Here is a 57,671-nt window from a genome sequence, read left to right on the forward strand (position 1 = left end):
CTCCCGTCTCGTGAGCGCTCAGAGCCGCCGCGCGGCGGGCACGGAGAGCGGGGGCGGCGCGCCCCGACTCTCGGCGGCAGCCCGTGGCTGGCTCCTGGCGAGCAGGCCTGGCACCAGCGGCAGGCAGGCGACGAGACCTCCCGCCAGGGCCAGGCCCCAGTCCACCACGTGCAGCGGTGACAGGTGCAGCACCCGAGCCAGTGCGGGCACCTGGACGAGCAGCACGGCGCTGGCCAGGGAACCAGCGCACAGGAGCCGGGCCATGCGGGTGCGCAGGCCTGCGAGGAGCGCGGCGAAGGAAGCGCTCGCCACCGTGAGCGCGACCAGCGCCATGGCCCGGGCGTGCTCCACGTCGCGGCGGCCGCCGAGGCTCCACTCGTAGCCCAGCACCATCACGAGCACCATCACCCCGCCGGAGGCACCGATGGCGACCCAGTCCGAGCGGGAGAAGAAGCGCGCCTGGGGCAGGTGCCGCGTGCTCCCCAGCGCCTTCGGGTCCGCGTGCTTCTGGAAGGCCAGCATGGCCGTGGGGTGGATGATGAGCTCCAGCCAGATGATGTGGATGGGCAGGTACAGCAGCGGGTAGCCCGCGAGCGGGATGAGGGCCGCCGTCACCACCAGCGGGATGTGGACCAGCAGCAGGTACTGGAAGCTCTTGCGCAGGTTGTCGAAGAGCTGCCGTCCCTCCGCGATGGCTCCGACGATGGTGCGGATGTCGTCGTCCAGCAGGACGATGGAGGCCACCTCGCGCGCGCTACGTGTGCCTCGCTCGCCCATGGCGATGCCCACGTCCGCCGCCTGGAGCGCCGGCACGTCGTTCACCCCATCCCCCGTCACCGCCACCACCTCCCCGGCCGCCTGCAGCGCGCTCACCAGCGCCAGCTTCTGGGCCGGCAGCGTGCGCGCGACCACGTCCACCTCTCGCGGGCAGACGCGCTCGCCGCGCCGCAGCCTCGCCTCCAGCTCGTCCCCCAGCAGCAGGCGCGGGGCCCCCCGGCCCAGGCCGATCTCCCGCGCCACGACGCGTGCCGTCTCCGGATGGTCCCCCGTCACCATCATCGGGTGGATGCCCGCCCTGTAGCAGGCGGCGATGGACTCGGTGACTCCCGGACGCACCGGATCCGCGCAGGCCACCAGCCCCAGGAAGCGCAGCCCCCGCGAAGGCTCACCGCCATGCCAGGCCTCCGCGTCGAGCCGCCTCTGCGCGCAGGCGATCACCTTCCCGCCCTCCGCCGCCAGCACGTCCACCTCGTGCGTCCACCTCGCGCGCTCCTCGGGCGAGAGCGTGCACGCGCTCAGCACCACCTCCGGCGAGCCCTTGGTGAAGGCCCACGCGCCGTCCGCCTCGCGCACCACCACCGTCTCGAGGCGCCGCTCCTCCGTGAAGGGGAAGGTGGCCAGCACCTCCAAGGGAGCCTCCACCACGGCCTGGGCACGGGCCGCGGCGGCGAGAGCCTCGTCCAGCGGATCCCCATTCTCGGGGCGGGAGGCCCGGGCCGCCGCGCGCAGCAGCCGCTCCGGCGCCACCCCGCTCGAGGGCACGGTGCGGGTGACGCGCAGCCGCCCCTCGGTGAGCGTGCCCGTCTTGTCCGAGCAGATGCAGGTGACGCGGCCGATGTCCTCCACCGAGACCGCGCGCCGCACGAGCGCTCGCCGCCGCGCGAGCCGGTACACCCCCGCCCCCAGGAAGAAGGTCAGGGCCACGGGGAACTCCTCCGGGAGCGCCGCCACTCCCAGCGTGGCCGCGCTCACCAGCGCATCCAACCACCCGTAGCCCTGGCGCCAGCGCACGATGGCGAGGATGAGGCAGAACACCGCCGCCGCGGCCACGAGCACCGCCACCAGCCCCTGGATGGCTCGCTGCAGGGGCGTGTAGACCCTCCCGCGGCGCGAGGCCATGCGGACGATGCGCCCATACAGCGTCTCCGCGCCCGTGAAGACGACGGCCAGCGTCGCCCGCCCGGTGAGCAGCCGCGTCCCGGCCAGCCCCCAGTGCTCCCACTCGACCAGGGGCGTCTCCCCCGGCGGCAGCCCCTCCCGAAGCGGGCGCTTGCGGACGGGCTGGGACTCCCCCGTCAGCGACGACTCCTCCGCCTGGAGCTCCTCGCCCGCCAGCACGAGCCCATCCGCGGGGAAGGGCTCACCCGCGGCCACCTCCACCACGTCCCCCACCACCACCTCGGAGACCTCCACCCGCCTGCGCCGGCCCTCGCGCAGCACGAGCGCATGCGCGGCGAGCTGGCGGCTCAGCCCCTCCGTGGAAGCGCGCGTGCGCCGGTGCAGCCACGCATCCATGCCGATCAGCGGCACGATGGCGGCCAGCAACGTCCCTCCTTCCACGGGCTGACCCAGCAGGAGGTAGAGCAGGCTGGTGCCCACCAGGAACCAGATCATCGGATCGCTCGCCGTGTTCCGAACGAGCTCCAGCCAGATGCTCCGGTGAGCCTCGAGGATGTCGTTGGGGCCGTACCGCTGCCGCCGCTCCGCCACCTCCGGCTCGCTCAGCCCGCCAGCCCTCCCCAGGAGCGCGGGGAGACGGAGGCGAGGGACGGGCATGCGCATGACGCTGACTCCACTCGGAGGATTCCAGCCTTCGAGCCCGCCAGGCGCTCACCCAGGCCCGGGTGGAAGCTGTCCACCCGGCTCCGGGAAGCCATCGGCTCGAGGGGCAGGCCGCTGTCCAGCGATCAAAGGTCTCCCCCTCTCGGTGAGCGGCGCCTGCCTCCGGCGAGGCTCAGGGACGGTCCCCGTTCTCCAGATACGCGTGGAGGCCCTCCCAGGACTCGAGCACCGCGCGATCATTCGCCAGCGCGCTCTGGTACGTGGTGCCCTGCTGCGTGCGCAGCCGCAGGTGCCAGCGGCCCTTGTGCGAGGGAACGCGCTCGGCGTCCGCGAGCTCCAGCCGCGACACCGTGACGGTGTGCGCGGGGAACAGGTAGTGCAGCCGCACCTCGTCGTCGAGCAGCTCCACCCGGTAGAAGCCCTCGAGCGTGGTGGCGAACAGCACCCCGAAGAGCAGCGCGAACACCGCCGTGCTCACCAGCGCCGCGCAGGGCATCTGGATGGCCACGCCGTCGAGCGGCGCGTGGCGCGCGGCGCGGCGCAGGAGCACCGCGTAGACGCCCATGGAGATCCCCAGCGAGACGAGCAGGAACACGACGAACGCCACCGTCGCCCGCGAGGCACTGACCAGCTCGTAGATCGTCGTCATCGCGTTCATCAGTTCAGGTAGTCCGGCAGCATCGGCAGCCCGTGGAAGAAGCGCCGGCCGCTCTCGAAGCGACGGATGAACGCGGTGCGATCGTGCAGGAACAGCTCCGCCATCTCCGCCTCGCCATACGTGCGGAAGAAGGCCGCCCGAGCCTCGTCGCACGCAATCTCGTACTGTCGGCTGAGGGCCTCCCACTCCTCGGGGGCCTCGCCCGGGCCCCAGGACTTCTCGTCCGGCAGCCCGTAGTCGCGCTCCATCACCTCCAGCTCTTTCCCCAGCGCGCGCACCTTCGGATCATCCGGGATGGCCTCGTCCGCCATCGCCAGGAGGATGTGCGCCACGAGGAAGAAGCCCGCGTCCGCCGGCACCGTGCCGTTGTCCCGCGCCTCGCGGAACGTCACCAGCAGCTGCGCGTCCAGCGCATCCGCCTCCAGGTCCGCCAGACGGCGGGCCAGCTCCCTCAGCTCCCGCTCCTTCTCGCCCGCCTCCTCGGGGTCCGGGGTGGACTTGCCATGTCGTGTCTTCTTCATGGTTTCTCCCGCGCTCACACCCCGGAGCGTCTCATGTGGGTCTGACGCTCCTCTCCCTCTGCTCTGACGCTCGGAGCGGCACGTGTGTTCAGCGCGGTGTCCGACTCATGACGTCGGATCCGCGCAATGTTCGAAGGTGGGGAGAAGCACCCGAGGCGCTAAGGTGGGAGCCACCGTGTCCCACCCGCTCTCCCTGCGCCCCGTCACCCCCGCGGACGACGCCTTCCTCTTCGAGCTGTACGCCAGTACACGCCCGGACATCGCGGCCCTGGGTCTGCCCGTTGCCCAGCGCGACATGCTCCTGCGCATGCAGTGGACGGCGCAGCGACACGGCTACCAGGCGCGTTTTCCGAGCGGCGATCACCAGCTCGTGCTCCTGGGCGAGCGCCCGGCTGGCCGCCTGTGGGTCGCCCGAGAGCCGGTGGAGCTGCGGCTGGTGGACATCACCCTGCTACCGGCGCACCGGGGCTCGGGCGTGGGCACGGAGCTGCTGCGGATGCTCCAGCGGGAGGCCTCCGCGGCCAGCAGGCCGCTGCGCCTGAGCGTGGCTCGCGACAGCCCGGCCCGGCGGCTCTACACGCGGCTCGGCTTCACGCCCGTCGCCGGGGTGGAGGACGGCGCGGATCCATACCTCGGGCTCGAGTGGCGGCCCGGGCCGCGCGAGGGCTGAGCCCTCAGCGCACGCGGCGCTGGAAACGACACGGCCCGCGAGCACGAGTGCCCGCGGGCCGCTGAATCCACTTCGAGAGGCGAGCTACCTCACAGCAGGTTCTCGGGCGCGGCCGTCGTGAGCTGGATGACGTAGCCCGCACCGCCCGCCTGCGCGGCCGAGGCGGGACCGGTGAAGGAGGTGAAGCCTCCTCCATTGCCGCCATTGCCGCCGCATGCACCACCACCGCTTCCCGCCTGATTGCTGCCCACAGGGGTGACGAGTAGATCCGTGCCCGGAGCTCCACCGTTCGCCTGTGCGGTGCCCGTAACGGAGATGGGGTTGGCGGAGATGAGCTGGACGATGCCGCCGCCGCCACCGCCACCACCTCCCGCGCCCGTGGTCCCTCCGTTCGAGTTGACGGCATTACCGCCCGCGCCGCCGTTGGCACGAATGGCCCCACCCACGGTGAGGTTTCCCCTGGCCGCGACGACGATGATGCCGCCTGCGCCTCCTCCTGGCCCACCAATGTCGGAGGCCGTCCCGGCAGTGACACCGCTGGTTCCGTTCGCGTTGATGCTGCCTCCCACGGGGATGCTGACGTTCCCCAGCGCCGCGATGATGAGGCTGCCGCCTCCGGCGCCGCCCGTCCCGTTGGTGAGCGTGCCCTCTCCCGCGCCACCGGCCACGGTGTCCGGTCTCGTCAACCGCGAGGCCGCGAGCAGCGAGATGCCCGTGCCACCGTGGAAGGGGCCTGGAGTGCCCCGCGAGACCCCTGGAGCGGGAGGACCGTTACCCGTGTCCTCGGTCCCCGGGTTGACGGTGATGGTGCCGGTCACGGTGACGTCGCCCGTGGCGCGCAGGATGGTGCCGCTGGGCACGATGAGGCTGCCCGCGATGGTGATGTTCGTGAACTGCGTGTTCGTCCTGAAGGGCTGCGAGTTGACCACCGCGGTGTTCGACAGATCCAGCGTGTTGCCCACGGGCACGCTGAGCGCGCCGGCCGAGCCATCCCCGAAGACGGTGAGCGCTCCCGCCGGCCCCTGCGGCCCCTGCGGCCCCTGCACACCCTGCGGCCCCGCCGGACCCGTGGCTCCCGCCGGACCCGTGGCTCCCGCCGGACCCGTGGCCCCCTGCGGGCCCTGAGCCCCGTTGCACACGTACCGCGTCAGCGCGGCGTTCACCTCACCCGTGTCGAGCGTGCCGTTGGCATTGGTGTCGGTGCCCAGCTCCACCTTCACGCCGCCCGTCGCGCAGTTGGCTCCCGCCGCCTCCGCCGCGGTCCGGGCCAGCGTGGCCAGTCCCGCCGAGCCCTGCGGACCGATGGGGCCTTGAGGGCCCGTGGGACCAGCAGGCCCCGTGGCTCCCTGCGGACCCGCCGGGCCAGTGGCACCCGCGGGGCCCACCGGGCCTTGCGGGCCTGTATCCCCCGTGTCTCCCTTGGCTCCCTGCGGACCCGCCGGGCCAGTGGCACCCGCGGGGCCCACCGGGCCCTGCGGGCCCGTATCCCCCGTGTCTCCCTTGGCTCCCTGTGGACCGGTCGCACCCGCCGGGCCAACGAGCCCCTGCGGGCCCTGCGCCCCGTTGCACAGGTAGCGCGTCAGCGAGACATCCACCTCGCCCGGATCCAACGTGGCATCACGGTCCGTGTCGACGCCGATCTCCAGCTTCGTCCCGCCCGTGGCGCAGTTGGCGCCCGCCGCCTCGGGAGTCGTCAGCGCCAGCGTGGCCAGGCCCTCCGCGCCGATGGGCCCCTGCGGACCGGTGGCGCCTTGTGGACCGGCGGCGCCTGTGTCGCCCTTGGCGCCCGGATCTCCCTTCGGCCCCTGCGGACCGGCCGGACCCGCGGGCCCGACTTCACCCTGGGGCCCCGGGGGTCCTCCCGCGGGACCCGGCTCGCCCTGAGGACCCGCTGGACCCGCCGGACCCGCCGGACCCGCTGGACCCGCTGGACCTGGGTCACCCGGATCTCCCTTCGGCCCCTGGGACTCGTCGCACGCGCTCAGCGCCACCACCGCGGTGAGAGGAAGGATTCGCAGCCAGCGCCATCCAGAGAGACTTCGCCACGTCTTGGGTGTCTTCCGCATTCCAGCTCCTTGGAGAGAGGGCGGGGCGCCCAGGACACCAGGGCCCCCGCCGTGAGCGATGCCCGTGCGGGGCCGCGCACGGTGTCTCGGAACCAACACATTGAGTGTGCTCCGAGCCAGACGCCGTGGCGAGCACTTAGCCGGTGGGTGCGGATCATCCGACCCGGTTGCGCTGGGATTCCCCGGCTTTCCTCAAACTCTACTCAGCGTGTTCTTCCCCAGAGTGAAACCCCGTGGTTTGTTGGGCGGCCAACACTTTGTGTGAAAGGCACGCGCGCATGTCCGAGCCGTACATTGGTGAGATCCGGATGTTTGCTGGCAACTTCGCTCCCCGAGGCTGGGCGTTCTGCAACGGGCAGCTGCTGAGCATCGCGCAGAACTCCGCTCTCTTCTCCCTCCTGGGCACCACGTATGGCGGGAACGGGCAGACGACGTTTGCCCTGCCCAACCTGCAGGGACGCGTCCCCATGCACTGGGGAACGGGGCCGGGCCTCACGCCGCGCACCCTGGGCGAGAGCAGCGGCTCGGAGAGCGTCACCCTGATCAGCACGCAGATGCCAGCCCACACCCACTCGCTCCATGCGAGCGGTACCCAGGGCGATCAGTTCACCCCCGAGGGGCACGTGCCCGCGATGCTGATCAACTCGACGGGCCAGCCGGAGAACGCCTACAGCGCGACGATCAACACCACGATGAACGCGGCGGCCATCGGCGCGGCGGGAGGCAACCAGCCCCACAACAACATGCAGCCCTACCAGTGCGTGTCCTTCATCATCGCGCTCCAGGGCATCTACCCCTCGCGCAACTGAGTCACCGCCCGGCGGGCGAGGACGCGCTGGCGCCCTCGCTCCCGGCGGCATGCGCGCTGAAGGTGCTCCGGTAGGACGGCCACGCGTCGTACAGGTAGAGCGAGAACGGCACCCACCAGATGAAGTCGTTGGTGAGGCAGAGCACCAGCGTGGCCGGAGGCCACTCGCCCCGGAGGATGAGCAGGCCCAGGCCGATGGGGCCCAGCACCTTGCCCAGCAGCCCCACCGCCGCCAGCAAGAAGCCGTGCTCGGGCCGGCGCGCCACCTCCGCGTAGGCGATGCCGTACACGCCGATGACCATGCCCAGGCAGGCGAAGATGGCCGGGTGGTTGAGCAGCGGCATCCGCGCGAACCGGAAGAGCCACTGCGGCTCCACCGCCGAGTACAGGCCCCACACCACGTTGTAGCCCGCGGCGGCCGAGAACACCGCGCGGTGCAGCGAGCGCCGCTTCATGACCGGGAGCCTAGCCTCGGCGCCAGGGTGGCGGGCTCCGAAAAATTCCGGACTCCGGGCCGCGCCCTCTCACGCGGCCCGGAGCCTCGGTCCTTCCAGCAAAAATTCCGGGCTCCGGGACGCGCCCTCTCACGCGGCCCGGAGCCTCGGTCCCTCAGCCAATCCAAGGGGGGATTGTCCGGCTAAGGGATGGGTACCAGCTGATCCACCGCCGCGGTGCCCGTGTACTGCGTGGGGCCGTTGAGGAACCCCTTGAGCTGGACGCGGTAGGTGCCCGCCACCGGGCGGGGAATGGAGACGGACTCCGAGGAGGAGGTGCCCGAGGCGCTGCTGGCCACGAGGCTCCCGTTCGGTCCATAGACGTAGAGATCCAGGTCGAACGCCGCGAGCGCCCAGCTCGTCTGGATGCGCAGCGCGCTCATGCCACCGGGCACCACGACGTTGTGGTTGTGCTCGGAGGCCAGCAGCGTCACGTCCCCGATGGGGAGCTTGAGCGAGGCGTTCACCGTGCCCGTCCAACCCGGCAGCGGGGTGGTGGCGGTGGTGTAGCGCGTGCCCGCGGTGGAGGCCGCCACGCGCACCGCCTCGTAGGCATCCGCGTAGCCGGCGCCCGCCTCCCACTCGGCGAGCTGCCGCGTGGTGCCGTCCGCGTTCTTGGCGAAGATGGGCCTGGCGGTGGAGGTGAGGGCCGCCAGCACGCCGTCCATGTTCAGCGCCGGGTTCACCTCGAGCATCAGCGCCACCACGCCGCTCAGGTGCGGGGTGGCCATGGAGGTGCCGGACAGCGCCGCGTAGAAGGGCTCGGGCGACAGGCCGTCGAGGCCCAGGTATGGCGCGGCGATGGCGGGCAGCGCCGTGGTGGCGCGCGCGGCGACGATGTTCACGCCCGGCAGGGTGATGTCCGGGTGGTGGAGCGCGTCCCCGGGCACGCCGCGGCTGGAGAAGTCCACCAGCTCGCCCGGCGCGTCCTGCGACAGCAGCGGGTTGGTGGCGGTGCGCGTGTCGCGCGAGGTGCCGGCCGCCACGGAGATGACGCACGGCGAGGCGCTGTACGGGTTGAGGGTGTCGGCGCCCGGGCCATCGTTGCCGGCGGCGAAGGTGACGACCATGCCCTGGTCGTACGCGCGCTTGGAGGCGATGCTCACCGGGTCGAACGGCGCGAAGCGGCTGCCGCTGGTGCCCCAGGAGTTGGAGATGACGCGGACGTTGTACGTCTCGCGGATGTCCGGATCCATGAGGAAGTCGAAGCCCTCGAGCGCGAAGAGGATGTTGATGGCATCCCCCACGCCCACGCCCACCAGGTTCACCCCGGGGGCCACGCCCTTGTGCAGGCCGCCGGAGCGCGCGCCCGAGCCGCCGATGGTGCTGGCCACGTGGGTGCCGTGGCCGCTGGTCAGGTCGCTGTTGGGCGTGTCCAGGTAGAGCGCGCCGCCGATGCCCATGCCCAGCGGATTGCCCACCACCTTCACGTTCTTCACCACGTTGGGGAAGTCGCCGTGGGTGCCGTCGATGCCCGAGTCGATGACGCCCACGCCGATGCCGTGCCCGGTGGCCTGGAAGGCGGTGCGCGCGGTGTCCGCGTGGATGTAGGCGTTGCTCACGTCCAGGAAGTAGTGGAGCGGGCGGTTCTCGTAGATGGAGAGCAGCCCGAGCGGCTGGAGCAGCCCCTTCAGCGTGGACAGCAGGCTGGGGGTGACGGGGACCGTCAGCGTCACCATGGGCAGCTCCTGGAGCGCCCCGAGCTCCTGCCCCACCACCAGGCCCAGCGAGCCGGTGAGGGCGCTCAGCGCGGCGGGGACGGCCGCATCCTCATTGAAGGAGAGGATGAGCGTGCGCACGGCGCCGTCGGCCTGGAGGCGCGGGTCCACCACGGCCTGGGTGAGCGCGGCCAGGGCCTGGGGGCTCGAGTAGAGGGCGTCACAGGCGCTCTGCGCGGCCGCGGGCGGGTTGACAACCTTCTTCTTCGCGGTGACCACGGCGGAGGGACGCGCGGAATGACTCGGCGCGTCGGAGGCGGTCTGCTCGGAGGCGGGACCCGCGCCACACCCCAGCAGGGTGGTGGTGGCAACCAGGCCCAGTGACTTGAAGCCCTTCATCATCGCTCCCTTCAACGGAGACGCCTCCCGGCGTGAAAGACCCCGGGACCTTGTCAGCGCTCACTGGCTTTTCTTGTCGCGAGCCGGTGTGACTGGATCGCCTCGAAAACCGCTCTCTCTGGGAGCCGTTGCACCTACCTCCACCGATGTGCCCGGAGGGCAGGCTCCGCGTTGAGCGGTGAACGCGGCTCCGCGAGCCACTGGACACCTTTGCCCCGAGCCGGGTTGCCCGCCTGCCGCAGGAGGCACATCGGTGAGGGGGGCGTCAGCAGCGGGGCGGAGGCACGGTGGCTACGGGCGAGTGGATGAACTGGCGGCGATCCCAGGTGACACCGAAGACGGTGTTCACCGTGGCCTTCTCGGTGCTGGCGGTGGTGGTGCTCTCCGTACTGGTGGTGAAGACGCGCTTCGCGATGACGCTGACGGGCATCGCGCTGCTGCTGGCGCTGGCGCTCGAGCACGGCGTGTCCTTCCTGGAGCGCAAGCGGCTGCGGCGGTGGCAGGCCATCGCGCTGGTGCTCACGGGGCTGCTGGTGGCGGTGACGGCGCTGGGGCTGCTGGTCATCCCGGCGGCCTTCTCTCAAGGCGAGGAGTTGCTCACCCAGTTCCCCAAGCTGATGAAGCAGGTGCGCTCGCTGCGCGTGTTCCGGCTGCTGAACACGCACCTGTCGACCCTGACGCAGTTCTTCGGCCAGAAGCCCGAGGCCACCCCGGCCAGCCCCATCGGCCCGGTGCCCATGCCGTCGCTGCTGCACGCGATTGGCGGGGCGGTGAGCGTGGTGACGGGGGCCATCACCGTCTTCTTCCTGGTGGTGTTCATGCTGGTGTTCGGCGGAGGGGTGCTGCAGCGGCTGCTGGAGCTGCTCCCCCAGGAGCACCGCGAGCGCTACGAGCGGGTAATGCGCAAGACGTACCACGCCACGGGCGGCTACCTGTCCGGGCTGACGTTCATCTGCACCATCAACGCCACGCTCACCACCACCGTGCTCGCGGTGCTGGGCATGCCCTTCTTCCTGCCGCTGGGCATCGCCAGCGGGTTCTCCAGCATGGTGCCGTACGCGGGGCCGGTGGTGGCCGGCGGCCTCATCACCCTGCTCACCTGGGCGACGGGCGGCGGGCTCAAGGCGCTGGTGGTGCTCGTCTACTTCATCATCTACGGGCAGATCGAAGGCAACGTACTGGCGCCGCTGGTGTTCCGCCGCACCGTCCACGTCAACCCGCTGCTGACGCTGCTCAGCGTGCTGTTCTGCGCGGAGCTGGCGGGCATCATCGGCGCGATGGTGGCCGTGCCGGTGATGGCCACCGTGCAGATCATCGTCCGCGAGCTGCTCCTGCTCCGGCAGGAGCGGGCCGCGCCGCCGCCGCCCCTGCAGGGCTGAGCCGAGCGCTCCAGCTCAGGCGGGCGGGCTCCAGCTGGAGAAGAAGCGCTGCTGGAAGCGATCGACGTACTGGACCAGGTTCTCCTGCGCTCGGGTGAACTGGCGGAACGGCGAGTCCACCGGGAACGCGATGATGCTGGCGAGGATCGCGTAGAGCGACGCGTCGAACGAGGTGGGGTGGTCTCCCAGCAGGAAGGGCTTGTCGCCCAGCACCGTCGACACCGCGGAGATGTCCTCCTGGCCCATCTCGAGGACCTCCGCCGGCTGGTGGCGCCCCAGCCCCTGGGCGTCGAGCGCCTGGATGACCTTTCGGCGGACCATGGGCGCGGCCACCGGGCCGATGAGCGGTGGGAACAGGGGCAGGATGATGGACTTGTAGAGGCGCCAGCCGTCGTCGCGGGCCCAGCGCTCGTAGAGGATGTGGAAGTAGAGGCTCTCCTCCAGCAGGCGCCGCACGAGGTGGCCCTGGGCCACGTCCTTCGGGCGCAGCTTCGCGTCCAGCGTGTCGCCGTGCTTCGTCTTGAGGTGCTGGATGATGAGCTGGGAGTCCCCCAGGAACTTCCCGTCCTCCTCGATGAACGGAATCTTCCGCTTGGGCGCCTTGCCGAGGTCCGCGATCCGGGCCGTGTAGGGCACGCCCGTCATCCGCAGATAGCTCTCGAGCTTCACACAGAACGGGCCGATGTTCGCGATGCCCCATGCCGCCGGGCCTTGATGAAGGATGATCACATCTCCCCCTGCCACGTCAGTTCCCGGCGACCTCGCGCAGCGAGTCCTCGACGCCTTGGAGCAGCGCGTCCAGCGCCTCGTCCGGGATGTTCAGCGCGGGCGCGATGTAGACCGTGTCGCCCAGGGGCCTCAAGTAGAGACCGCGTCGCCGCGCCGCCTCGTACACGCGCCATCCTCCGTTGGCGAGGTATCCCCCGCTGCCCAGGTCCACCGCTCCCACCATGCCGATGGCCCGAGGCCGCACCAGGCCTGGAATCGTCCCGGCCATGCGCTCGAAGGCGGCCTTCACCCGAGGCGCCTTGCGCGCCACCTGGCCCGGCACGTCCTCGTCCCGGTACACCGCGAGCACCTCGCGCGCCACCGCCGCGCCCAGCGGGTTTCCGCAGTAGGAGTGGCCGTAGTACAGCGCGCGGCTCCTGGCGCCCAGGAAGCCCGAGAACACGCGCTCCGTCGCCAGCGTCGCGCCGAAGGGCAGCAGGCCCCCGCTCAGCGCCTTCGCCAGGCAGAGCAGGTCCGGCACCACGCCGGCCAGGTTACACGCGAAGCGCGCGCCCGTGCGGCCCAGGCCCGTGAACACCTCGTCGGCGATGAGGAAGGTGTCCACCGCCCGCGTCGCCTCGCGCACGGCGCGCACGAAGTCCGGTGAGTAGAGCTGCATGCCCGCGGCGCCCTGGAGCACCGGCTCCAGGATGACGCCCGCCACCGAGTCCCCCTGCTCTCGCAGCGCCCGCTCCACCTCCGCGAAGGCCCGCTCCCAGCCGCCCTCCTCCGCGGGCGAGGGTACGTGCACCACGTCGAACAGCAGCGGCCCGAAGACCTCCCGGAACAGCGGCACGCCACCCACGCTGGTGGCGCCCACCGTCTCGCCGTGGAAGGCGCCCGACAGCGTGATGAAGCGCGTGCGCTCCGGCCGCCCGTTCTGCGCCCAGTACTGCGCGGCCATCTTGATGGCCACCTCCACCGCCGTGCTCCCGTTGTCCGAGTAGAACACGCGCGTCATGCGGTGCTCGGCTGGCACCTCGGCGCGCTCGGCCCCGGGGGCCAGCGCCACCAGTTCCGCCGCCAGCCGCGCCGCCGGCTCGTGGGTGATGCCCGCGAGCGAGGCGTGAGCCAGGGTGGAGGCCTGCTCCACCAGCGCCTTCACCAGCCGGGGGTGCCGGTGGCCCAGCGTGGACACCCACCACGAGCCATTGGCGTCCAGGTACCGCTTCCCGTCCGCGTCATGGAGGTAGGGCCCCTCGGAGCGGACCACCACCAGCGGGTCCGTCTCGGCGATGTAGGTCTCCATCGCCGTGTACGGGTGCCACACGTGCCGCTTGTCCAGGGTGACGATTCCCGCTCGCTCCACGCTCTCTCCTCCCGGGGGCCTACCCTTCAAGACACGTCGCCGAGGGTCCCACCGCACACGGGCGCGTTCTGCCTGATCCCACGCCTGCTCGGCATGGGATATTGTTCTGACTCCTCTCAGGAGCCCTTCTGCCGTCATGACGCACACGAACGTGGCTGCGACATCCGCTGCTGGTGGCGTGGAGTCTGATTACGAGCGGCGCATCGCCCTGGCGACCCCTGAGGACACGGCTCGGGGGCTGTTCTTCAATGGCATCCTGAATGCCGTCATCACCTTCGGCGGCGAGCCGGCCCTGAAGCGCTGCCACGGGCTGCTCAACGACAAGCGCTTCGAGCGGCGCTTCATCGACTTCTCCAGCTACCCCGTGTCGGACTTCCTCCGGCTGGCGCTCGCCGCCACCCAGGTGCTCAGCATGCAGCTGGGCGGCCCCGAGCCCACCCAGCGCCGCCTGGGCATGCAGGCCACGCGCGACTTCCTGGGCTCCATGGCCGGCCGCACCCTGCTGCTGCTCTCGGGAGACTCGCCCAAGCGCGTCATGGGCAACCTCGCCTCCGGCTACCGCTCGGCGGTGAGCTACGGCGAGCGCACCGTCACCCTGCTGAGCGACACCAGCGCCCGCGTCGTCGTCAAGCGCGACTTCATGCTCCCGCTCTACAACGAGGGCGTCCTGCTCGCGGTGCTCGAGTCCGTGCACATCAAGAACCCCCAGGTTCGCTCCCGACCCACCGGGGTGCTGGACTGCGAGTACGAGCTGTCCTGGGGTTAGCCCCCCTCTCGCCCGCTCCCCCCGGCAGGCCCCGCCGGGGATTCGGCACGCGCCCGGAGTCCGCGCTAGAACTGTCTCCGTGCTCGATCCCTCCATCCGCGTCCAGGTGTTGGACTCCATCACGGACATCCCCGCCGAGCAGTGGGACAGGCTCGCGGGCCCGGAGGCCCCGCCCTTCGTGCGGCACGCCTGGCTGACCGCCATGGAGGAGAGCGGCAGCGCCCAGCGGGACACCGGCTGGGCCCCCCACCACCTGACGCTGTGGCGCGAGGACACGCTCGTGGCCGCCTCACCCGCCTACTGCAAGTACCACAGCATGGGCGAGTACATCTATGACTTCGCCTGGGCGCAGGCCGCCGCGCGCATGGGCCTGGAGTACTACCCCAAGCTCGTCATCGGCGCGCCCCTGTCTCCGGCCACCGCGCCGCGCTTCCTGGTGGCGCCCGGCGAGAACGTGCGCGAGGCGCGCCACGCGCTCATGGAGGCCGCCATCGAGAGCGCCCGCGAGGAGGGCTGCTCCTCCATTCACGTCATCTACCCCACCCAGGAGGAGGCGGACTTCCTGGAGGAGTCCGGCATGGCCCGGCGGATGACGCTGCAGTTCCACTGGAAGAACCCGGGCTACAGCTCCTACGAGGACTACCTGGCGCGCTTCAACTCCAAGCGGCGCAACCAATTGCGGCGCGAGCGCGGCGCGGCGGAGACGCAGGGCATCACCCTGCGCACCGTGGCGGGCGCGGAGCTGGGCCCCGAGCACGCGCGGCGGGCCCACGGCTTCTACGCGGCCACCTGCGAGCGCTACGCCTGGGGCCAGGTGCAGCTCACCCCGGACTTCTTCGCCCGCATCTTCCGCACCATGCCGGAGGCCATGCAGATGGTGGAGGCGGTGCGCGGCAAGCGCGTCATCGCCGGCGCCTTCAACGTGGTGACGCCGCAGCGGCTCTACGGGCGCTACTGGGGCTGCTTCGAGGAGCACCCCTTCCTGCACTTCAACGTGTGCCTCTACCACTCGGTGGACGAGTGCATCCGCGCCGGCCGCAAGGTGTTCGAGCCCGGCGCGGGCGGCGAGCACAAGGTGTCTCGCGGCTTCGAGCCCACCCCGGTGCACAGCACGCACCTCATCTTCGATGCGAACCTGAACCGGGCCATCCGAGACTTCCTGCGCCGCGAGCGGGAGCACCTGGCTCCCGCCGTGGAGGAGGCCGAGCGCCTGGCCGGCCTCAAGCCCTGGCCCCTGACGGGCTGAGCCGCCGGGCTAGTAGTTCACCTTGAGCGTCGGCAGCAGCAGGCGCTCCGACTCGGTGGTCGGCTGCAGCGAGCGGCCCACGTCCAGCAGCAGCACCGCGCGGCCGCGCTCGGAGAGCGAAGCCACCGGCGCCTCGAAGCTCACCGGCGCCACCTGCGTGTCCAGCGCGCCGGCCTTCCCACCCTGCTGCCAGCCCCCGAAGTCGTCGAAGGCCACCTTCACCTTCACCGCGCCCACGCCCTCGGGGACGAAGAAGTGGCCCACCAGGTACGCGTGGTCCTTGCGGGACAGGTCCACCGTGCGCGCCATCAGGCGCACCGGGAGCACCTCTCCCGTCGGCGTCGTCACCTCCAGCGAGCGCACCGGCACCAGCACGGAGTCATAGCGCTCGGCGTTCGTGCCGCGCAGGCGCAGCTCGAAGCCGCGGCCCACCGGCGCGGCATCCGGCGTGCGCGTGGTGGTGAAGTCGGGCCCTTGCGGCGGCGCGGGGTGCTCGGAGTCTCCGCAGGCGGACAGGGCGAGCGCGGCGGCGCTCAGCGCGGACAGCATCAGCTTCTTCATGGCGTGTTCTCCTCGAAGTGGGTGGTGGGTCCGCGACTCACTGGCCAGGCATGCAGCTCTGTCCGCTGGGCTGCGTGAAGTCCTCGGCGATGCTCTGCGCGTGGCCCGGCGTGGCCGAGCCCGCCTCGAAGTCTCCCGGCAGCGGCTGCGTGCGGCCCTCCACGTTCATCTCCCTCAGCGCGGCCCGCAGCGCCCCGATGCCCTGGCACTGGTTGCTGGAGAGCGCGGCCCGCCCGTTCTCCAGCAGGTCCACGGGGATGGGGTAGGAGCCGAAGAGGTAGGCGTTGCAGTGCGCCACGAGCACCTGGCGCGCCAGCAGCAGGCGGGCCGTGTCGAGCGGCGTGCGCGGCTCGCCGTTGCGGTACAGGGAAGGGCTGCCCCAGAGCACCCCCAGCGCCTGCCGCAGCGTGGACACCGTGCCCACCCCGCCCAGCTCGATGGGGAACAGGTCCACGCACTGCTGGAGCGCCTGCTCATGCACCTTGAAGAAGCCCTCGTCCCGCGTCACCCGCGGCTCCGGGCAGCTGTCGGTCGTCTCGCAGTCCGTGGGCGGAGGCGGTGCGTAGGGCGCGTCGCACACCAGCCGCGCCGCGCACTGGTCCTCGCCCAGCGGCCACACCACGCGGAAGGTGGTGTCGAAGGCGCCGTCGTCCGCGCCATCCTGGGCCGCCATCGCCCGGCACTCCTCGTAGCTGTTCACCTGGAGCAGGAACTTCTGGTCCGCCGCGCCGCCCACCGGCACCGCCATGGGCAGGGCGTACTGGAAGCTCCAGCCATGCGTGGCCAGCGAGGCGTCCTCCGCGCCAATGGCCACCGACTGCGCCGTCGGGTGGATGTTGATGAGGCGGTCGTCGAAGCGCACCGTCGTCGGGTACTCCTCGATGTGCACCACGGCCTGACCGTTGACGCGCTTCTCGCAGTCGAACTCGTGCGCGGACGCCGTGCTCCCCACTCCCAGCGCCGCGGCGAAGACCGCGACCCTCCATCCCCTCTGCATGTGGCTCTCCCCGTGGCGAAGGTGGGGCCCCGTCCAGGCCGGGCCCGTGCCCACCCGGGCCTCTTCACGTCCCGTACCGGGCGCCTGGAGGCCACCCTGTGTCCACCGGAAGTCACCCGCGGGCCCCTGACCGACGCTCGGCGGGTCGCTCGGCGCCCTCTCCTGGGAAGCGCGGCTCCTCGGAGTGAGTAAAGGGTTTCCCACATCAGGCACGGCCAGCGAGTTTCGAAGTTGTGAAACCAGGCAGGACCTTTAGAGTCCCCCACATGAAAGTGCCCGAGACGGAAGAGGACTTCGTCCAGTGGTACGAGGACTGCTGGGCCGACCGCGACGAGGTGGAGTACCCCAAGCTCTTCGGAGCCATCAGCGATGACGTCTACACGTTGGATCAGACGGACGCGCTGCAGGCCTGGCTCGAGAGCGATCTGGCCCAGGTGCAGGAGCTGGATCCGAACTGGGGCCCCCTGGGCGTACGCGTGGCGCCGCCGAGTGAACAGTTCCCGTACTGGTCCTACGTGACGAGCGGCCTGTCCAACCCCTTCACCGTGGCGCCAGGCGCGGAGCTGGCGGAGGACGCGCCCAGCGGCATCGGCTACGAGATGGTCATCCACACGCCCGAGGAGGCGTCGTGGCCGGTGTTCCGGCTGCTGGACATGATGGCCTACAACCTCGTCTGCCTGCGCGCCTTCGCCCTGGGGCACCGCTACCCGGTGGAGGGCTCGCTCACCGGCGGCGAGACGAAGCTCAACGGCTTCGTCTTCGTGAAGGACCCCTCGCGAGCCGCCGAGTTCACCCTGCCCTCCGGCAAGGTGCAGCTGCTGACGCTGGTGGGCGCCACGCGCAACGAGATGGCCTTCAGCCGCTCCAACGGCGCCGACAAGCTGATGGCCAAGCTCGTCGCCGCGGGCACCGGCTACATCACCCACCCGAACCGGGAAGAGGTGAAGCTGTAGCCGGCTCGCCTTCGCCCGAGGGCCTCAGGACAGCCGGCCGAACACCCGGCCCCTGAGGTCCAGCCCCAGGCCGTAGGGGCCCGCCACGTCCACGTGCGGCCCCACTTCCAGCTTCTGCGTGGCCCAGCTGCGCCCACCGTCCGTGCTCTGGTGCACGCAGGGGTCCACCCCTCGGCCCGGCTCCGCGTGGCGCGTCAGCACCCGCAGCACCGAGCCCGCCGCCGCCAGCCGCAGCGGCTCACGCCCCGGAGGCAGCGGCGTCAGCCAGCGCACCTCGCCACCTCGCCGCTCGCCGATGCGCGCCTGGCCGCTCTCCACCGCCAGCGCGTGCGCGCCATCCACGTCCACCAGGCGCGCGTTGCCCGACGTCTCGCGGCCCCAGGTGGCGCCCCCGTCGTGCGTGTGGCGCAGGCCCTTGCCGAGCACCGCCACGCCGCGCTCGGTGCGCCGCAGCCGCTCCGCCTGCGCGTGGCGCTCGCCCTCCAGGGACACCTCCGTCCAGCTCGCGCCGCCGTCGGCCGTGCGTCCCAGGAAGAAGGCGCCCAGCACCCAGGCCTCCTCCGCGCTCACCGCCAGCACCTGCGTGGCGCTGGGCGCGGGCACCGGGCCCCGGACGCTCCACTTCCGCCCGCCATCGGTGGACACCAGCAGGTGGTAGTCCGAGCCCGAGCCCACCGGCTTCAGCGTGGCCCCGAGCGCCACGCACAGCGTCCCGTGGCAGTCCACCGCCTGGATCCACCCCGGGCCCTCGTAGACGCGCTCCAGCCCCCGGGCCGTCACCCGGTGGAGCTGCGCGCGCCGCGCTCTCAGTCGGTCCGCCAGCGTGCCGGTGGCGGGCTCCACCGAGGCGCCCACCAGCCCGAAGCCGTCGCGGCTGGCGGCCACCGAGCCCACGCGGAGCTCCGGCGCCAGCTCACCCAGTCGCTCCCAGTCTCTCTCGGCCACACGTCACCCTCTCTCCGGCGCCAGGAGCGCCCACGAGGATGTGAGCCTGCTTCACGCCTCTCAGGAGAGGCGGACGCTCGGCAGCGGCAGCCGGGGCAGCTCCAGCCGCGGCAGCTTGAGGCTCTTGCGGAACTCGGCCAGGGCGTTGCCCAGCTCCTCCACGGCCTTGCCACCCCGCGCCACGTCCTCCGGCTTCAGCCGGCCGATCGTGTCGGCGATCTGCTTCACGCCGTCCTTGCCCAGCAGCTCGCGCAGCTCCGGCGTGGTGGCGATCTTCACCTGGTCCTGCGCGGGCAGGTTCAGCAGGCCGGCGTGCACGCACGCCTGGGACAGCGCGTCCGCCGCGAACTTCTTGAAGGCCTCCGGGTCGCGCTCGAGCTGCGCGAAGGCGGCCGGATCCCCGGCGCGCTGCAGCTCCACCGCGTCCTGCAGCGCCTTCACCGCCCGGTCGCGCCACGCCAGCCCCGCGGGCTGCAGATCCTTCGCGCCCAGGCTGGAGAGCTTCTCCAGGGACTTCTGCCCCTGGCCCAGGTACAGCTCCGGCACCGCGGCGCCCGGGTTGCGGCGCGCGAAGTCGTCGAAGCGCTGCCGGAAGTAGTCCGCGCTCGGAGTGCGGACCTCGGCGGGCAGCGGCCGCGCCGCGCCCGAGCCGGAAGCCCGACCCGCGCCACCGGAACCTCCGGCTCGCGAAGCGGACTCGAAACCATCACCCACCACCGAGGACTGCCGCGTCTCCGTTCCCCTCGTCGTCGCCGTCGTGACCGCCGGAATCTCCTTGGTCGTCGTTGCAGGCTTGGACGTCTCTGTCTCTGCTTGCTTGGGGCGGAAAGGCCCTCCTGAGCCGTTGACGCGCATGACACTACTCCTCGATGTGGTTCGGCCCATCTCTGAAGGCATGGGCGGGTGATCCTCGAATCCATTGTCGCACCAGTCCGGTGGAAGTTGCGCGTGCCCGGCCGCGAAAAAGTGGCCCGACTGTCTACCCCCAGTGGCGTACTGCCCCATCCCACAATGTAGGACACCAATCCGAACGGGGACTTACCGTCAGGATCAGGCAGCGCTAGGGTGGGGCCTTTCGTTCTGTCGTGGGCAGGCGAGCCGACGCCTGGAATGACGATGATCGCTCAAGCGGTGGTCTTCTCCCTCCATGTAGTGCTCGTGCTGGCGGTCTTCGGCTGGGTGGGGCTGAGCCTGGTGCGGCTGCTGCCTGCTCCGCTCGCCTCCCGGCCGGTGTACTCGGCGGCGCCGCTGGGGTTCACGCTCGCCACCACCTGGATGGGCGTGCTGACCGAGCTGGGCGTGACGGGGGGGTACTCCGGAGGCACGCTGCTGCTGGCCGCGACGGTGGCCAACGCGCTCCAGGCCCCGAGCGCGCTTCGAGCCATGGCCACCACGCCGCGCGGCAGCGTGGCGCGTCCCCTGGCCATCACCCTGGGCCTGACGCTGCTCGCCTGCGCCGTCTCCTCCTTCATGGCGTTCCGGGACTCGGAGATGCACTTCGGAGACCCGTGGGGCTCGGGGGACTACTTCTATTACTGGTTCGCGGGCGACTACATCGCCGAGCTGGGAGGAGCCCCCGCGCAGGCCCTGCTCCAGCAGCGATTCTCCCACGACCTGGCGGGGGTGCTCTTCCTGCTGTCCTTCCGCCCCGGCAGCTACGCCCCCCTGGATCTGTTCCTCGGGTTCGGCCCGTCGGGGGCGGTGGATCGCTTCCTGCTCCCGCTGCTGACGGCCGATGTCGTCCTCATCCTGCTGGCGCTCCGCCTGCTGCTGGAGCTGCACCAGGTCCGCTGGGTGCTGCCGCTGCTGCTCGTCGCACTCAGTCCGCTGAACTACTTCGGCGTCCGCTTCAGCTACGTCGCCCAGTACGCGGGCGTGGCGCTGCTGGTGTTCGCGGCGGCCGGGCTCGACGCGCTGACCCAGGCGGGCCCCCACCGCCGCGCGGCACCCTGGATGGTGGGCCTGCTGCTGGCCGCGGGCGTCCTCTCCTATGACAACCAGCTGTTCCCCGTGGGCCTGCTGGTGGCGGGACACGCCACGCTTCAAGTGCTGATGGCCCGAGGCGAGGCGGGGATGAGCTGGAAGGAGGCCCTGCGGCGGGCGGCCCGCGTGAGCGCGATTCCCATCGCGGTGGTGACGGGCACCGCCCTGGCCTTCTCTCCCCGGATCCTCTCCGGGCTCCGCCTGTTCGCCTCCTTGCGGCCGCTGCCCGGCTGGGAGTGGACACGGCTGCCCCGGCTCGAAGACATCCTGGGCTTCCGGGGGTTCTACCCCGTGCCCGAGCCGGCGCTCCCGCTCTGGGTGGAGGTCGCTCTCTTCATCGGCGCGGCGGGCCTGTGCTGGCTGGCCTGGAGGCGGCGCCTGCGCTCCGCCGCCGCCGTGAGCGCCCTGGTGGCGCAGACCGCGCAGCTCATCATCGCGCTCCTGTATTACCGCGCGGGGATTGGCAATGCGTCCCACGCGGTCTGGAAGTCGGTGTCGCTCTTCGCCCTGCTCGTCCCGCTGCTGTGCGCGGTGGGGGTGCTGGAGCTCGGCGAGCGGTGGCGCGGCAGGGCCTGGCGGCTGGCGTCCGTGGCCCTGCTCCTCGTGGCCGCCGGCGTGCAGCTCCGAGCCCTGTGGGTGCTCCCGCCAGTCGGCCCCTGGTTCGACCGGTCGCTGGTGGAGCTCGTTCGAGCCCACATGGAGCAGCGCGATCTCTTCGTCCCCTTGTTCGACCCCCAGCACATCATCCCCGTGGTGAGGCGGCCCGAGAGCAGCAGGGTTCGGGTCGTCGAGATGAACGGGCGAGTCCTCCCGCGGTGCACACCGGAGGGCGTCGCCATCTGGGACGCACGCAAGGGGGAGGGCGGCACCGTGATGGACAGCGCGGGCCACTACCGGCTCGGGCTGCCGCCGCGCGAGCTGGACTTTCCGGCGGGGCGGGGCCAGGCGTGGGTGCTCTGGGGGCTGTGGCCCCAGGGCGACGGCAGCCAGCAGCTGGTGGAGAGCACCGCCGCCATCCTGCTGGGGGCGCCCGGGCCCGAGCTGGAGCTGACGGCGCGTGTCCTGAACTCCTCGCGCCCCGCGCGGGTGAAGGTCGCCGTGGATGGCATCCCCCTGGGCGAGGCCGTGTTCGAGGGCGCCGAGCCGAGCACGCAGCGCTTCGCGGTGCCCGCGGAAGTGCTGGAGCGCTGCCGGTCCTCGTTCGCCTCCATCCGACTCGAGCCGGCTCCCGGCACCGAAGCGCCGGCAGGGGTGTCGAGCACCCTGGGCGTCATGAGGCTCGCGTTCCGATAGGGGTGAGGGGATTCCAGCCTCACCGCTCCCGCCTGTACGAAAGGTGGCGGACAGGCTGCGCCGCACCTTGCGCTCCGCTACGAAAGGGATGGAGCCTGTACCTGGAGGGATGCCGACGGGGGACGATGTGCTACGGGTGCTCGTACTCGAGGACGACAAAGACCTGCGGACCTTGCTGTGCGAGCTGATGGAGGCCTGTGGCGCGGAGGCGTGTGTGCGCGCCGCCTCCTTCGACGAGATGGTCCGCCAGAAGCAGCAGGTGCTCGGGTGCGGGCTGGCCCTCATGGACGTCAACCTGGGCTCGGGTCAGCCCAGCGGGCTGGATGCGTACCACTGGCTTCGGGACAATGGCTTCACCGGGCGCATCGTCTTCCTCACCGGTCACGCCCGCCACCACCCGCTCGTGCGCAAGGCGCAGGAGCTCACCCAGGCCCAGGTGCTGTCCAAGCCCGTGAACACCAAGGAGCTGATGGCGCTCGTGAAGGACTCCCATGGCTCGTCCGGCTCCTAGCGGCCCGTTGCTGCTGGCGACGGAGGAGCAGCGCGCTCGCGCCTGGTGGGGTGCCTTCTTCGCCACGCTCCTGACGCTGCTGGGCGAGGTGGCCTACTTCTTCATCGACTGGCGGGTGCACCCCGGCAACCTCACGCTCCCCACGCTCCGGGCGCTGCACGTGCTGGAGTCGGTGGGGCTGCTGGCGCTGCTCGTCGTCCGCCGGAACACGGCGAGCCCCGGGCTGAGCGCGGGCGTCTTCACCGCCGTGGCGCTGCCCCACCTGCTCATCTTCGCCGTGGCGGAGGTGGCCATGGCCGCCTCGGGCCATCCGTGGCAGCCGCTGACGGGCCACCGCCTGTTGATGCTGGGCATCGGCCTGCTGGCGCCCATGGAGCTCGGGCTCGGCGTGGGCCTCATTGGCGCCTTCGCGCTGGAGGCGGTGGTCCTCTGGTACGGCCTGGGGCTGCACACCCGCCTGCAGATGCCGTGGGAGCCGTGGATCACCCTGGTGTGGGGCGGCACGGCGTGCGGGCTGCTGGTCTTCCGGCTGCGGATGCAGCGCATGGAGCAGCGGCTGTTGAAGGCCCGCTCCGAGGCCGAGTCCCTGGAGCAGGTGGCGCGGCTGCTCCTGGCGATGCGCGACGCGGCCAACACCCCGCTGCAGTCGCTGGAGGTGGGGGTCAGCCTGCTACAGCAGCGCTCCCCGGAGCACGCCACCCTGCTGGCCAGCATGGAGCGAGCGCTCGCCCGGCTGCGCTCTCTCACGCTGCGCATGGGGGTGGCGGATCCGCTGCTGAAGTGGGACTCCAGCCAGGAGTCCATCGACTCCGAGGAGGTCCTCCGGAGCCTGGAGGAGTCCCTCACCCGCGAGCTGGAGCGGCGGCGCCAGCAGCCGTGACGGCCCCACCATCCCGGCGCTGGGGTGGGTGGCTTCCGCCCGGGTGAGGGCGCCGTCCTCGAGCTGATCAACCCCGATGGCAGCCTGGGGCTGCGCATCTCCCCCCTTCTACCGGAGCCGCATCCGCGAGCACGCCGGCTACGAGCAGTCCCCCAGGAGGGGACCCGCCCGCAACGGGCCTCCGAGCCAGCCTGAGCCGGACGCCCCCTCGCCGACGGGCTGGAGCTGGGGATCGAAGAAGAAGTCCTTGCCCTCATTGAAGTAGTACTGCTCGGCGACCGGCTTCCAGAGCGTTGCCTTGCCGTTCGCCGGGGTGATCTCGAGCTGGCCGCCCTTGAGGCTCCACTGGCCGGCGATCGTCTCTTCCATCGTGTGGTCCTGGGTGACGACCTTCTTGTCCGGTCTCAGGGAGATGTGCACGGGGATGGCGGCAGGCTGCTCGTACAGCCAGTCCGGCGTCTCGCGGAGCACCTTCTCCGCTGCCCCCGCCTCGGCGCCGAGGAGGCTCACCGCCTTGCGCCACTTCAGGTACTCCCCCCGCTCCTTGAGCGCCTTCAGCCCCTTCTGGTCCTCGTCGATCTTCGGGAGCACGGCGGCCCGCTCCAGCTCGACGGCCTTCGAGAGGTCCGCCAGCGCTCGGAAGATCCAGTTGGACGGGTAGTCGCAGTACTCGAAGCCGTCCTTCTCCTCCTTGCCCTTGTTCAGGAGGGTGGTGGTCCGCGCGCGGTTGAGCCGGGCGTAGGCGTTGTCGGGGTTCTGCTTCAGCGCCTTCTCGAACAGGCCGTGGGCCTTCTTGTAGTCCCCCTTCTCGTACGCCTTGAAGCCCAGGGCGTTCGAGTCGGTGTCCTTGGCCCACCCGAGCCCGGGAAGAGCGAGGCAGGCGAGGCAGGCGAGCAGGGGCAGCAGCGCGCGACGTGACGGCATGGGAGCGGAGTGCATGGACCGGATTTCTACCACTCCGGTCAGCGCAGGGACTCCTCGGCTCGGAGCCGCTCGACCGCGAAGTCCACGAAGGCGCGCACCCGCGCGTTGGCACGTCGGCCTTCGGCGTGCACGACGTGGATCGGAATGGGCGGAGGCTCGTAGTCCTCGAGCAGGAGCTGGAGCCGTCCCCGGCGCAGCTCCGAGGCCACCTGGTAGGAGAGCACCCTCGCCACTCCTCGCCCGGCCAGCGCGGCCTCGATGGCGACCTCGGCGGAGTTGACGATCAGCCGCGTGGGCGGGTTGACCGTCTGCACCTTCGAGCCCGACGTGAAGGACCAGCCCTGCTGCGCGGCCGTCTGGGAGAAGGTGATCGCCTCGAAGCGGGACAGCTCGGCCGGAGTCCGCGGGCGGCCGTGCTCGGCCAGGTAGCGCGGCGATGCGCAGACCACGCGCCGCACCGCGCCCACCCGGACCGCGTTCAGTGACGAGTCCTGCAGCTGAGCAATCCGGATGGCGACGTCGATGCCCTCGTCCACGAGATCGACGACGCGATCGACGAACAGGGCACGCGCCACCACGTGCGGATGCCGGCCCAGGAAGTCGAGGAGGAGGGGCGCGATGTAGAGGCGCCCGAACATCAAGGACGCCGTCACGCTGAGCTGCCCTCGAGGCTCTGTCTGCGAGCCCGCCGCCGAGGACTCGGCCTCCTCGAGCTCTCCGAGGATGCGCTTGCAGTCCGCGAGGAAGCGGCGGCCGGCCTCGGTCGGGCGCACGGTGCGCGTGGTGCGGTGCAGCAGGCGCGTGCCGATCCGCTCCTCGAGCGCCGCGATGGCCCGCGTCACCGCGGGAGGCGACAGCCCCAGGCGTCGCGCCGCGGCTGCGAAGCCTGCCTCCTCCGCCACGGCGACAAAGACGCGCAGGGTCTCGAGACGGTCCACGCAATCATTCCGCGCCGTGGAACAGTGCATTGTCAAGAACGAGCATTCCGTTCTCCCGCGACAACGCGCATCTTCCCCTCCAGAGAAAGGAACACCGACCGTGACGACCCCCACCCGCCCCATCCGCCTCTATCGCCATCCCCTGTCCGGCCACTCCCACCGCGCGCAGTTGCTCCTGTCGATGCTGGGCCTGCCGTTCGAGCTCATCGAGGTCGACTTCGCCAAGGGGGAGCACAAGCGGCCCGAGTTCGTGGCCAAGAACAACCCCTTCGGCCAGATCCCCGTGCTCGAGGACGGGGACGTGACGCTCGCCGACAGCAACGCCATCCTCGTGTACCTCGCGTCGCGCTATGACACGGAGGGGCGCTGGCTCCCGCGCGATCCGGTCGCGGCGGCGCGAGTGCAGCAGTGGCTCTCGGTCGCGGCCGGGCAGCTCGCCTTCGGTCCCTCGGCGGCGCGCCGGGTCACCCTGCTGGGCGCGAAGCTCGACTATGAGGCCGCGAAGGCGACGGCCACCCAGCTCTTCACGGTGCTCGACGGCCAGCTGGCCAACCGACGCTTCCTCGTCGGAGACGCACCGACAATCGCGGACCTGGCCATCTACGCCTATACCGCCCTGGCTCCCGAGGGCGGCATCTCGATCGAGCCCTACGGCCACCTCCGCGCGTGGCTGGCGCGAGTCGAAGCCCTGCCCGGCTTCGTTCCGGTGCAGCGGACGCCGGCTCGGCCCGCGGCCTGATCTCTCGTCACCCACCCGAGGAGTTCGTGTCATGTCGCAGAGCACTCCACCCCAGACTCCCACCGCAGCCCTGACCGGGTGGCCGCTGGAATCATCGCCGTTCCATGCGGGAGAGCAGGCTGTCCAGGCGCGAGTCGGGATGCGGGAGCGCATGGAGCAGATCGGCCGCAAGGTCATCCGCTCGTTCATGCCGGACCAGCACCGGGAGCTGTTCTGCAAGCTGCCCTTCCTGATCGTCGGCAGCGTGGATGCTCAGTGGCGTCCCTCGGCTTCCATCCTGGTGGGCCGGCCGGGCTTCATCGGCTCACCTGATGCGCGGACACTGACCATCGCGTCCCTGCCGGGCGCTGGAGACTCCCTGGGCGAGAACCTCACCCAGGGTGCGCCGCTGGGGCTGCTCGGAATCCAGCTCGAGACGCGCCGGCGCAACCGGATGAACGGGCGGGTGGTCTCGCTCGACGAGGGCGGATTCGTCGTCCAGGTCGAGCAGAGCTTCGGCAACTGCCCCCAGTACATCCAGGCCCGCGAGCCCGTGTTCGTGGCGGAGCCTTCCCGTGTTCCAGCGCCACGACCGGTCCAAAAGGAAGGAGCGCGGCTGTCCGAGGCCATGGCCGGGCTCGTGAGCCGGGCGGACACGTTCTTCATCGCGACGGCCTCCCCGAACGCCGGAGGGAACGGAGCGAGCGAAGGCGTCGACGTCTCGCACCGAGGCGGCAAACCCGGCTTCGTGCGAGTGACGGAGGAGGACGGCCGCACGGTGCTCACGGTCCCGGACTTCTCGGGCAACCGGATGTTCAACACGCTGGGGAACCTGGTGCTCAACCCGCGCGCCGGGCTCCTGTTCGTCGACTTCACGACCGGAGGAACCCTCTCGCTGAACGGCGAGGCCGAGATCGTCTGGGGCGGGCCCGAGGTCGAGGCCTTCGAGGGAGCCGAGCGGCTCGTGCGCTTCCGCGTCACGGAGGGCACGTGGATCGACCATGCGGTGCCGCTCCGCTGGTCTCCGGCACAGCCTTCACCTCACCTCGCCTCCACCGGCTCCTGGACCGAGCCTCTCAAGCACTCCCATCGGGATCAGCCTCGTTGAGAGAGTGCAGCAGGCTCTCAATGGTCGGCAGCCATTGCAGTTGCCGCACATGAGGAAGGCGGGGCTTCGCCTCGAGGGAGCGCAGCGTGTCTCGAGCTTGAAGGAGCACTCCTTGGGCATTCCCGCGATCAGCGGGGGACTCCTTCAACATGACCATCGCCAGCTTGAGCTGGGAGAAGACGAGATCCATCCGCCACCCCACGCTGTCTGCTTCGCGCCGCGTCAGCCTCTGACGAAGCTCCAGCTCCCGCTCGAAGACCTGGCGCGCCTCCTTAAGAGCCCCCAGCTCGCACAACACGGATCCGAGCTCGCACAAGCTCACGGACACGTCCGCCTGTCTCGCTGGATTGTCCGGCTCCCGCTCTGCCTGCCGCTGGCGGATCTCCAGCCCTCGTTCAAAGGCCTGGCGCGCTTCCTCCAGATGCCCCTGGGCTCTCAGCACGCGTCCCAGCTCATTCAGGCTCACGGATACGTCCGCCTGCCTCCCAGCATCTTCCGGCTCCCGCTCCGCCTGTCGCTGACGGATCTCCAGCCCACGCTCGAATGCCCGGCGAGCCTCCTCAAGGCATCCTAGCGCTCGCAGCACGCTCCCCAGGCGTTCCCAGCTCGCGGCGAGGCCGAGCCGCCACATAGGCGTGTCCGGGTCGAGTTCCACCAGCCGCTGATGGATCTCCACCCCCTGCTCGAAGGTTCGACGCGCCTCCTCTCGTCGGCCATGCGCGCTCAGCAGGTCCCCCATCCTCTCGAGCTCCGCCGCGAAATACTGATGCCACTGAGTCCGGCGTGACGCGTCCTCCTCCAGCTCCACCCCCTGCGCCAGAGCCTTGCGCCCTGCCTCCACATCCCCCCGAGCTATCAGGACGCTCCCCAGCCACCCCAGGCTCACCGACACCTCGTGCGGCCACAAGGCGCCGTAGGGGCTGCTCTCCGCCATCCTCCGCGCAAAGCCGAGCGCCCGCTCAGCGGCATGGCGAGCCTCCTCCAGGTCTCCTTTCGCCGTCAGTACTCCCACCAGGAGCCTGACGCCGACGAACATGATGGCCGCCACGTCAGCATCCCCTGGCCCCCTCACGACCAGCCGCTGTGCGAGGGCAACTCCTTGCTCGAAGGCCTGTCGTGCTCCTTCCAGCTCCCTTCTGGCCCTCAACACGGCTCCCAGCGCGTAGTGCATGGCTGACAACTCGCGCTCCGATTCAGCGCTGTCGGGGAGCTTCTCCGCCAGTGCCTGGTAGGCCATCAGCCCCTGCTCGAGAGTGAGACTCGCTTCTTCGAGTTGGCCCCGCGCGCTCAGCGTCTTTCCCAGCTTGTACAGGCACAAGGCCACGGCCGCCTGCCGCGCAAGATTGTCCGCTTCACGCTTCGCCAGCTGCCGACGAATCTCCAGCTCCTGCTCGAAGACTCGACATGCCTCCTCGACCTCCCCTCGCACCCTCAGCACGAGCCCCAATCGATCCAGAAGGGTACACACCGCCTCTTGCCTCTGAACATCGTCCTTCTCTAGCGCCACGAGCTTCTGACATGCCTGGAGCCCGAGGACGTAAGCGGAGCGCGCCCCATCCAGCTCTGCCTGTGCGCACAGCACGTTTCCAAGCATCGTCGCTCTCTCACCCACGTCATCCAGCCATCGGACGTTATCCGGCTCCCGCTCCGTCAACCGCACCACGATCTCCAACGACTCTTCCAAGCACGGCCGCGCCAGACTCAACAGTCTCTGCGGGATATGCCACTCCGCCAGTCTCTGCAGTCGAACGGAGACAGCATGCTGCAACCAGGCGTTGCTCGGCTCCCGCTCCAGCAATCGCCGCGCTGTCTCCAGCTCCAAATCGAGGGCCTCGAATGGCCGCACCGTCTCCACTCGGATTCCGAGGTCGCGGAGAGTGACAGTCACCTCCCGATGCCACCACCTGACGGCACGCATCTCCTGCGCCACCAGTCCTTGACGAATCTCCAGGGCCCGCTGGAAGGCCTCACGCGCCTCCTGGGGGTTCCCTTGCGCGCTCATCACGGTCCCGGACCGCTCCAAGGCCACGGCTACATCCAGCTGCCGCCCGGCATGGGTCGGCTCCCCGTCCAACAGACGCTGACGGATCTTCAGCGCCTGCTGGAAGACGCGCCGAGCCTTCACCAGGACTCCCAGGGAGCTCAACACAGCTCCCAGCTTGCTCAGGCTCACGGACACATCCCGCCGCCACTCGATGTTGTCTGGCCGCGCCTTCTCCAGTTGCTGACGCAGCTTCAGCGCCTGCTCGAATGACCGTCGAGCCTTCTTCAGCCCGCCCTGCGCCTTCTGCACTGTCCCCAGCTTCTCGAGACTCGCCGCGATGCCGCGCATCCACGCCAGGTTGTCCGGCTCCCGCTCCGTCAGCTGTCGGCAGATCTCCAGGGCCTGCTCGTAGCTCTTGTGAGCCTCCGTCCAATGTCCCTGGGCGCTGAAGACATCCCCTCTCCTGGTCAAGCTCCCCGAGATGTCCGCCTGCCACTGCGCCTTGTCCGGCTCTCGCTCCGCCAACTGACGCGCACACCCGAGCGCTTGCTCGAAGACCTCTCGCGCGCTTCTCAGACTGCCCCGGCGGAGGTACAGATCGCCCAGGCACCACGACAGGAGGGTTCGAGCTGGAGTCAGAACCCTTCGGCAGTGGTTCCAGACCGAGGTCACGTGAGCCTCGCGCTCCACTGACAGGTAGTCCCACGCGGGGTGCGACTCCTCTTGCATGACCATCCAGAACTCGCTCGAGGCCTCTGGAAACAAGCCGCACATTCCCACCAGCAGGGCGTGCTGGATCTCCTCCAGCTCCTGTCCCCTGATGCGCCACCGGGTCCACGCCGCGATGAGCGGATGGATCACCACCTCCTCACGCCTCGCCCCACCGCTCTGGCCCAGGCCCAGGAGGGCCAGGTCCTTCGTGAGCCGCGCCAGGGCGAACCCAATCTTGTTCAGGTCGGTCGTCTGTCCCCTCGCCTTCAGCAGTCGGGCCAGCAGCTTGCGGTCGATGGGTACTCCGGGCTCCAGGAAGGCGGCAATCCGAAGCAGGTGCCACGCGAGCGCATCCACTTCCGTTCCGGAGTCGAGCTGCTTCCGGCTCAGCTCGTAGGTCGCGGCTATCGATCGATCGTGGTCCCTGACTTCCTCGGCGGCATGCTCCTTGGCGGCCTCCAGCTCATCCACCAGCTCCTTTTCGGGGAGAGACTCCCGGTACTCCGAGATGGAGAGGCCTCCTCGGCGGAGGTAGGCCCCCGCCAGCCAGAGGGCCAGCGGATGTCCCCCCAGTACATCCGAGGCAAGCTCCCTCGCGGCCTGCTGCTCGCCGGGCTCCAGTGTCTCCAGGCCAGCCCTCCCGCCCAGCAGCTCGAGCGCGGAGTCCGCATCCAGCCGGTCCACCGCGAAGCCTCGCGCCCAGGGGATGTCCCGCATTCGAGTCGTGATCAGCAGGCTCACGCCGGGCTGGTTCACGGGCCATATCTCCCGGCCCTGAAGCTCCAGGCGGTCCCCGAAGCGAGCCGCCAGCTCTTCCCGAGAGTCCGCCTGGACGTCATCCAAGATGATCAACCGGGGCCCCAGGGCGGGGGCACTCAGCTGATGCGCGAATGCCAGGGCCGCATCTTCATCTCGAAGCATCGGGCGCTCAGGAGACAGCTTGCGAGCAAAATCCGCCCAGATCTCCAGAGGCGTATGCTTCTTCACGAGAGCGAAGAAGATGCCGCCGGAGTACTCCTCCCGGTAGCGATACGCGTACTCCATGACGAGCCGGGACTTGCCAATACCCCCAGCTCCGTGGACGAAGACAGGGCTCAGGTTCCCGTCTTTCCGCGCCGTCGTGTCCTTCCCCCGCAGCATCGCATCCAGCTCTCTCAGGGACTGGTCGCGCCCCTTGAAGTCCGCCTGGAGACTCCTGGCCGGGATGCCTATGAACGGTGCCCCCTTGTCGGTCGTTGCGTTCCCGAAGCCAGGGGACCCTTCGGCGTCGAAAGCCGGGGAGGGAAGGTGTTGACGCAGGAAGGCCAGCAAGCACTCCGCCGAGGCACGAGCCGCGAAGGGCTTGAAGTCGTCCTGCTTGTCCGAGTCTCCAAAGTCCGCCACCCCCTTCATCACGAGCATGTAGGGAATGTTCTGTTGGTGCGCGAGCGCACCGATGGCCGACGCCTCCATCTCCAGGCCCAGCACCGCGCGCATCGACCGAGCAAGCTTTTCGAAGACCCTCGGGTCGCTCACCACCTGGCTGCCGGTACCGATAGGCCCCACGTGCACCTTGAAGGGCGGGGGCTCTGGCAGCCCGTCCGGATAGCGACTCAGCTTCTCCTCGATATACACCCGACCTTCGACCGTGAGTGCCAGGTCTCCGCGCTGAAGCCACCCCCGCTCCCGGAGCGTGGGGATGACCTTCTCTCCATAGTCGGGGCACTTCTTCCGCCGGTCCGGGTGTTGTCTCGGGTCCTGTCCCGCGAAGAGCACCGCGAGCACCCAGTCCTGCTGGGAGTCGAGGGGCCTCGGGCGCTGGCTCAGCCAGGCACCGGGAGGCTCGGGCTGGAACGACTCCGCGCATTGCTTCCAACGCCCGTTGAGCTGGTACTGAAGCATGTCGGCCCACATGCGAGCCTGCTTGTGGCCACGCTCATCCTCCTCGATCACCAGCTTGCCGGTGTCATAGGTCCAGAGACGGTTCGCGATGATGACATCGCCCAGTCTGACCATCCCCTTGCGCCCCGCGCACACACCACACATGGCCAGGCATCGGGGTGCGTAGGCATGAACGAGCGGGGCCGCCGCCGCCGCGGTTGCCACCCCGCCCATCTCCAACGCCCGGGTCACCGCCACACGAAGCGTGCCCCCATCCTCTGCCTGAAAGGTACGAAAGGCCACCTCGAGGCCCGTAGGAGCTACCTCCCTCTGCCAGCTGCTCCCGGGCAACGCGCCACTGTCCACCTCCAGCACCGCGTCGTACTCAAGCAGGAGAGCGGTGACGATGAGCACGTCCACCGTTGCCGTCGATCGCTGCGCTGTCACCGGCGCGCTCAAGGAGCCTCCTCGGAATCACCGCCAAGATACCGTGAGTCCCGCCTGAAGCCTCTCCGAGCCTCATGGCGGCGAATGTCTCCTGGAAGCTCACGGGACCTACTAGGGTATCCCTCCCAGGGAAGGAGCCCCGATGAACTTCGAGCCGAGCGCAAAGGCCAAGGACTACCTCGAGCGCGTGCGGCGCTTCATGCGCGAGAACATCGTCCCCGTGGAGGCGAAATACTGGGAGGAGGTCCGCGCCACCAACCCCACCGGTGACTGGCGGCAGTGGAAGATCCACCCGCTCATGGAGCACCTGAAGAAGCAGGCCAGGGCCGAGGGGCTCTGGAACCTCTTCCTTCCGGACGCCCAGCTCGGCGCGGGCCTCTCCACGCTGGAGTACGCCCCCATCGCCGAGGAGACCGGGCGCAGCCTCATGGCCCCCGAGGTCTTCAACTGCAACGCCCCCGACACCGGCAACATGGAGGTGCTCTGGCGCTACGGCTCCGAGGAGCAGAAGCAGCGCTGGCTCACGCCCCTGCTGGCCGGGGAGATCCGCTCCGTCTTCTGCATGACCGAGCCGGATGTCGCCTCGTCGGACGCCACGAACATGCAGGCCACCGCCGTCGTCGAGGGCGACGAAGTCGTGCTCAACGGCAAGAAGTGGTGGACCAGCGGACTGGGAGACCCTCGGGCCCGCGTCGCCATCTTCATGGCCCACACCCCGGACTCCAGCGCGGGCCGCCACCACCAGCACTCCATGGTGCTCGTCCCCCTGGACACCCCGGGCGTCGAGGTCCGCCGGATGCTGTCCGTGTACGGCGACTACGACGCGCCCCACGGGCACGGAGAGGTGCACTTCAACCAGGTGCGCGTCCCGGTCTCCAACATCATCGCCGGCCCCGGCAAGGGCTTCGAGATCGCCCAGGGCCGCCTCGGTCCCGGACGCATCCACCACTGCATGCGCTGCATCGGCGCGGCGGAGCGCTCGCTCGAGCTGATGATCGACCGGGGCATGCAGCGCCAGGCCTTCGGCAAGCCCCTGCTCAACCTGGGCGGCAACCGCGAGCATGTCGCCGAGGCCCGCATCGCCATCGACCAGGCCCGCCTGCTCACCCTGTATGCCGCCTGGAAGCTGGATGAGCTGGGCGCGCTCGGGGCGATGACGGAGATCTCCGCCATCAAGGTGGTGGCGCCCAACGTGCTGATGAAGGTGGTGGATGACGCCATCCAGCTCCACGGCGGCGCGGGGCTCTGCCAGGACACGCCGCTCCCCGGCTTCTTCGCCCAGGCCCGCAGCCTCCGCCTGGCCGACGGTCCGGACGAGGTCCACAAGGGCCTCATCGCCCGCCTCGAGCTGTCCAAGCGCGGCTTCTCCCGGAAGGAGTAGACTGCCGTCTCCATGTCCTCGACCGCGCCAGAGCCCGCTTTCGTTCCTCCAGGCGAGGTGCTGGGCTCCTGGCGCGTGACGGGCTGGGGAGGCAACGGCGTCCATGGGGCCGTCTACCGTGGGGAGCGCGCGGACGGAGCGCCCGAGCCAGCGGGCCCCGTGGCCATCAAGGTCGCCCTGCTCCCGAGAGACCCCGAGTTCGCCCGCGAGGTGGAGGTGCTCTCCGCCCTGCGCCACCCCAGCATCCCGCGCCTGTGGGACTCCGGCGAGTGGCAGCACTACCTGGGCACGCGGCACCCCTACATCGTCATGGAGTGGGTGGAAGGCACGCCGCTGTACGCGTGGGCCTGGCGGAACTGCATCAGCTCCCAGCAGGTGCTCCAGCTCCTGGCCCAGCTCGCGAGCGCGCTCGCCGCCATCCACGCTCGAGGCGCCGTCCACCGCGACCTCAAGGGAGGCAACATCCTGGTGCGGCACAGCGACAGCCGCGCCATCCTCATCGACTTCGGCTCCTGTCTCCCTCCGGAAGCCGCCCACCTGACGCAGCCAGGAGAGATACCCGGCACGCCCGCCTATCATCCTCCCGAGGTGGCGCTGTTCCCGCTGCGCACCCAGGGGGATGCCAAGGCGCGATACGTCGCGGGACCGGCGGATGACATCTATGCGCTGGGCGTCACCGCCTACCGGCTCGTCACCGGCAGGTACCCGGAGGCGGGCGAGCGCTTCCGGGACAAGGCAGGCACCTGGCAGGCCCGCGAGCTGTGGTCGCCTTCGCCCGACTTCATCAATCACCGGGTGGAGCCGCGCCTCAACGCGCTGATCCTGCGCATGCTCTCGGCCCGCCCCGAGGAGCGCGGCACCGCGGCGGAGCTGGCCGAGGCGCTGGAGCAGGCCGCGCGACAGCCGCTCCCGGAGAGCACCCAGCCGCTGTTCGAGCCGCAGCCGCCCGCCGAGCCCGGCAGGCCTCACGGACCGGTGCGCCTCTGGCGGCCCCTGCTGGCGATGGCCGCCGCGATCCTGGCGCTGGTCGCGGAGACGTGGTGGACCTCGCCCAGGCACGGGGTGGAGAAGCCCGCTCTGGCCCGGCACGACGCGACCGGGGCGGGCGACCAGAACGGAGGCGCGGCGAGACTCGGCGATACGGCGCAGCCTGTGGCCACCGAGAGCTCCTCGGCCCCCACCGCGCGGGAGGCGATGACGGGGGAGTCCTTCCTGCTGCCTCGGCCTGATCAGGCGCAGCCCGATACGCGAGGACAATGCCCTCGCAAGCGCCAGGTCGCCATCAACGGGCGATGCTGGGGGATCCTCAAGCTGGCCCGCGAGGAGTGCGAGGACCTCAGCGGTCAGCTCCTCAATGACACGTGCTACGTCCCCGTCCTCCCGCCGGGCCGGCGCGCCCCCACCTCCCATCCTCCGCCCAAGCCCTGAGCGCCTCTCTGGAGCGCTCGGGGTCGGCGAGACGCTGCAGCTCACCGCGACCGGCACCTTCTCGGACTCGTCCCGACAGGAGCTCACCGCGTCGGTGCTGGCAGCTTCCCTGACGGGCCGGGGAGCGACCACGCGAGGACCGTGCTCATCGTCCCGCCTCGTGGGTGAGGCGGGACGGCATGACGCGAGCGCGCGGCGCGGCCCGACGCGGCGACAGCATCGGAGGCAGCCAGAGCAGCAGGACGACTCCGAGGACCAGGATGCCTCCGACGGCGAGCGGCGGCTGCGCGAACGTCAGGATCTGGAAGACGATGCCCGCCGCCGCGAACGCCGCGAGTGCCCAGAGCCACCGCTCATGCCGGACCACTCGCACGAGCGACACGATGAAGAGGGCGAAGGTGACCGTCCACAGCACCGGGTGCGCGGTGTCGGCCACCTCGGACACCCGGCCGCCTTCGGCCCGCTGCTCGAGCGTCTCCATCATCTTGCGCTCCATGACGAAGTGCATCGGCTCGAAGAGGGCATGATCGAAGGTCGAGCCCAGGAAGGCCCGCGTTCCCCCCGCCCTGCCGCGGATCAGCAACCGCGTGGCCCCCTCTCCGAGCGGCTCGAGGATGAAGGACCAGCTTCCGTTGTACGGCTCGGTGGGCGGCGTGCCGTACTGCCGGGTGACGAACCCGAGCACCCGTCCCGGATCGATCCGGGCCAGCAGCGCGTGCCCCTGCCCGTCGAGCTTCTCGGGAGGATACATCCACAGCTTGTCGCCCACCTTCCATGCCTGGAACTCGGGATGCACGCGGTCGGCGTTCTCCATCCGGGTGCCCACGAGGTCCTCGAGCACCTCGTAGCTGTAGAAGCCGCCCCGGTCCTGGCCCAGCTGCGCCAGCCACGGCCACACCTTCTCCGGGGGCGCCTGGATGGTGATGGCGCGCGTGCTCGTGGCCTGATCGCGAGCATCGGGCACGAGCTCATCCCCAGGCAGCGACCTGCGCTGCTCCGCGTCCGTGGCGCCCCAGACGAGATACCAGGGACGGACTCCCAGGAAGAAGCCCACGAAGAGCGCGGCCGTCGTGAGGACGAGCGCGGCGAGGCGGCGGAGGGAGTCGGGCAGGCGCATACCCCTCCCGGTAGCAACCCTCGCGCCAGGGACACCTGTCCGCGGAGGCCCGCGTCTTCAGGGCCATGGACTCTCGGGGGAGCCCAGGAGCGCCTGCCTGCCCGCGCATTTCCTGCGCGACAGAGCGCTGGACGGGCGCACCTTGCGCTACCGCGCCCTGCGCGTGACGGGTACTGTCCGCCCCGCTCCCATGAACCCCACCGTCATCACCGCGCTGACCGTCGAGCCGCTGGACCTGCCGCTCACCGAGCCGTTCGCCATCGCCACCGGCGCGCAGCACGTGGCCCACAACGTCCTCGTGCGCCTCACGCTCGCCGACGGCACCACCGGCCTGGGCGAGGCCGCGCCCTTCACCGCCGTCAGCGGCGAGACGCAGGCCCGCACGCTCGCCGCCATCCAGTCCGTGCGCGAGCGGCTCATCGGCCAGGAGGCCCGCTCGTGGCGTCCGCTGTCCGCGTGGCTCACGGAGGCGCTGCCCGGTGAGCCGTCGGCCCGCTGCGGCCTGGAGACGGCGCTGCTCGACGCGCTGGCCCGCCACCACCGCGTGCCCCTGTGGGTCTTCTTCGGCGGCGCCGGCACGGAGCTGGACATCGACATGACGGTGACGGCCGGAGACCGCGCGCACGCCGAGTCCTCCGCTCGCGCCATCCTCGCTCGCGGCATCACCACCCTGAAGGTGAAGGTCGGCGCCCTGTCTCCCGAGCAGGACGTGGAGCGGCTCGTGGCCATCCACCAGGTGGCGCCCCAGGCGCGGCTCTTCGCCGACGCCAACGGCGGCTACACCGTGCCCCAGGCCCGGGCCTTCCTCTCCGGGCTGGAGCGCGCGGGCGTGCCGCTCTCCCTCTTCGAGCAGCCCGTCCCCGCCGAGGACCTGGCCGGCCTGGCCGAGCTCACCCGCGGCTCGCGCATCCCCATCTGCGCCGACGAGTCCGCCCGCTCCGCCGAGGACGTGCTGCGCCTCATCCGCGAGCGCGCCGCCACCGGCATCAACATCAAGACCATGAAGTGCGGCGTGGTCGAGTCCCTGATGATGTGGCACCTGGCCCGCGCCGCCGGCATGGAGCTCATGATTGGCGGCATGGTGGAGAGCGCGCTGGCCATGAGCTGCTCGGCCCACCTGGCCGCGGGCCTGGGCGGCTTCCACTACGCGGACCTCGACACGCCCCTGTTCATCGCGAAGCACCCCTTCCGCGGCGGCTACCGGCAGCAGGGCTCCCGGGTGAGCATCGCGGACGTCACCTCGGGCCACGGCGTGGAGCTGGCCTGAGGCGCGCGGCGCTCCGGCTCCAGGAGCCCGCTACTTCAGGCCCTCGGCGGGCGCATCCGGTGGCTCGAGCGTCGCGGCCACCTCGAGCGCCTTGTCCAGCTGCGGATCCTTCCCCGCCGCGTATGGCAGCGCGTCGGGCACCTCGACGTCCACGCTGACACCCACGCCCTCCAGACGGGTGCCGTCGATGTTCCCGTCCATCACCGCGACATAGAGGAGGTCTCCGTTGGACAGGCGCACCGGCGTGCCCGCCAGCACCGCGCCCGCCGTCTTCTCGCCCACCAGCGTGGCCATGCCCCGCTGCTTCATCGCGAACGACACCAGCTCCTTGCCACTGCGCGAGCCGCCGTTCACCAGCAGCACCACCGGCATGAGCCAGGCGGCGCGGTAGACGAACGGCTTGCCCTGCCGATCCACCGACGTGAGCACCGGGAGGTTCTTGTTGAACAGGTTGAGGAACTCCGGGTTGCACCCGCCCCACCCATCCCGGAAGTCCACCACCAGCGCCTGCGCGTCCTTCGCCTCGTACAGGATGTACTCCCCCAGCGCCTCCTGGTGCTCCGGCCCCGCGCACGAGTACAGGGCCTGGTAGGCCACGCGCTTGCCCCCGCGCTCGATGACGCGCGAGCTCTTCTCCTGCGCCTCGAGCCACTCGGCCTTCGCGTCGATGCGGCGCGGCGTCACCGTCAGCGTCAGCGGAGGCTGGCCCTTCACTCGCTCCACCACCACCCGGGTGGCCTTGCCCGCCCGGTTCTTCAGCGAGAGCAGCGGCTGGAAGGGCTGGCCCTCCACGCTCACGATGCGGTCTCCTCGCAGCAGCCCCGCCTTCTCCGCCGGGCCTCCCGCGAAGACGCGGCGCACGAAGAGACCCTCGGGCCGCTGCGCCACGTCCACGCCCATGCTCACGTACTCCACCTCCTGCTGCTTCAGCACCCGCCGGAAGATGGAGGACAGCCCCACGTGCCCCAGCGTGTCTCGCGGGTAGTAGGCCGTGTGCGAGGCCTGCAGCTCCGCCAGCGCCTCGTGCGTGAGCCGAGCGAAGTCCTCCTCGCTCCGGGCCGCCGCGCCGTAGCCCTTGTGGCGCTCGGCCCACTGCGCGGCCTTCTTCGCGTCGTAGAAGCGCTCGCGCACCTCGGCGACCACTTCGTCCCCTCGCTTCGCGAAGCCGCCCGACGCCTGCGCCCAGGCGCTCGCGCCGAGTCCGCACAGCAGTACCGCGATCCAGCGTCCCATCCGTGCCTCCTGTCCCTCCCAGTGGAAGGGGCGGCCGCAAGGCTACCGCTCCTGGGGCCTGCTCGGTCGTCCGGCGCACGACATCCGCCGTGTGGGATGCAGGGAGGCTCCCACGCGGCCCGGCGAAACGCCCCGTGGCCGGTTAGGCATGGGGGAACGTGCTGGACTCGCCCGCCTCTCCGCTCCGCCTCGCCCTCGTCGCCGAGGATCCGCTCGCGCGCGGAGCGCTCTCCCGTGCCCTCTCGGACGCGGGTGGGGAGAGCCTGGCCCTCGTCGCGGCGGGCACCCTGGTGGAGCTGGAGGCGGCTCGTGCCGAGCCTCCGGACGTAGTGCTGTGGGATGTGGGCCTGCGCCTGTCCGAGGTCGACGGGCGGCTGGAGCCCCCCGAGCTGGGGGCGCCCGTGCTGGCGCTGGTGCCGGATGAAGCGGCTGGAGAGCTGGCGCTGGCGGCCGGTGCCCGAGGCCTGCTCTTCCGGGATGCCTCCCCCGGGGCGCTGCTGGCCGCGCTCCAGGCCGTGGCTCGTGGCCTCGCCGTCTTCGAACCCTCGCTCTCCCCCGTGCGCCCCACGCCAAGGGCCTCCACCGCCGCTCCCTCCAGCCAGGAGCCCCTCACGCCCCGCGAGCGCGAGGTGCTCGCGCTGCTGGCCGAGGGCCTCTCCAACAAGGCCATCGCCGACCGGCTCGCCATCAGCGAGCACACCGCCAAGTTCCACGTCAACGCGGTGCTCGCCAAGCTGGGCGTCCAGCGGCGCACCGAGGCCGTCGTCCGAGCCGCACGCCTGGGGCTGGTGACGCTGTAGCCGTCCTCCCTCTCGTGTGCGCGGAGGGCTCCCCTACGTTAAGAGAGAAGGTTTCGAGGCTTCCTTCCCCATTGTCCCGACGCGCCTGAGCGAACTGTGTCCTCTCCCAGCCCGCCCCGAGACTCCCTCCCGTGGAAGCTGCTCGAGCTCCAGACGGAATTCATCCGGGGCCGCTCCTCCCGAGCGGTGCTCGAGCGATGGCTGTCCCTGCTGCTCGAGCAGGCAGGCAGCCAGAGAGGCTTTCTCGCCACGGCGCTGTCTGGCTCCGGCGCCGGGGGCTCGCTCCAGCTCGTTGCCTCCTCGCCTCCGGGGTGGGCGGAGGCCGAGTGGCAGGAGCCCCGGTGGAGCTCTTCTCAGGAGCCAGCGCCTCGGAGCCTCCGGCTGCTGGCCGAGCAGGCGCTCTCGGTGGGCCAGGTGGTGCTCGCGGACGGCTCGACGGCTCCGTGCTCGCTTCTGGCGCTGCCACTCCGGGAGGGAGACGGACGGGTGGGGCTCGTGGGCCTCGCCCTTCGTCCGGATGGCGCCCCGGAGCCGCTGCTCCAAGGCCTCGAGCCAGCGCTGGCCGTGGGCGCGAGCCTCCTGCGGGGCTGGCATGAGGCGCAACGGCAGGAGCAGGCCGAGGAGGCTTCTCGCCAGCTCCAGGCGGAGCTGGAGGGCGTGCGCCAGCAGTTCACCAGCGTGGAGGAGGAGCTGTGGACGCTGGACCTCTCCACCCAGGTGCTCCATCCGAGCCGCCGGTGGCGAGCCCTCACCGGCTATGGCGAGAACGAGGTGGAGCACACCCTGTCGGGCTGGCAGCGCCTGTGCCACCCGGAGGATCTCCCCCACGCCGTGCAGTGCATCGCCGAGCACGTGAGCGGCGCCACGCCCTACGTCGAGTTCGAGTACCGCGCGCGGAGCAAGAACGGCACGTGGGCCTGGATTCGCACGCGAGGGCAGGTGGTGGCGCGCAACGCGCGGGGCGAGCCGGTGCGGCTGGCCGGCACCGACGCGGACCTCACCGCCACGAAGCACAGCGAGGAGCGGCTGAGCGCCCTGCTCCAGGCCGTTCCGGACCTCATCTTCCGCCAGACCACCGACGGCCTGTTCCTCGACTTCAGCTGCAGCACGGAGCAGCAGACGCTGGTGCGGCCCGAGGCGTTCGTGGGGAGGAACATCCGGGACCTGCCCCTGCCCCAGCACGTCATCGAGCTGTCGCTGGAGCGGTTCGAGCACGTGGCCCGCGAGGGGACGGTGGCCGTCTACGAGTACGAGCTGAACATGCCGGAGGGGCGGCAGAGCTACGAGGCGCGCGTGGTCCGCAGCGGGCCGGGCGAGGTGGTGAGCATCGTCCGGAACGTCACCGAGCGGCGCCTGGTGGAGGAGCGCCAGGCGCAGCTCATCCAGGCCGAGAAGCTGGCCTCGCTAGGGCAGATGGCGGCGGGCATCGCGCACGAGATCAACAACCCGGTGAGCTACGTGACGAGCAACCTGCGGGTGCTCGAGCAGTACGCCACGGCCTTCCTGCCGGTGCTGGGGTGGTTGCGGGAGCAGATGGAGGCTCCGGACACGCGGCCTCGGACGCTGTCGGCGGACCGGCTCGCGGAGATGCGGGCGCAGTGGGCGCAGGGGGAGCTGGACCAGGTGCTGGAGGACATGCCCGAGCTGCTCCGGGAGTCGCTGACGGGCGTGCGGCGCATCCGGGAGATCGCCCAGAGCCTGCGGGTGTTCGCCCGCGAGGACGACGGGAAGCTGCAGGAGGTGGACCTGAACGAGGAGCTGGAGTCCACGCTGCGGATGGTGGGCAACGAGCTGAAGTACAAGTGCGAGGTGAAGCGTGACCTGGAGCCGCTGCCTCGCGTCACGTGCCATCCCACGCAGCTGGTGCAGGTGTTCACCAACCTGCTGCTCAACGCGGGGCAGGCCATCGAGAACCGGGGGGAGATCCGCATCCGGACGCGGCGGCAGGAAGAGGAAGTGGTGGTGGAGATCTCCGACACGGGCAGGGGGATGACGCCGGAGACGCTCTCCAAGCTGTTCACGCCCTTCTTCACGACCAAGCCGCGAGGGCAAGGCACGGGGCTGGGGCTGTCCATCAGCCGTGACATCGTCACCCGGCACGGGGGCCGGCTCGAGGTGCGGAGCGAACCGGGCCAGGGCAGCACCTTCACCCTCTACCTGCCCCTCCGGCCGCCGGGGTAGCGTGTCGCAGGCGCGCGGTTCTTCGAGCGGAAGTCCATGAGGCGACCCATGCGCTGTCACCCAGCGCTCCTCACAGTGGCAGCGGTGCTCATCGCGGTGTCCCCGGGGTGTGGCGGCTGCTCGTCACCGGCTCAGGGGAAGTCCGCGAAGACCGCATTGGAGCCACCACCAGACGGCAGCGATGGCGTGGATGAAAAGGATCCACCTTTTGGAGTGGGGGCGTTCCTCCCCGTCATCACGTTCAGGATGGAGGGAGCGCCCGATACCCACAACCACTATCCCTCGGTCGTCCGTGTGACGCCGAAGGCTTCAGGACCCAGTGGAGGGCTGCGCAGCTGTAGCGGGGTCATTGTCTCTCCTCGCCTCGTGCTCACCGCCGGCCACTGTGTCTGCCGCCGTCGACAGGTCTCCACTCCCGAAGGTCCCGTGGAGCATCGAGTGGATCGAGCTTCCTGCGTGGACACAGCCACCGTGGATGTCTTCTTCTATGAGCACAACCCTGGCATGCCGCCACCATCCATCGCGAGCCAGACGACGCAAGCCCTCCAGGGCACGGTCCGTCCCCATGCTCAGCTGGAAGTGCGCCTGAATGCCTCGGGAGACATCCTCTCCAGCAACGCGGATCTGGCTATCGTCGCGCTAGACAGGCCAGTGCCTCCTGGCTTTCAGCCCAGCGCACTGTCGAAGACGGACATCACGCTCCAAGAGCCTCTCGTCCTCGCGGGGTTCGGCCATGACGAGGACCTGGGCCTGCTCGATACGCTACGCCTCACCCATACGATCAAGGTCACGGCCGTAGAGGACTCGGTCAGCGGGAGATACCGGCTCGAGCGGCGTGAGACCGACTTCTTCAGGGGAGATAGCGGTGGTCCCTGCTTCCGGACATCCGCCGGGGGACCTCTGCTCGTCGGCATCTCGACAACGGGGCTCGGTCGCGAGCCCACGATGCTCGCACTCCGTGACTACTTCGACTGGCTCCAAGAAGAGATCGCACGCGCGGAAGCAGTGGAGTCCATCCCATGACGAGTGCTGACGTGGCGAGAACCCGGCTGCTGCTCTCCACCCTTGGGCTGGCCGTGCTCGGGCTTGGACTCCAACCCGGCTGCGCCACGAGTGCACCTCCGCCCAAGCGCTTTACGAGCTCCGCTCCGGCGGAGGAACAGGCAACCGCCGAGGAGCTGTTTCCGCAGGGATTCCTCGTCGTGAATCCGGGCCAGATGGATGCCACCGATCGTCATCTGGCATCGACCATGGTTCACGTGGGTCGACCCGACGAGAGCGGCGTGGCGGACGGCTGCACGGGGGTGGTGATCCATCCGCGTCTGGTCATCACAGCAGCGCATTGCGTCTGTGGCCACCGGATGCCCACACGCGAAGATGAAGCAGCACGTGCTGGCAGCACGAAGGCTTCACCCGCACCGCGCCAGGCGGGCAAGGTCTCGAGAGCCGCGGCACTCGACAAGATCGAACTCACGGACATCATCGACGCGAAGTCGTCCTGCGCCGAGGCCGCCACGGTGCTGACCGTTTCCTATGTCGATCCAGCAAACAAGAACCAGTCCAGAGAGGTCCTTCAGCGCCATGTAGGCAAGGTGTCGGTCCACCCCGACTTCGAGATCATTCGTGGTCGAACGACTGGTGCCCCGCAGGTGGTGTGGAGCAACGCGGATCTTGCCGTCATTCTTCTCGAGCATTCCCTGCCGAGCGAACTGCCTCACCTCGAGCTTGCGGAGACCGAGGTCCAGGTGGGTGACGTCGTCACGATGACGGGCTTCAGCTACGGGTCACCTTCGCCGCGGTACGGCGTCCGCCACTTCGGCGACAACCGGGTAAAACGACTCATCCAGTTCGATACCGGGAGCGCCGTCTTCAGAGTCGAAGACCAACAGCTACCTGATGGCCGCCCGGCCTCTCATCTCCAGCAGGGAGATAGCGGCGGAGCGTGCATCAAGGATGGCGGCGAAAAAGTGCTCGTTGGCATCGCGACCGTCGGAGCGAAGACTCCCACGGGAGAGCGCATGTCCATCTTCACCAGCGTCTACGCCCACCGCGGCTGGCTGCTCCAGATGCTCCAGCGGGCAGAGGAGAGCTGAGCCCCAGCCCTGCCCGGAAGCATGAGGCCCCTCCTCTCCGGCTCAGGTCTCCCGGGTAGCGGCCCTCCGAATGGAGAGGGGACCTGCCTGAACGGGTAGGTCCCCGGCCTGTCCGTCTCGCCGATGTGGTGCGCCTTCGTGGCCTTTACCTTCTGGCCACGAAAGGAAACGCCATGTCCGACCTGCTCTCGCTCTCCCAGTCCATCGCCTCCCTCGTCGAGCGCCTCGCTCCCTCCGTCGTCCGCGTGGAGGCCCGCCGCCGACGCGGCGCCACCGGCGTCGTCTGGAGCTCCGAGGGCCACGTCCTCACCACCAGCCACTCCGTCGAGCACGAGGGGCAGATTCAAATCAGCCTCCCCGACGGCCGCACCGCCGCCGCCGAGCTCGTCGGCCGTGACCCCAGCACCGACCTGGCCCTCCTCAAGACCGAGGCTCCCGGCCTCACCCCCCTCACCCCCGCTCCCCTCGATGGCCTGAAGGTGGGCCACCTCGTGCTCGCCCTGGGCCACCCCGGCCGCACCACCCGAGCCACCCTGGGCATCGTCAGCGCCCTGGGAGATGAGTGGCGCACCCACGCCGGCGGCCGCATCCACCGCTACCTCGAGACGGACGCCGACCTGCCGCCCGGCTTCTCCGGCGGACCGCTCGTGGACGCCCAGGGCCGCTTCCTCGGCCTGCTCACCGCCGCCTTCTCCCGCACCGCCGCCGTCGCCATCCCCGGCGAGACGCTCTCCCGCGTCGTCACCACCCTCAAGGAGCACGGCGGCATCCGCCGCGGCTACCTGGGCGTCGGCGCCTACCCCGTGCGCCTGCCCCAGCACCTGTGGGCCCGCGCCGGCGCGGAGACCGGCCTCATCTTCCTCTCCGTGGACCCTGACGGCCCCGCCCACCGCGCCGGCCTGCTCCTGGGCGACGTGCTCGTCCACCTCGGCGGCCGCCCGCTCGAGGGCGTGGAGGATCTGCTCGGCTACCTCGCCGACGAGAAGGTCGGCACCACCGTCCCCGCCAGGGTGCTGCGCGCCGGCGAGGTCCGCGAAGTCTCCCTCACCATCGGCAAGCGCTCCTGACGCGGGCCGCTCGCGAGAAAGGCTCTCTCCATGAAGCTGCTGCAACAGTTCTCCGATGATCTCGAGGAGCTCGTCGCCCGAGCCACTCCCGCCGTCGTGGGCGTGGAGCACGGCCGCGGCCACGGCACCGGCCTCTTCCTCACCCCGGACGGCTACGTGCTCACCAACCGCCATGTGGTGCGCAGCTCGCGCCGGCAGACGGTGACGCTCTCCACCGGCGAGGAGCGCAAGGCCACCTTCGTCGGCGGAGACTCGCCCACGGACCTCGCCGTGCTGCGCGTGGAGGGCTCGGACTACCCCACCCTGCCCCTGGCCGACCCCAAGGACGTGCGCATGGGACAGCTCGTGGTGGCCATCGGCAACCCGTTCCGCCTGGAGCAGTCCGTGTCGCTCGGCGTGGTGAGCGCCATCAACCGCAGCCTCAACCTGCCCGATGGCACCCTCCTGGAGGGCCTGCTCCAGACGGACGCCGCCATCAACCCGGGCAACTCGGGCGGGCCCCTGCTCAACACCCGCGGCCAGGTGGTGGGGCTCAACACCCTGGTGCTGCCCTACGCCCAGGGCATCGGCTTCGCCGTGAGCGCTACCACCGCCGCCTGGGTGGCCAGCCTCCTCATCCAGCGCGGCAAGGTGGAGCGGCGCTACCTGGGCGTGGCCGCTCGCGCGGTGGCGCTCGAGCCCGCTCAGGCCCGGGACGCCGGTCAGCCCCGAGGCGTGCTCATCCTCCAGGTGCAGCAGGGCACTCCCGCCGACGCCGCGGGGCTGGAGCCGGAGGACCTGCTGCTGGGCATCAACCAGCGCCCGGTGGGCAGCGTGGACGACGTGCAGCGCGTGATGGCCCTGTCCCCCCACCCCGAGGTGGTCCTGGACGTGCTGCGCAAGGGCCGCCGCCGCGAGCTGTCCGCCTATGTCTTCTCCGGCGTGAAGCCCGCGGCCGCGTAGGCCCCGGGGCTCAGCGGCCCAGCAGCACGCCCACCAGGCTGAAGCCACCGGCGATGATGTCGGTCAGGCCATCGCTGTTCACGTCCGCGAGCGCCACGGACTGGGTCTGGTCGGACGCGCCCAACACCATGGGCCCGGAGAAGCCACCCGCTCCATCCCCGCGCCACACCAGGATGGCGTCCGAGTTCAGCACCACGGTGACGATGTCCAGCCGACCATCTCCATCCACATCACCCACGGTCAGCCAGTCCGGCGTCTGCGACGGAGAGGTGAAGGGCAGCGCCGCCAGCAGGGTCCCCTCGAACGTCCCATCGCCCCGGCCCTTGAGCACCTTCACCTCGTAGCCGGTCGCGGCGCTGGTCGTCACCGCGAGGTCCACCTTCCCGTCCCGGTCGAAGTCCGCCGCGGCCAGCGCGACGCCGTTGCCGCCCAGCCCCTGGACCTTCGCCGGAGTGACCAGGCCCCCCGCCCCATTGCCCAGCAGGACACCCACGGTGCTGCCGCTGCTCGCGTTGGCGGAGGCCACATCCGGCCGGCCATCCTGGTTGAAGTCGGCGACGACCGCGTACTGGGACGTGCCGCCCACGGTGAACGCCGTGGAGGCCAGGAAGCCGCCGCTCCCGTTGTTGAGGCGCAGGTACACGGCGCTGCCGCTCGTGAGCAGGTCCAGGGCTCCATCGCCGTTGAAGTCCGCGAGCGACACGGACCTCGGGACCGCACTGTTCGACAGGTCCGTCGCCACCTTCGTCAGGCCGCCGTTCCCATCTCCCAGCAGGACGGACAAGCTGGGCGTCGAGGTGTTGTTGTTGGTCACCACGGCGTCCATGTTGCCGTCGCGATCCACATCCCCCGCGGCGATGAAGCTCGGGCTGGTGCCCACCGTGGGAGAGCTGGGCGACAGCAGGAAGCTCCCGGTCCCATCCCCCAGCAGCAGGCTCACCTTGTTGGAGGAGCGGTTGGCCGTCAGCACATCCAGCTTGCCGTCCTTGTTCATGTCCACCACGGTGACGCCGCGAGCGGACACCGCCCCCGTGCCCGTCTGCACGGGGTGGAGCGCCGCGCCGGGCACCCCGCTGCCCTTGCTGCGCAGCACGAAGACGCGGTTGTCCGCGGTGATGGGCCCCACCAGATCGGGCTTCCCGTCCCCGTCCACGTCCCCTCCCACCAGGCCCACGGCTGCGGTGCCGGTGGCGGTGACAGGACCGATGGAGAACCGGCCGTTACCCAGGCCCTTGAGCAGGATGAGGGTCGCATCCGAGAAGTTGCTCACCATGACGTCCTGCTGGCCGTCCGCGTCGAAGTCTCCCACCACCATGCCTCGCGGATCCTTGAACTCGGGAGTGGTGAGGTTGGCGGAGGTGGTGATGGCCCCGCCCAGCGTGCCATCCCCCGCGCCCAGCATGACGCTCACGGAGCCCACGCTGCTGGGGTTGCCCACCACCGCGATGTCCGGCTTGTTGTCGGCGTTGAAGTCCCCGGTGGCGATGGCGCGAGGGGGGTAGCCCAGCAACGAGTTGCCCAGGGAGGTGAACGAGGTGCTGGTGCGCCCACCGTTGTTGCGCAGGGAGGTGACGTTGTTGCCGCCGAAGTTGGCCGTGACGATGTCCGGCTTGCCGTCCCCGTTGAGGTCCACCGCCACCAGCGACTGCGGAGAGACGCCCACGTTGAAGGTGAAGCTCGTGGGGAAGGTGCCATCCCCGTTGCCGTAGAGCACCGTCACGTTGCTCCCCGAGCCGTTGGCGACGGCGAGGTCCACCTTGCCATCCGCGTCGAAGTCCGCGATGGCCACGGCGCGCGGAGAGGAGCCGGTGTTCCACGGAGAGGGGGTGCTGTAGCCGCCGGCCCCATTGTCCAGCAGCACGCTCACGGTGTTGGTGTTGGCGTTGGCGCTCACCAGGTCCAGCCGCCCGTCCGCATTGAGGTCTCCGGCCGCCACACCCTGTGGGTTCTGCGCGGTGGTGCCCAGCGACACGGCCGTGAAGGGGGAGAACGTCCCGTTACCGCGCCCCTTGGCGATGTTGAGCGCGCTCGCACCCGCGACGGCTCCTCCCACGGCGACCACCAGGTCCGGGCGCCCGTCCCCGTCGAGGTCCGCCACCGTCGCCGCGGCGGGAGAGGGGCTCACCGGCAGCTGCAGGCCCGCGATGAACGCCGTCTCGCAGCGATCCGCCTGGAGGCTGAGGAGCACGGCGACGCCGTTGGCCGCCGGGCGGACCGCCACCACGTCCGGGCGACCGCTGCGGTCCGCGTCCAGCACGACGAGTCGAGTGGTGGGGCCTCCGGCGGGCGCCATGAGCGGCGTGGTGCTCAGGGAGCCGTCGCTCTTGCCGGCCAGCAGGAGCACGTCACTGCCCACCCCCGACACCACCACGTCCCGGAAGCCATCCTCGTTCATGTCCGCCACGGCGATGTCCTCGGGCGTTCCCCCCAGGGGGATGGCCGGCTGCGAGGAGAAGGTGCCATCCCCGTTGCCGCGCGCGACAACCAGCGCGCTGCTGGAGGACAGGCCCGCCAGCACATCCGGCCGGCCGTCCAGGTTCACGTCCGACACGGTGAGGGCGCTGGCGCCAGGCCCCACGCCCACCGTCGACGCGACACCGAACGTCCCCGCGCCGGTGCCGAGCATCGTCCTCACATCCTGCGTGGAGTCCACGAAGAGCAGGTCCAGCCGGGCGTCCAGGTTCAAATCCGCGGTCATGAGCCTCCCCGGCGAGCCCCCCACGTTGGTGCGCGTCGGAGCGGCGAAGACGCCGGCCGTCGTGGCGAGCGCCACCTCCACCGTGCCCACGCCGCTGGTGGCGGCCAGGTCCAGCTTCCCATCCCGGTTGAAGTCTCCGACCGCCAGCCCCTCCGGCGGGCCCTGGAGCGTCGTGGCCACGGTGGCCGCGCCGAAGGTGCCGGTGCCGGTGCCCTTGAGCAGATAGATGTTGGTGTTGGAGCCGCCCGCCAGCACGTCCGCCTTCCCGTCCCCGTCCACATCCCTCACCAGGAGGACCGAGGCGCTCGCGCCCACGGCAACGGCGGTGGGAGCGCCGAAGGAGCCCATCCCGTTGCCGAGCAGCACCTGGACATCATTGGCGGCGGAGCCCACCACCAGGTCCGTCCGCCCGTCGTTGTTCACGTCCGCGCGAGCCACCACCTTGGGCGTCGAGCCCGCGGGCAGCAGGCCCGGAGGCGCGAAGTGCAGCCCGTTGGCCATGACGACGCCATTGAGGATGGCGCTGCTGGGCAGCGCGCCCGGCACCTGGGCGGTGACGCGCATGCGGATCGTCTCATTGGAGGACGACAGGTCCGCGGTGCTGTTCCAGTGGAACGTATGCGTGACGCCGGTGGGCGAGGTGGCCACGCCCTGGACGCCCGAGCCGGTGGTGGCGCCCGCCTGGGTGGCGCGCTTGAAGACGCCTTCCTGCTCGTACTCGACGATGATGTCGGCGCGCGCGGAGGCCGACTGCGTCACCGTGTACTGGATGGCCGCGCACCCCGAGACGGAGCTGGTGGTCAGCACCGGGTTGGACACATTGGCCGGGGGCCGCAGGAAGGTGACGGTGGCCAGCCCGTTCCTGCCAGCTCCGGTGGCGGTCACGATCTTCGTGCCCGTGGAGGTGGAGGTCAGCGTGGTGATGCGCTGGCCGTTGACGTCCGTGGGGCCGTCGCCCGGGTTGAAGACGTTGCCCGTGCCAGGCGCGGCGAAGACGATGGGCACACCCGGCACGCGGTTGCCGAAGGCGTCCTCGGCGGTGGCCGTCAGCGTCGTCGGATCCATGCCGTTGGCCTCCACCTGGGTGGGCGCGGCGCTCAGGCTGAGGGTGGCGATGGGGCCCGCCACGAAGGTGACGCTGGCGGTCGGCAGCACGAGGGCCGCCGCCGTGGCGTCCACGCTCTTCACCTCGGCTCGCGTGGAGCGCAGCCTGGCGACGAACCGGCCATCCGCGCCGGAGGTGCCGCTGGCGGGGGTGAGCGTGTTGTTCACGCCCGAGGCGGTGACGTTCACCGCCTGGCTCGCCACGGGGTTGCCGTACTGGTCCTTCACCGTGACGGTGATGGTGGCCTCGGCGACGTTGTCCGCCACCACGCTGGCCGGCGTCACCGTGAGCGTGGACGTGGTGGAGTTGGGCGCGCCCGCGGTGACGTCGAAGGGGCTGCTCACCGCGTTGCTCAGGCCCGCCGCGGAGGCGCGCAGCGTGTAGGCGGTACCGGACTGCTCGACGAACAGATCATCGAAGGTGGCCACGCCGGCGACCACGGCCCGAGACACGGTGCCGCGCAGCAGGACACCACTGGCCACCGGATCCAGCACCAGCGTGACGGTGGCGGTAGAGCTCGCCACCCGGTTGCCGCGGCCGTCGAGCACCTCCACCCTCACGCTCGGCGCCAGCGTCTGCCCGGCGCTGACGGTTGCGGGCGGCTCGACGAGGAAGTTCAGGGCCACCGCGGGGCCCGCGGTGAACGTCACCTGCGGCTGCTGCGCGACGGGGTTGCCGTTGAGCGTGGCGGAGACCGTCTTGAGCTCGGCCAGGATGGAGGAGAGCGTCGCGCTGAAGGTGCCATCCGCGGCGGTGGTGCCGCTGGTGGACGACAGCGTGTTGTCGGCGCCCGAGACGCCGAGCCCCACCGACTGGCCCGAGACCGGGTTGCCGAAGGCGTCCCTCACGGTGACGGTGATGGTGGTGAAGTCCAGGCCATCCGCGATGACGGAGCTCTTGCTCACCGTGACGGTGGTCTGCGGCAGGGACGGCGTGTCCGCGATGATGTTGAAGGCGTTGCTGACGGCGGGGGTGAGGCCCGCGGCGGTGGCGCGCAGCGTGTAGCCGGTGCCCGCCTTCTTGATGTTCAGGTCGCCGAAGCTGGCCACACCCGAGGCCGTCTGCTGCGTCGCGGTGCCATCGAGCGTGGCGCCGCTGGCCGCCGGCTCCAGCACCAGCGTCACGCTGACGCTGGGCGAGGCCACCCGGTTGCCCTGGGCATCGAGCGCCTCCACCTGGAGCGCCGGAGTCAGCGTCTGCCCGGCCACCGTCTGCGCCGGAGGCTGGGTGACGAAGGCCAGCCGCACGGCCGGGCCGGGGACGAACGTCACCTGCGGCTGCGGCGAGACGGCGGTGCCATTCACCGTGGCGGAGATCGTCTTGGTCTCGGCTCGGATGGACGTGAGCGTCGCGCTGAAGGTGCCACCCGCGCTGGTGGAGCCGCTCGGCGGCGTCAGCGTGTTGTTGCTGCCGGTGACGGCGGGGACCACGGCCTGGCCCGGCACCGGGTTGTCATAGGCGTCACGCACGGTGACGGTGACGACAGTGAAGTCCGTGCCATCCGCGGTGACGGTGGTCTTGCTCACCTCCACCAGCGTCCGGGTGAGATCGACGGGAGCGGCGACGATGTCGAAGGGGTTGCTCACAGCCGCGGTCAGGCCCGTCGCGGTGGCGCGCAGCGTGTAGCCGGTGCCCGCCTTCTTGACGTTCAGGTCATTGAAGCCGGCCACGCCCGAGGCCGTCTGCCGGGTCGCGGTGCCATCGAGCGTGGCGCCGCTGGCCGCCGGCTCCAGCACCAGCGTCACGCTGACGTTGGGCGAGGCCACCCGGTTGCCCTGGGCATCGAGCACTTCTACCTGGAGCGCCGGAGTCAGCGTCTGCCCGGCCACCGTCTGCGGCGGCGGCTGGGTGACATAGGCCAGCCTCACCGGCGGGCCAGCGATGAACGTCACCTGCGGCTGCGTCGAAACAGGGTTGCCGTTCAAGGTGGCGGAGATCGTCTTGAGCTCCGCGCGGGTAGACGTGAGCGTCGCGCTGAAGGACCCATCCGCGCCGGTGGAGCCGCTCGGCGGCGTCAGCGTGTTGCCGCTGCCCGAGGCGGTGAGACCCACCGTCTGGCCCGACACCCCATTGTCATAGGTGTCGCGCACGGTGACCTTGACGGTGGTGGAGTCCGCGCCGTCCGCGGTGACGGTGGTCTTGCTCACCTCCACCAGCGTCCGCAACGGGTCCACGGGGCCGGTGACGATGTTGAACGCGGTGCTGACGGCGGCAGTGAGGCCAGTGGCGGTGGCGCGCAGCGTGTAGCCAGTGCCCGCCTTCTTGACGTTCAGGTCATTGAAGCTGGCCACGCCCGAAGCCACGGAGCGCGTCGCGGTCCCATCGAGCGTGGCGCCGCTGGCCGCCGGCTCCAGCGCCAGCGTCACGCTGACACTGGCCGAGACCGCCCGGTTGCCCTGCGCATCCAGCGTCTCCACCTGGATGACGGGCGCCATCGTCTGCCCGGCCACCGTCTGGGCCGGCGGCTGGGTGACGTACGCCAGCGACACCGGCGGGCCGGCGATGAACGTCACCTGCGGCTGCGTGGAAACAGCATTGCCGTTCAAGGTGGCGGAGATCGTCTTGGGCTCGGCGCGGATGGACGTGAGCGTCGCGCTGAAGGACCCATCCGCACCGGTGGTGCCGCTGCCCGGCGTCAGCGTGTTGTTGCTGCCGCTGGCGGTGAGTCCCACCGTCTGACCCGATACCGCATTGTCATAGGCGTCACGCGCCGTGACCTTCACGGAGGTGGAGTCCGTGCCGTCCGCGGTGACGGTGGTCTTGCTCACCTCCACCAGCGTCCGCGTCAGGTCCAAGGGTCCGGCGACGATGTCGAACGTGTTGCTGATGGCCCCCGCGAGGCCGCTACCGCTGGCGTGCAGCACGTAGCCGGTGCCCGCCTTCTGGACCTTCAGGTCGTTGAAGCTGACGTGGCCCTCGAACAGCGCCCGCGTCGTGGTGCCGCTCAGCGTCGCACCGCTGGACACCGGCTCCAGGGTCAGCGTCACGTTCGCGGTGGCCGACGTCACCCGGTTGCCCTGCGCATCCAGCACTTCCACCTCGATCGCGGGCGCCAGCGTCTGCCCGGCCACCGTCTGCGCCGGAGGCTGGACGATGAAGGCCAGCCGCGTGGCCGGAGCCGCGACGAACGTCACCTGCGGCTGCACCGCGACGCTGAGGCCGTTCAGGGTGGCGCTGACCGTCTTGACCTCCGCTCGGGTGGAGCGAAGCGTGCCGCTGAAGGAGCCGTCCGTACCGGTGGTGCCACTGGCCGGCATCAGCGTGTTGTTGCTGCCCGAGGCGGCGATCCCCACCGCCTGGCCCGACACCGCGTTGTCATAGGCGTCGCGCGCGGTGACCTTGACGGTGGTGGAGTCCGCGCCGTCCGCGGTGACGGTGGTCTTGCTCACCTCCACCAGCGTCCGCGTCAGGTCCGCGGGCCCCGCGATGATGCTGAACGCATTGCTCACGACATCCGTGAGCCCCGGACCGGTGGCGCGCAGCGTGTAGCCGGTGCCCGCCTTCTGGACGTTCAAGTCATTGAAGCTGACGGCCCCCGCGGACAGGGCCCGCGTCGTGGTGCCGCCCAGCGTGGCGCCGCTGGCCACCGGCTCCAGCGTCAGCGTCACGTCCGCGGTGGCCGACGTCACCGGGTTGCCCTGCGCATCCAACACCTGGAGCTGGATGGCGGGCGTCATCGTCTGCCCGGCCACCGTCTGGGCTGGCGGCTCGACGACGAAGACCAGCCGCGAGGCCGTGCCCGGAACGAACGTCACCTGCGGCCTCGGCGGCGCGACGGTGGAGCCCACCGTGGCCGCGATTGTCTTGGTCTCCGCCGTCGTGGAGCGGAGCGTCGCGGTGAAGGTGCCGTTGGCGCCCGAGGTGCCGCTGCCCGGCGTCAGCGCGTTGTCGGCGCCCGTGCTGGAGACGCTCACCGCCTGGCCCGACACCGGGTTGTCGAAGGCATCCCGCACGGTGACGGTGATGGTGGTGGAGTCCGTGCCATCCGCCACCACGGTGCTCTTGCTCACCTCCACCAGCGTCCGCGACGGATCCACCGGCCCCGCGGTGACGTCGAACGCCGAGCTCACCGCCGAGCCGAGCCCCTGCCCGGTGGCGGTCAGCATGTAGCCGGTGCCCGCGCGGTTCACGAGCAGATCATTGAAGCTCACCGTTCCGTCCGCGGTCGTCCGCGTGGCGGTGCCCCCCAGCGTGGCCCCATTGGGGGCGGAGGCCAGCGACAGCGTCACGTCCACGGGAGCCGTCACCACGTTGCCCTGGGCATCCATCACCCGCAGCTGCACGGCGGGCGTGAAGCGCTCTCCCGCACGCACCGAGGCGGGCGGCTGGGTGACGAAGACGAGCCGCGAGGCCGTGCCCGGGACGAACGTCACCTGCGGGTGCTGCGTCAGCTCGATGGCCTTGTCGCCAGTGCCCACCCTCACCGTCAGCGTCTTCGTCTCCGCGCGAGTCGAGGCGATGGTGCCCTGCGTCATTCCCGAGGCGTCCGTCGCCGTCGGCTGGACCAGCGTGTTGTCCGAGCCCGTCGCCGTGAAGGACACCGCCTGCCCCGGCAGCACGCGGCTGTTGCGATCACGCACCGTCACCTTGACGAGCGCCGTCGCCACACCATCCGCGAGGACGCCCGTGGCCGGCACCACCTCCACCGTGGACTGGGTGGCATCCGGGTCGCCCCGGGTGACGCCCACGTTCACCGGGGTGCTTCCATCGATGCACCCGGCGAAGACGAGCAACAGCAGCGCGAGAGGCAGACGCGTGGACACAGGAGGTACCTCGAGACGACAGACGGCGGAACGGCCCCGCCTGAGGAATTTCAGCGCCCTGGTATAGGGGATCCGGGCGTTTACACGAAGTTCTACAATCATACTGCACAGACGGGAGGGCAGAGGCATGGCTGCATCACCGTTGGGCATGCAAGCCGGGGCTGGATCTGCACCAGGCGGCTGATCAGAGCCTCGCATGTTGCCGTTCCCAGGGAGCCGGGCTCGTCAGCCACCCGCGCTCGCCCCTCCGCCCACCTCCGCCATGCGCAAGGCGTGAGGCCACGAGCCGCTTACCCCCCAGAGACAGCCTCACTCCACCTTTTTAATAGAGGGTCCCGGGGAGCGCTCGTTTCTGTCCTCGCTTCCAGGATCAGCGCTGCGCTGGAAGGAGACTTTCCGGCCCTGCCCACATCTGGAGCGTGTGGACGCCCGCCATACATAGAGAAAACGAATGTAAGGAGGCCTCCGAGCGCGGGAGCAGGGTCTCCTGACGTGGGCCGAGGAGCTGCGCGCTCACCGCGTCCGGGGCTGGGGACAGCTACTGCTGACGACCGCTGTTGTCGCGGACGGGAGGCGCGCTGCGCGGCGCCGTGCCCTCCTCCGCGCCGTAGCCGCCGACGCCCTTCTGGTGGATGCGGTCCTGAAGGTCCGAAGCGTGCGGGTGCGCGGCAAGGCGCCCCGCCCATGCTCCGCCGCTCGCCCCGTGCGCGGCCCTGGAGCGGGTGGGAATGAAGCGAGGGCCTCCGCCGAGGGACGGAGGCCCGGACTTCAGGGAGAGCCGGGGCTCAGCTCTTGTACTTCACGCTGCAGCCATAGGGCTCGGTGGAGGCGGCCGGCACGGGCTTGCCGGACAGCAGCGCGTCCACCGCGGTCTTCACGTGGTTGACGGCGGTGGCGTTCTTGCCGCGCGGATCATCGTCGATGGCGCCCGCGTAGCGCACCACGCCCTTCTCATCGATGACGTACATGTGCGGCGTCGTCTTGGCGCCATAGGCCTTGCCCACCGTGCCGGCGGGGTCCTGCAGCACGGGGTAGGCGAAGCCCTGCTCCTTCTTCCACGTCGCGTCGGCGCTCGCGGTGACGGTGTTGGTGGAGTTCACGGCCAGCCACACCACCTTGTTCGCATCGAAGCCCTTGAGGGTGTTCTGCATCGTCTTCGCCTTGTAGTGGCGCTGGACGAAGGGGCACTCCTTGTTGGTCCACTCGAGGACGACAATCTTCCCCTGGTACTGGGACAGCGAGTGCTCCTTGCCCGCCTCGTCCTTGAGGGTGAAGGCGGGGGCAGGCTTGCCTACCTCGGCGGTGTCCGCGGCGAAGGCGGGGACGGCGAAGCCCACGGCGGCGGTGAGCGCCAGGGCGGTGAGGATGCGCTTCATCGGTTCATCTCCTTGGTCTACGGGGGGTGCGGCGAGGGAAGTGCTCCCCCGCCAGGGAAGGTGCGAAGACTGGAAGTCGCCAGCCACTCACGTGGCATCGGTGCCCAGCCCGGATGCTCGCTTCACGGCCTGGATGACGATGTCCGCGGTGAGCAGCTCGGGAAGAACCTCGGGCCGGTCCGGCGTGGCGGGGCTGATGACCAGGTACATGGGGACTCCGGCGCGGCCGTGCGCGCTGAGCATGGCGGTGATGCGCTCGTCGCGACGCGTCCAGTCCGCCACGAAGAAGGCGACCTGGTGGCGAGTGAAGGCGGAGCGCACGTCCTCGCGCGAGAGCACGGTGCGCTCGTTGAACTTGCAGGTGAGGCACCAGTCCGCGGTGAAGTCGATGAAGACGGGCTGCCCGGCCTCGAGCGCCGCGGCCACGGCGGCCTGGTCCCACGGCTGCGCCGCGGAGACGGTGGAGGCGCGCGCGGTGGGAGCCGCGCCATCGAAGCGCAGGGTGAAGCCGCCCGTCGTGACGAGCACCGCCAGCGCGGCCAGCACCCCCACCAGGCGCCGCGTCCCACCGGAGGCCTGCGCCAGCCCGTACAGCCACGCGCCCATGGCCACGGCCACGAGGAACGCGAGCAGCCGCGCCATGCCATCCACGCCGGCCAGCCCGCCCATGACCCACACCAGCCACACGGCGGTGCCCAGCAGGGCGAAGCCCAGCACCTGCTTGGCGCGCTCCATCCACGCGCCGGGCTTGGGCAGCCGCTTCGCCAGGCCCGGAATCATCACGAGCGCGCAGAAGGGCAGCGCCAGGCCCAGGCCCAGCGCGGTGAAGATGGCGAGCACCGTGCCCGTGCCGGCGGCGAAGGCGAAGCCCACCGCGGTGCCCATCATCGGCGCGGAGCAGGGCGTGGCCAGCACCACGGCGAGCACGCCCTCACCCACGCTGCGAGACAGGCCGTGCGAGGCGTCCACCTTGCCCGCCAGCGACGTGCCATCGGTGCCCACGTTGAAGACGCCGAAGAGGTTGAGCGCGAAGGCCACCAGCAGGCCGCAGACGCCGGCGACGAAGAGCGGCTCCTGGAACTGGAAGCCCCAGCCCACGCTGTTGCCGCCCGCGCGCACCACCAGCACGACGATGGCCAGCAGCAGCATCGTCCCGATGATGCCGCCGGTGTACGCCAGGGCGTGCCGGCCCACGCGGCCCCGGTCCTCCTGCGCCAGCCGGGTGAAGCCGTAGGCCTTGAGCGCCAGCACGGGGAAGACGCACGGCATGAGGTTGAGGATGGCGCCACCCAGGAAGGCGAACAGCAGCGCCAGGCCCAGGGACAGCTCCGGAGCGGCCGCCGCGGGCGCCGTCATCTGCGCCTGTGCCGGAGGCGGCACGGACGGGGCCATCAGCCCGGGTACGGTGGGAGGCGCCTTCGCGGCGACGGGGACGACCTCCACGGGCGCCAGCGGCAGATCCACCTCGAGCGCGCGATAGCCCGTCTTCGCGGTGCCCAGCCGCAGCACGCCCTTGAGGCGCGGCTCCTCCTTGGGAGCCTCCACCGCGGCGTCACCCTGGAGCCGGAACCGCCCGGGAGCCTCGGAGACGAGGTCCATGCGCTTGATGCCGCGCACGCGCTCGGGGACGAAGAAGCCGGGCTCCACGCCGGGGAGCGCCTGACCATCCGTGGCGGACACGGTCAGTGTTCCAGTGAAGGGCTGGCCCGTCTTGAGGCTCTGCGCGTCCAGCTTGAGCGCCGTCGCCACGCTGGCGGCCTGGGCGGTGCGAGGCACCTGAGCCTGGGAGGCATCGAAGGCGACGGTGGTCTCCGCGTTGCGCACCGTCTCCGGGCCCACGGGCAGCGAGCGCGAGAGGACCATCTCGGCGGGGATGCAGCGCTCCCGGCACACGAGCGCGTCCACGGCGGCCGACAGCGTGAGGCTGCCCGTGGCCTGCTCGGAGGCGCGCGCCTCGGCGAAGAGGAGCACCTCGTCATGGTAGCCGTAGGTGACGATGAAGCCGTCCGGCGTGCGGAAGGTGGACGGGAAGGGCCAGCGCAGCTCGCCCACGGTGACGCCGGGAGTGTCCCACGTCACGTCGGTGGACAGGCCCGAGTCGCC

General features: G+C 70.6%; 40 protein-coding genes and 1 pseudogene (1 of these 41 only partly in view). 21 read left to right on the forward strand and 20 right to left on the reverse strand.

What is annotated here, in order from left to right:
- Positions 1 to 18: 18 nt before the first annotated feature.
- From KY572_RS01255 to KY572_RS01265, 3 genes are all read right to left on the reverse strand, one after another.
- Positions 19 to 2,562 (reverse strand): cation-translocating P-type ATPase, encoded by a 2,544-nt coding sequence (locus tag KY572_RS01255; protein ID WP_224240282.1) that lies wholly within the window; start codon positions 2,560 to 2,562, stop codon positions 19 to 21.
- A 172-nt stretch (positions 2,563 to 2,734) separates the two neighbouring features.
- Entirely contained in the window at positions 2,735 to 3,211 is a 477-nt protein-coding gene (locus tag KY572_RS01260; protein WP_224240283.1) for a hypothetical protein, read from the reverse strand.
- An 8-nt stretch (positions 3,212 to 3,219) separates the two neighbouring features.
- Positions 3,220 to 3,741 (reverse strand): hypothetical protein, encoded by a 522-nt coding sequence (locus tag KY572_RS01265; protein WP_224240284.1) that lies wholly within the window; start codon positions 3,739 to 3,741, stop codon positions 3,220 to 3,222.
- A gap of 175 nt (positions 3,742 to 3,916) precedes the next feature.
- Here KY572_RS01265 and KY572_RS01270 point away from each other — a divergent pair, with 175 nt between their 5' ends.
- Complete coding sequence (locus tag KY572_RS01270; RefSeq protein WP_224240285.1) at positions 3,917 to 4,411, forward strand: GNAT family N-acetyltransferase; 495 nt, start codon at positions 3,917 to 3,919, stop codon at positions 4,409 to 4,411.
- 89 nt (positions 4,412 to 4,500) lie between these two features.
- Here the strand turns inward: KY572_RS01270 and KY572_RS46940 are convergent, their stop codons facing one another.
- On the reverse strand, positions 4,501 to 6,477 hold the full coding sequence (locus KY572_RS46940) for a DUF7151 family protein (protein ID WP_317987785.1): 1,977 nt from the start codon (positions 6,475 to 6,477) through the stop codon (positions 4,501 to 4,503).
- Between the two features lie 278 nt (positions 6,478 to 6,755).
- Between KY572_RS46940 and KY572_RS01280 the strand changes: the two genes are divergently transcribed.
- Complete coding sequence (locus tag KY572_RS01280) at positions 6,756 to 7,286, forward strand: phage tail protein (RefSeq protein ID WP_224240286.1); 531 nt, start codon at positions 6,756 to 6,758, stop codon at positions 7,284 to 7,286.
- Position 7,287: 1 nt separating this feature from the next.
- On the opposite strand, the gene KY572_RS01285 is transcribed toward KY572_RS01280, so the two are convergent.
- Positions 7,288 to 7,740, reverse strand: coding sequence for a hypothetical protein (locus tag KY572_RS01285; RefSeq protein ID WP_224240287.1), 453 nt, complete (start codon positions 7,738 to 7,740; stop codon positions 7,288 to 7,290).
- A gap of 182 nt (positions 7,741 to 7,922) precedes the next feature.
- Positions 7,923 to 9,839, reverse strand: coding sequence for a S8 family serine peptidase (locus tag KY572_RS01290; RefSeq protein ID WP_224240288.1), 1,917 nt, complete (start codon positions 9,837 to 9,839; stop codon positions 7,923 to 7,925).
- Between the two features lie 302 nt (positions 9,840 to 10,141).
- Here KY572_RS01290 and KY572_RS01295 point away from each other — a divergent pair, with 302 nt between their 5' ends.
- Positions 10,142 to 11,215, forward strand: coding sequence for an AI-2E family transporter (locus tag KY572_RS01295; RefSeq protein WP_224240289.1), 1,074 nt, complete (start codon positions 10,142 to 10,144; stop codon positions 11,213 to 11,215).
- A gap of 15 nt (positions 11,216 to 11,230) precedes the next feature.
- Here the strand turns inward: KY572_RS01295 and KY572_RS47685 are convergent, their stop codons facing one another.
- Entirely contained in the window at positions 11,231 to 11,959 is a 729-nt protein-coding gene (locus KY572_RS47685; protein ID WP_224240290.1) for a glutathione S-transferase family protein, read from the reverse strand.
- 1 nt (position 11,960) lies between these two features.
- Positions 11,961 to 13,292 (reverse strand): adenosylmethionine--8-amino-7-oxononanoate transaminase, encoded by a 1,332-nt coding sequence (bioA, locus tag KY572_RS01305; RefSeq protein WP_224240291.1) that lies wholly within the window; start codon positions 13,290 to 13,292, stop codon positions 11,961 to 11,963.
- Between the two features lie 136 nt (positions 13,293 to 13,428).
- On the opposite strand from bioA, the gene KY572_RS01310 reads away from it, so the two are divergent.
- Both KY572_RS01310 and KY572_RS01315 read left to right on the forward strand, forming a co-directional pair.
- Positions 13,429 to 14,058, forward strand: coding sequence for a DUF2378 family protein (locus tag KY572_RS01310; protein ID WP_224240292.1), 630 nt, complete (start codon positions 13,429 to 13,431; stop codon positions 14,056 to 14,058).
- A gap of 79 nt (positions 14,059 to 14,137) precedes the next feature.
- Positions 14,138 to 15,304 (forward strand): GNAT family N-acetyltransferase, encoded by a 1,167-nt coding sequence (locus tag KY572_RS01315; protein ID WP_224240293.1) that lies wholly within the window; start codon positions 14,138 to 14,140, stop codon positions 15,302 to 15,304.
- Positions 15,305 to 15,313: 9 nt separating this feature from the next.
- On the opposite strand, the gene KY572_RS01320 is transcribed toward KY572_RS01315, so the two are convergent.
- The gene (locus KY572_RS01320) at positions 15,314 to 15,865 is read right to left on the reverse strand and encodes a hypothetical protein (RefSeq protein ID WP_224240294.1); all 552 of its coding nucleotides are present in this window, start codon (positions 15,863 to 15,865) and stop codon (positions 15,314 to 15,316) included.
- A 37-nt stretch (positions 15,866 to 15,902) separates the two neighbouring features.
- Complete coding sequence (locus KY572_RS01325) at positions 15,903 to 16,862, reverse strand: hypothetical protein (RefSeq protein WP_224240295.1); 960 nt, start codon at positions 16,860 to 16,862, stop codon at positions 15,903 to 15,905.
- A 266-nt stretch (positions 16,863 to 17,128) separates the two neighbouring features.
- Here KY572_RS01325 and KY572_RS01330 point away from each other — a divergent pair, with 266 nt between their 5' ends.
- Positions 17,129 to 17,815 (forward strand): suppressor of fused domain protein, encoded by a 687-nt coding sequence (locus tag KY572_RS01330; RefSeq protein WP_224240296.1) that lies wholly within the window; start codon positions 17,129 to 17,131, stop codon positions 17,813 to 17,815.
- A 24-nt stretch (positions 17,816 to 17,839) separates the two neighbouring features.
- On the opposite strand, the gene KY572_RS01335 is transcribed toward KY572_RS01330, so the two are convergent.
- Together KY572_RS01335 and KY572_RS01340 are read right to left on the reverse strand one after the other, a co-directional pair.
- Entirely contained in the window at positions 17,840 to 18,760 is a 921-nt protein-coding gene (locus KY572_RS01335) for a WD40/YVTN/BNR-like repeat-containing protein (protein ID WP_224240297.1), read from the reverse strand.
- A 60-nt stretch (positions 18,761 to 18,820) separates the two neighbouring features.
- Positions 18,821 to 19,615 (reverse strand): hypothetical protein, encoded by a 795-nt coding sequence (locus KY572_RS01340; protein ID WP_224240298.1) that lies wholly within the window; start codon positions 19,613 to 19,615, stop codon positions 18,821 to 18,823.
- 261 nt (positions 19,616 to 19,876) lie between these two features.
- On the opposite strand from KY572_RS01340, the gene KY572_RS01345 reads away from it, so the two are divergent.
- The 3 genes from KY572_RS01345 (at position 19,877) to KY572_RS01355 (ending at position 23,427) form a co-directional block, all read left to right on the forward strand.
- Positions 19,877 to 22,036, forward strand: coding sequence for a hypothetical protein (locus tag KY572_RS01345; RefSeq protein ID WP_224240299.1), 2,160 nt, complete (start codon positions 19,877 to 19,879; stop codon positions 22,034 to 22,036).
- A 109-nt stretch (positions 22,037 to 22,145) separates the two neighbouring features.
- The gene (locus KY572_RS01350) at positions 22,146 to 22,547 is read left to right on the forward strand and encodes a response regulator (protein ID WP_224240300.1); all 402 of its coding nucleotides are present in this window, start codon (positions 22,146 to 22,148) and stop codon (positions 22,545 to 22,547) included.
- A complete protein-coding gene (locus tag KY572_RS01355; protein WP_224240301.1) occupies positions 22,528 to 23,427 on the forward strand; it encodes a hypothetical protein in 900 nt (299 codons plus the stop codon). The genes KY572_RS01350 and KY572_RS01355 overlap by 20 nt, the downstream gene beginning before the upstream one ends.
- A gap of 138 nt (positions 23,428 to 23,565) precedes the next feature.
- Here KY572_RS01355 and KY572_RS01360 read toward each other — a convergent pair whose 3' ends face one another.
- A complete protein-coding gene (locus tag KY572_RS01360) occupies positions 23,566 to 24,366 on the reverse strand; it encodes a tetratricopeptide repeat protein (protein ID WP_224240302.1) in 801 nt (266 codons plus the stop codon).
- 23 nt (positions 24,367 to 24,389) lie between these two features.
- On the reverse strand, positions 24,390 to 25,289 hold the full coding sequence (locus KY572_RS01365; RefSeq protein ID WP_224240303.1) for a LysR family transcriptional regulator: 900 nt from the start codon (positions 25,287 to 25,289) through the stop codon (positions 24,390 to 24,392).
- Between the two features lie 100 nt (positions 25,290 to 25,389).
- On the opposite strand from KY572_RS01365, the gene KY572_RS01370 reads away from it, so the two are divergent.
- Positions 25,390 to 26,028 carry a glutathione S-transferase family protein gene (locus tag KY572_RS01370; protein WP_224240304.1) on the forward strand — a complete coding sequence of 213 codons (639 nt, stop codon included), beginning with the start codon at positions 25,390 to 25,392 and terminating at the stop codon, positions 26,026 to 26,028.
- A 139-nt stretch (positions 26,029 to 26,167) separates the two neighbouring features.
- Positions 26,168 to 27,115, forward strand: coding sequence for a pyridoxamine 5'-phosphate oxidase family protein (locus KY572_RS01375; protein WP_224240305.1), 948 nt, complete (start codon positions 26,168 to 26,170; stop codon positions 27,113 to 27,115).
- On the opposite strand, the gene KY572_RS01380 is transcribed toward KY572_RS01375, so the two are convergent.
- Positions 27,084 to 32,129: a tetratricopeptide repeat protein gene (locus KY572_RS01380; protein WP_224240306.1), complete on the reverse strand. Its 5,046-nt coding sequence runs from the start codon at positions 32,127 to 32,129 to the stop codon at positions 27,084 to 27,086. The two genes, KY572_RS01375 and KY572_RS01380, sit on opposite strands and share 32 nt — an antisense overlap.
- Before the next feature lie 130 nt (positions 32,130 to 32,259).
- Between KY572_RS01380 and KY572_RS01385 the strand changes: the two genes are divergently transcribed.
- Both KY572_RS01385 and KY572_RS01390 read left to right on the forward strand, forming a co-directional pair.
- Positions 32,260 to 33,498 carry an acyl-CoA dehydrogenase family protein gene (locus tag KY572_RS01385; protein ID WP_224240307.1) on the forward strand — a complete coding sequence of 413 codons (1,239 nt, stop codon included), beginning with the start codon at positions 32,260 to 32,262 and terminating at the stop codon, positions 33,496 to 33,498.
- Between the two features lie 12 nt (positions 33,499 to 33,510).
- Positions 33,511 to 34,926, forward strand: a complete 1,416-nt coding sequence (locus KY572_RS01390) for a serine/threonine-protein kinase (protein WP_224240308.1) — start codon at positions 33,511 to 33,513, stop codon at positions 34,924 to 34,926.
- A gap of 145 nt (positions 34,927 to 35,071) precedes the next feature.
- Here KY572_RS01390 and KY572_RS01395 read toward each other — a convergent pair whose 3' ends face one another.
- Positions 35,072 to 36,043 (reverse strand): SRPBCC family protein, encoded by a 972-nt coding sequence (locus KY572_RS01395; RefSeq protein ID WP_224240309.1) that lies wholly within the window; start codon positions 36,041 to 36,043, stop codon positions 35,072 to 35,074.
- Between the two features lie 190 nt (positions 36,044 to 36,233).
- Between KY572_RS01395 and KY572_RS01400 the strand changes: the two genes are divergently transcribed.
- A complete protein-coding gene (locus tag KY572_RS01400) occupies positions 36,234 to 37,310 on the forward strand; it encodes a dipeptide epimerase (RefSeq protein WP_224240741.1) in 1,077 nt (358 codons plus the stop codon).
- Between the two features lie 30 nt (positions 37,311 to 37,340).
- Here KY572_RS01400 and KY572_RS01405 read toward each other — a convergent pair whose 3' ends face one another.
- On the reverse strand, positions 37,341 to 38,543 hold the full coding sequence (locus KY572_RS01405) for a S41 family peptidase (protein ID WP_224240310.1): 1,203 nt from the start codon (positions 38,541 to 38,543) through the stop codon (positions 37,341 to 37,343).
- Between the two features lie 158 nt (positions 38,544 to 38,701).
- Here KY572_RS01405 and KY572_RS01410 point away from each other — a divergent pair, with 158 nt between their 5' ends.
- From KY572_RS01410 to KY572_RS01435, 7 genes and pseudogenes are all read left to right on the forward strand, one after another.
- Positions 38,702 to 39,343: a LuxR C-terminal-related transcriptional regulator gene (locus tag KY572_RS01410; protein ID WP_224240311.1), complete on the forward strand. Its 642-nt coding sequence runs from the start codon at positions 38,702 to 38,704 to the stop codon at positions 39,341 to 39,343.
- A gap of 96 nt (positions 39,344 to 39,439) precedes the next feature.
- Complete coding sequence (locus KY572_RS01415) at positions 39,440 to 41,524, forward strand: ATP-binding protein (protein WP_224240312.1); 2,085 nt, start codon at positions 39,440 to 39,442, stop codon at positions 41,522 to 41,524.
- A 246-nt stretch (positions 41,525 to 41,770) separates the two neighbouring features.
- A pseudogene (locus KY572_RS48030) lies at positions 41,771 to 41,989 on the forward strand (trypsin-like serine protease); the annotation flags it as partial.
- Between the two features lie 6 nt (positions 41,990 to 41,995).
- Positions 41,996 to 42,547 carry a trypsin-like serine peptidase gene (locus tag KY572_RS01420; RefSeq protein WP_407659879.1) on the forward strand — a complete coding sequence of 184 codons (552 nt, stop codon included), beginning with the start codon at positions 41,996 to 41,998 and terminating at the stop codon, positions 42,545 to 42,547.
- Positions 42,544 to 43,617 (forward strand): trypsin-like serine protease, encoded by a 1,074-nt coding sequence (locus KY572_RS01425; protein WP_224240313.1) that lies wholly within the window; start codon positions 42,544 to 42,546, stop codon positions 43,615 to 43,617. The genes KY572_RS01420 and KY572_RS01425 overlap by 4 nt, the downstream gene beginning before the upstream one ends.
- Before the next feature lie 173 nt (positions 43,618 to 43,790).
- Entirely contained in the window at positions 43,791 to 44,684 is an 894-nt protein-coding gene (locus tag KY572_RS01430) for a S1C family serine protease (RefSeq protein ID WP_224240314.1), read from the forward strand.
- Between the two features lie 30 nt (positions 44,685 to 44,714).
- Positions 44,715 to 45,626, forward strand: coding sequence for a S1C family serine protease (locus KY572_RS01435; RefSeq protein ID WP_224240315.1), 912 nt, complete (start codon positions 44,715 to 44,717; stop codon positions 45,624 to 45,626).
- 10 nt (positions 45,627 to 45,636) lie between these two features.
- On the opposite strand, the gene KY572_RS01440 is transcribed toward KY572_RS01435, so the two are convergent.
- The 3 genes from KY572_RS01440 to KY572_RS01450 form a co-directional block, all read right to left on the reverse strand.
- Positions 45,637 to 54,192, reverse strand: a complete 8,556-nt coding sequence (locus KY572_RS01440; protein WP_224240316.1) for a beta strand repeat-containing protein — start codon at positions 54,190 to 54,192, stop codon at positions 45,637 to 45,639.
- A gap of 785 nt (positions 54,193 to 54,977) precedes the next feature.
- Complete coding sequence (locus tag KY572_RS01445; protein WP_224240317.1) at positions 54,978 to 55,568, reverse strand: thioredoxin family protein; 591 nt, start codon at positions 55,566 to 55,568, stop codon at positions 54,978 to 54,980.
- Positions 55,569 to 55,655: 87 nt separating this feature from the next.
- On the reverse strand, positions 55,656 to 57,671 hold the 3' portion of the coding sequence (locus KY572_RS01450) for a protein-disulfide reductase DsbD family protein (RefSeq protein WP_224240318.1). 237 nt of this gene lie beyond the right edge of the window; only the last 2,016 of its 2,253 coding nucleotides appear in the window; the start codon falls outside the window, past its right edge; the stop codon is at positions 55,656 to 55,658.

This window comes from Hyalangium gracile, assembly GCF_020103725.1.
GTDB lineage: Bacteria > Myxococcota > Myxococcia > Myxococcales > Myxococcaceae > Hyalangium > Hyalangium gracile.

What these genes read in the sequence shown, in the direction of transcription:
- KY572_RS01255 (WP_224240282.1), bottom strand. Translation starts at nt 2,562, where the DNA reads ATGCGCATGCCCGTCCCTCGCCTCCGTCTCCCCGCGCTCCTGGGGAGG.
- KY572_RS01260 (WP_224240283.1), bottom strand. Translation starts at nt 3,211, where the DNA reads ATGACGACGATCTACGAGCTGGTCAGTGCCTCGCGGGCGACGGTGGCG.
- KY572_RS01265 (WP_224240284.1), bottom strand. Translation starts at nt 3,741, where the DNA reads ATGAAGAAGACACGACATGGCAAGTCCACCCCGGACCCCGAGGAGGCG.
- KY572_RS46940 (WP_317987785.1), bottom strand. Translation starts at nt 6,477, where the DNA reads ATGCGGAAGACACCCAAGACGTGGCGAAGTCTCTCTGGATGGCGCTGG.
- KY572_RS01280 (WP_224240286.1), top strand. Translation starts at nt 6,756, where the DNA reads ATGTCCGAGCCGTACATTGGTGAGATCCGGATGTTTGCTGGCAACTTC.
- KY572_RS01285 (WP_224240287.1), bottom strand. Translation starts at nt 7,740, where the DNA reads ATGAAGCGGCGCTCGCTGCACCGCGCGGTGTTCTCGGCCGCCGCGGGC.
- KY572_RS01290 (WP_224240288.1), bottom strand. Translation starts at nt 9,839, where the DNA reads ATGATGAAGGGCTTCAAGTCACTGGGCCTGGTTGCCACCACCACCCTG.
- KY572_RS01295 (WP_224240289.1), top strand. Translation starts at nt 10,142, where the DNA reads ATGAACTGGCGGCGATCCCAGGTGACACCGAAGACGGTGTTCACCGTG.
- KY572_RS01310 (WP_224240292.1), top strand. Translation starts at nt 13,429, where the DNA reads ATGACGCACACGAACGTGGCTGCGACATCCGCTGCTGGTGGCGTGGAG.
- KY572_RS01320 (WP_224240294.1), bottom strand. Translation starts at nt 15,865, where the DNA reads ATGAAGAAGCTGATGCTGTCCGCGCTGAGCGCCGCCGCGCTCGCCCTG.
- KY572_RS01325 (WP_224240295.1), bottom strand. Translation starts at nt 16,862, where the DNA reads ATGCAGAGGGGATGGAGGGTCGCGGTCTTCGCCGCGGCGCTGGGAGTG.
- KY572_RS01330 (WP_224240296.1), top strand. Translation starts at nt 17,129, where the DNA reads ATGAAAGTGCCCGAGACGGAAGAGGACTTCGTCCAGTGGTACGAGGAC.
- KY572_RS01340 (WP_224240298.1), bottom strand. Translation starts at nt 19,615, where the DNA reads ATGCGCGTCAACGGCTCAGGAGGGCCTTTCCGCCCCAAGCAAGCAGAG.
- KY572_RS01345 (WP_224240299.1), top strand. Translation starts at nt 19,877, where the DNA reads ATGATCGCTCAAGCGGTGGTCTTCTCCCTCCATGTAGTGCTCGTGCTG.
- KY572_RS01350 (WP_224240300.1), top strand. Translation starts at nt 22,146, where the DNA reads ATGCCGACGGGGGACGATGTGCTACGGGTGCTCGTACTCGAGGACGAC.
- KY572_RS01355 (WP_224240301.1), top strand. Translation starts at nt 22,528, where the DNA reads ATGGCTCGTCCGGCTCCTAGCGGCCCGTTGCTGCTGGCGACGGAGGAG.
- KY572_RS01360 (WP_224240302.1), bottom strand. Translation starts at nt 24,366, where the DNA reads ATGCACTCCGCTCCCATGCCGTCACGTCGCGCGCTGCTGCCCCTGCTC.
- KY572_RS01375 (WP_224240305.1), top strand. Translation starts at nt 26,168, where the DNA reads ATGCGGGAGCGCATGGAGCAGATCGGCCGCAAGGTCATCCGCTCGTTC.
- KY572_RS01385 (WP_224240307.1), top strand. Translation starts at nt 32,260, where the DNA reads ATGAACTTCGAGCCGAGCGCAAAGGCCAAGGACTACCTCGAGCGCGTG.
- KY572_RS01390 (WP_224240308.1), top strand. Translation starts at nt 33,511, where the DNA reads ATGTCCTCGACCGCGCCAGAGCCCGCTTTCGTTCCTCCAGGCGAGGTG.
- KY572_RS01395 (WP_224240309.1), bottom strand. Translation starts at nt 36,043, where the DNA reads ATGCGCCTGCCCGACTCCCTCCGCCGCCTCGCCGCGCTCGTCCTCACG.
- KY572_RS01400 (WP_224240741.1), top strand. Translation starts at nt 36,234, where the DNA reads ATGAACCCCACCGTCATCACCGCGCTGACCGTCGAGCCGCTGGACCTG.
- KY572_RS01405 (WP_224240310.1), bottom strand. Translation starts at nt 38,543, where the DNA reads ATGGGACGCTGGATCGCGGTACTGCTGTGCGGACTCGGCGCGAGCGCC.
- KY572_RS01425 (WP_224240313.1), top strand. Translation starts at nt 42,544, where the DNA reads ATGACGAGTGCTGACGTGGCGAGAACCCGGCTGCTGCTCTCCACCCTT.
- KY572_RS01430 (WP_224240314.1), top strand. Translation starts at nt 43,791, where the DNA reads ATGTCCGACCTGCTCTCGCTCTCCCAGTCCATCGCCTCCCTCGTCGAG.
- KY572_RS01435 (WP_224240315.1), top strand. Translation starts at nt 44,715, where the DNA reads ATGAAGCTGCTGCAACAGTTCTCCGATGATCTCGAGGAGCTCGTCGCC.
- KY572_RS01445 (WP_224240317.1), bottom strand. Translation starts at nt 55,568, where the DNA reads ATGAAGCGCATCCTCACCGCCCTGGCGCTCACCGCCGCCGTGGGCTTC.